Genomic DNA, 51928 nt, shown 5'->3' on the forward strand with positions numbered 1-51928 from the left:
AGGTCGGGTGGCCAGTCCTTTCAAGCCCCACTCGAGAGTGGGCAAACCTTATGCAGCCTCGCCCGGCCCGCCCGGGTTACAGCTCAACGTAACTCTCACGAAGTAACTGCACCTACGAACTTAAGGAGACCCTGTGGCACCGCCTGCACACCGTCGCCTACACGCTCACCGCATCTCGGCCGCGCATCGTCGCGCCTGGTCGCTCCTCGTTCTCGTATCAACAGCACTTCTGCTCGTCGCATGCGGGGCAGGGCAGATCACCCAGACCGACACCCAGCAGGTCGCCATCAACGGCACCAACGCCGAACTCGGCGACCTGCTGCTGCGCAATGTGTACTTCGAGGCCGAGCCCACCGATCCCGCCGTCCCCCGATACGGCCAGGTCACCCTGGCCTTCACCGTCGTCAACCAGTCCTCCACGACCGACCGGCTCGTCTCGATCGATTCCCCCGCCGGAGAGTTGACACTCGAGGCCTCCGATCAGGCACGCGAACTGCTGCCCGGCAGTTCCCTGGCCGCCGGAGAACCCATCGAACAACTCCGACCGACCGCGGCACCGGATCGGCCCTTGACGGTGCGCGGCCGATTCCCCGCCGAAGCGATCCGACCCGGCCTGACCCACCCGGTGACCTTCACCTTCGAACGAGCCGGCACGGTGCCCTTCGACGCCTGGACCCCGAACGAACCGCTGCCCACCGAGCGGCCGCTCCCACCCCTGCCGGCGAGCCCATGACATCGCGACGACTCTGCGCGACAGAGGTTCTCGTCCGTGTCGGCGTCCTGTGCGGATCTGGACCGGGCCCGGTTTGTCCTGACTGCACAGGGGTCACTCTCAAAGCATGATTCCCACCACTCACATCCGCATCATGTCGGCCGCTGCCACCACCGCGGTGGTGTTGACCGGATGCTCGGCCGCCTCCGATGAGGCTGATCCCGTCCCGGCCGCCGCTGTCGCGGTGGCCACCACTACCCATACCCCCGGCACCGTCCCGGTCGATGCGGCGGACAAGACCGCACCGGCCGACGCCGACGCGGCGCTGACCGTCACCGACATTCGCACCGGCGCCCACGATGGGTTCGATCGCGTGGTCTACGAACTCGACGGCCGCGGCACCCCCGGCTGGCGGGTCGGCTATGTCGACCGGGCGATCGAGGTCGGCAGCGGCGACCCGACACCTGTCGCCGGCGACTCGGTTCTCGAGGTCCGGATCAGTGGCTCCGCCTATCCGTTCACCAGCGAGGTCACGCCCTACACCGGTCCCTTCCCGGTCCGTGGGCGAGCGGGTGGTGCGGTCGTCGAGGTCACCGGCGCGACGATCTTCGAAGGCGCCACCCAGTCCTTCATCGGCCTCACCGACCCAAACCTGCCCTTCGCGGTGTACTCCCTCGACGACCCGACCCGCGTGGTGATCGACGTCGCCCGCTGACACACACGACGATCCGGCAGACACAGAGCCAACAGAGGGATGCTCGTGCATCCAGCTCGAAGCACCCCGTCGAGGACCTTTGGTACCAAGCCTCCCGAGCGAGGCAAAGCCCCCACAATCTCGCCCCTCGTGCGCTCTTCATACTATCTGTGCGCCAGCACTGTCGATATCAGGACAAAGCAACACCGACCCTGATGTCATCGTCGTCCTCCTCCGGAAGTGCGATTCGCCCACAGCCGGACCCCGACGCTGCACAGCCACGCATCAGCATGTGTGCAGGAGCGCAATGATTGCCGAATCGCAGGTACTGCCGGAAGATGACGTCATGAACGCTGTTGCCCGCTCTTCCCCGCCGCGCCGGTCCAGGAAAAAATTCGATCGGCAGGTCGATGCGGTGATGTGGGCCTCGCGCGCATTGGTGGGGATAGCGGCAGCATCGGTCGCCGAGGTGGAAGACCGCGTGAGCATCCCCCACTTGCGCATCCTCGTGCTCGTCGGCACGCGAGGCCCGCTCAGTCTTGCCGTCATAGCGGACGAACTCGCAGTCGATCCCTCCAACGCCAGCAGAGCTGTCGACAAGCTCATCAAGGCGGGGCTACTGGACCGGCGTGACGCGCCGGACGACCGCCGCAGACTCGCACTGACACTCACGCAGGCCGGCGCCGATCTCGTCCAGACCGTCACCGACCATCGACGTGACGCCATCGCGGCGGTACTGAAAAGATTGACTGCCGCGCAGCGTGACGATCTCGCGGCCGCCTTCGACACCTTCGCGGTGGCCGCCGGCGAACCGACCACCGATGATGCGCTGACGCTGCTGGGGCCGATCCGTCCGTGAACGCCATCCGGCTGTGCGCGTCCGTGCCGCGACGACAGTACTGACCGCACTCGTCGTCGCCAACGACTCGGCAACCACCCGTGTCGCCGGGACAACCAGCCTCGCGCAATCGACACCCTGACGCGATTACCGAATCCTCCCCGGGCCCCGCGGCCCGACGGCCATTTGCCAGATAGTGCGGGTTCGCGAGGGTTCCGAGGCCGAGCGGTCTTTTCCGGGGTCGGCAGTCGGGACGTTCGAGATAGCGGGCGAGCAGATCGGCGGCACCGCGCCGGATCCCGACCAAAATTCGTGCCGCTGATCTACAGTCGTCAGCACCGGCTGAGGATGCGGGGTAAAGCTGGCGGACAGGCACACTGATTATCCCACCGACGAAACGTCGACATTCGGGTGGCGCGGCTACGCAGTGGGTTTGCGGGGCATGGCGGCGATGTTGGGTCGACTGCGTCGACCATCCGGTCGGGCAGTTCCGACGAGGATCGCTCCGGTTGACAGGAATCCGGTCGCCCCCAGATGTGCACTGCGCTGATCGTTGCCCGGTTCGACACTTTGTTCCGATGGCGGGCACACTCGTCGACAGAGCAGCATTCGGGATCGGTATACCGGACACGCCAGCGCCTGGTGTCCCTACTGCGCAGCACATTTCATCCCCGTTCCGATGCTGACCTGTGTTCGACTCGTCCGTGCTGAGAGCGTGGATGAGGGTCGGCTCGCGTCGACAATTGTTCGAGGAGACTGTCATGTTCGACTCCGTGGTGCCTGCCGGTCAGCGGCGAAGTCTCGCCGAGCTCGACGAACGTCTGGATCTGTCGGTCGGCGATCGGCAGGCGAAGAGGTCCGCATTCTGGACGATGCTGGCACTGTCGGCGGTGATCGCCGTGGCCGGGGTGGTCAGCGATTCGACGGCCACCGTGATCGGCGCGATGATCGTCGCTCCGTTGTCCACCCCGATCCTCGGAGTGGGGCTGGGTATCACCGTCGGTAGGCGTGCACTGATCGTGCGCAGCATCGTCCGTATCGTTGCCGGGATCGTACTGGTCGTTGTTCTCGGAGTTCTGTTCGCTCGGGTCCTGCCCAATCCCGGTAATGTGCTGGCCAATTCGCAGGTTCTGGGGCGCACATCGCCGACGTTGATGGATCTGGTTGCGGCGTTGGCCACAGGATTGGTCGGAGCTGTCGCGGTGGCCCGACGCGATGTCGGGGATGTACTGCCCGGGGTCGCCATCGCGATCTCGCTGGTTCCGCCTCTCGGCGTGGTCGGGGTGTGTCTCGGTTCGGGAGCACCGACTCTCGCGCTCGGTGCATTCGTGCTGTTCGCCTCCAACGCCGTTGCTCTGATCATCACCGCCACGCTGGTTCTGGTGGCGGCAGGCTACGGCCGGGACGCGGCGCGCGAGGGTGGGTCGCGGTGGCGACGAGCGTACCTCGTGTTGTCGGTTGCGCTGGTCGTCGTCTCGGTCCCGATGGTCGTCAATTCGCTTGCATCCTTGTGGGCCGAGCAGATCTCGGCCCGCGCGGAACTCTGGCTCGACCAGACACCCGGCGCCCAGGTCACCGGAGTGCAGTGGCGCGGCACCACCGTTACTGTGTCCGTCCTCGGGCCTGCCTCCCTGCCGCCCGTGGCCGAACTCGATGCCGCGGTCCAGGCGATCGTGCCGTGGGATCCGCAGCTGCAGGTCGTGCACACCGTCGGCTCGACCATCGAACAGATCGAGGCGAATTAGCAGCGGTGAGATCGGCGAACACCCTGCTCTCACCGCCTTCTTACGGGGTGACGATCGTGAAGTCCGGGTCCGGGTCGTCGAGAAAGCCCATCAGCCTCGCTAACGCTGCATCCATTCCGTCGCTGGTGATGGTGCCGTCCGCGAGAAGCGGTGCCGGATCGGCACCACCGAGCATCACCGCGATCAGAGCCGCTCGGGTCAAACCGATGGTGGCATCGGGCGCCGGCAACGATCCGTCGGTGGGAAAATGGACCAGCAGCCCGTTACGTAACTGGCAACGATGGACGACGTTGTCGTCGGTGAAGGCCCAATCGAATGTGGTGCCCTTCCCCGTCGCCGGAGTCAAGAATGGTGGCTCGACCGCAGCCGAACGCGCCCGGGCGGTGCGCTGGACCCGGCAGGTCGTCGACCTGTGCCCGAAACTCGAACAGGTGCTACTGCTGGGTGCGGCTGCCCGCGACGGCTGGGCCCGAGCCGGCATCACCCGGGAGCTGTACGTTCTGCCCGGCACGATCCCGCACTGCTCGGCTCGCGGTTTGAACTCCCCCGGCGGCCGCGAACGCTTCGAGGCGGCAATCGCGCAGATCGCCCGCTCCCTCACGTGGTAACAACCTCGCCAGGCCATTCGCCACCCCGACCCGCCTGTCCGGGGGACGCGCCGCCCACCCGTTTCGAGAGGACAGATCACCACGATGACCGACCGCGACGTCCTCGCACCGGCAGCTGTCATTACTGCACGGAGCACCGCCACGCACCGGCTCGACGAGCTGACCGCGCTGCCGAAGACAGCAGGGCTGTATGCGTGGTGGGCGGCTCCGTCGGTGCTACCGCAGCTGCCCGGTCCCGCTCACCCCGAGGTGGAAAATCTGCGGTTGCTGTATGTCGGGATCGCCTCGAACCTGCGTCGCCGAAGCACCGGCAATCATCTGCGGCGCAGCGGCAGCTCCACACTGCGCCGCACCCTCGCCGGCCTGCTGCTCCACGAGCAGAACTACCGCACCGAACGTACCGACCGGGTCGTGCTCGTTCCCGAGGACGAGGCCCGGCTGACCGCCTGGATGCACACCCACCTGCGACTGTCGTGGTGCGAACACCCGCACCCGGCCGCGGTCGAACCTGCCGTCATCGAGCAGTGGGCACCCCCGTTGAACCTCGACCACGCTTCCGGCGCTGTCCGTGAGCTGGTGCGCGCTGCCCGCACCGCCTACAACACAAGCGCCTGAACGAGCTATCGCCGACAGGGCACTCGTACTGAGTCCGCTGCATGTGGCCCTTCGACACGCATCGCCCCGGTGAAGCCGAGCGAACTGGCCGTCACCGAGAATCGTGGCCGTGAAGGAACGCCTGTCAGAACCGGATTACCAGCTGGTGTGGCCACGGACCCTGTTCGTGGCCGAAGCATCGAAGCTGCTCAATCAACGTCAGTATCCGGATTGGGACGATCGTTGCCTGCTCCTGCTCACCGATGCATTCGTGAGCGATCATGCCGGAGGCCCCGTCGCCGACTTCAACGAGATCCGCTCCCAAACTGCATCCTGGGACAGGCAACCGACCAGTGCTACTGCGATGACCGATGCGCAGAAGTTCCTCAAGGATTTGATGACGAATGCCGATGCCTTGTACGAGGACGCTCCCCCGCGACGGCCGTACTGGAGAGACCGCCGAGGCAGTTCTCGGCGTGGGGACAATGTGCGTTGGTCCATCCAGACGGTTGCTCGCGAATTCGTCTCCCTGATCCGTGAACTCGACGATGCCTGTTATTTCGATCGACGCTTCGGCGTGAACTGTGTCGACGATGACCGTGGTGATCATGCATCGATCGTGATCGAACGAGAACTGGGCGAGAAGGACGCGTGGCCTCTCGACGCCGACGCGCTCGCGGCCGACCTCGACCTGTTCTACTCGATCGTCGAGGTACTGCACGACAGTATCGCACGCCCACGCAAGCCGAGCTTCTACCACCAGTTCGGCGATTGCGGCTGGCATCGAGAAGACTTCGACATCGACACCGGCCGCGCCATCTACCGGTGGCGAGTGAACAAAATCTTCGACCGCGGTGACACTGGATTGAGACTGGCCGAAGAAGGTGAAGACATCGGCAGACTGGTGACCGTCACCGACGTAGTGCGCGGGGACCTGGTGGCCGCTGTCGCGAACCGCTCCGACGAGGAACCAGCCACCGAGCAGGTGCGCCACGCGTTAGCACTGTTCCGTGAGCGCGGCGCCGATCGAAACCAAAAACGCTCCGCCATTGCAGTGCTGGCGCTGATTCTCGAGGAGCGTCGGCATGACGTTCTGACCGATGCGCTGGCGAAGTCTGATCGAGGTGCACTGTTCGAGATCGCCAACGGCTTCCACATCCGCCATCAGAACGCCGGCCAGAAGCGCGACTACGACGACTTCTACCTCGACTGGGTCTTCTGGGTCTACCTGGCCAGCATCGAGTTGACCAACCGTATCCTCGACGAGCAACAGAGGCCATGAACCCTGCCGGTCGCGGGTGCTACCGGTGTGAACCCATCTGTAACAATCGAGTCGTCGAAACTATAAGCAACTGAGCATATTCAGCATTGGAAGGAAACGACCCCCATGCTTCGTAAGTTCCTCGTCGTCACAGCGGCCACGGCCACGTTTGCACTCGGCTCGGCAGGTGTCGCGTCTGCGGACGGCCCTGTCGCCTCGCCGCCCGGTCACATGTGCGACTTCGTGGGAGGACAGGGGACGTTCGATTGCCTTCTTCTCACGATCCTCACGGCTATCTCCACCGGATCGGCGAATACTGGCTCCGCCTCATAGGTTTGGGCGATAACAAAGCGCCCGCGAGCCGGAAAACGCAGGGTGCTTTGTTGTGTGGGCAGTGAGTGGGCACAGGACGAACAGGATGCCACCGTGTGCGATGCGGTCGTCGACCGGTTTGCGTCCCGGAAACGGGCACAGACTGGGTTCGCCAACCCTCCGGCCCACTCGGAGCTCGCGGATAGGCGCTCTTACGTCAACCACAGTCCTTCCATCGGTGCAGGTCGAGCACACCACGCATGACCTGGACCGATGGTTTGCGTCCGCGCCGGTAACCACGCTGATCGGTGCCCGGAACCCACTCGTAGCGAAAACGACGGTCCCGGAAAGACTGCCGGGGACCGCCCTCAACGCGCCGGGGAATCACTCATCTGTCGGGGAACACGTTTTCGTGTTTGTCACTGGTGTCTGATTACATCTGAGCAAGTACTTCGGGGAGTACGTCTCGAAAACAAGGCAGTCGCAGGTGGATGTCGGATCGCCCAGTGCAGCATTGTGCCGGGCGCAGACGGGCTTCTCCGCGCGACGAAAACATGACACTGATAGAGGACACGACTATGACCATGCCGCCGCCAGATTACGCCGCCTACCCCCCGAATCCTGAGCAGCCGGTGAAGCAGAAGAACACCGTCGGTTTGATTGCTGTCATCACGGCCGTGATCGGCTTCGTCTTCGCCTGCATTCCCGGTGCTCTCATCGTCGGGTGGATTCTGCTCCCGATCGCTTTCATCCTCGGCATCGTGGGTCTATTCCAATCCGGCAAGGCCAAAGGCACAAGTATCGCTGCAGTCATCATCGCGATCGTGGGCACCATTGTCGGTTTCATCGTCTTCTTCACCGTGGTCACAGATGCTGTTGACGAAGCGTTCGGCGGATCGGACCTATCGGTAGCCGAATCCACGTCCGGCGATAGTCCCGTGACAAGCGGCGACAGCCAAGACGCTCCCGGCAGCCGGGACAACCCCCTTCCCATCGGCGCGTCGGTCGTCAACGACGAGTGGAACATCGTTCTTGGTACTCCCCGCGAGGCCGGCGATGAGGTCAGCGCCGAAAACCCGTTCAACGATCCTCCGGCGCCGGGAATGGAATTTTGGATCGTGCCGGTCACGGCAACCTATACCGGTAATGACACCGGACTCGCCTGGACCGATCTGACGGTCAAGTTCGTTGGCTCGGACAACAAGACGTACAGCGACAGCTGCGGCGTGATCCCCGATAACCTCAATGACGTGGACGAGGTCTATCCCGGTGGTATCGCGGAAGGGAACGTCTGCGTTGCTGTTCCGGCCGGAGCCGACGGATTGTGGTCGGTGTCTGCAGGTTTCACCGGTAAGCCCAGCTTCTTCACCACCAGCTAGCTGTACCCGGTCGGGACGTCGGTAGCAGGCGTGTCGACTTGATGCGAAGAGAACCTCCGAGCGGGGTGGGGCTTGTCTCAGGCCCACATCCGCTCGGAGGTTCTCTTGTCCTACGGTAATGTCCGCACGACCTATCTCGGAAGATTGCTCCTCGTCGAGGGCCACCGAGACGACTGGCCCAAAGCGCATATCGCCAGCGCAATGGGGTTTTCCCGTGAATGGGTGTCCACTCGGGTGATCCGGTACCGGATCGAGGTCGAGGCAGGATGATACGCCCGGTTATTCCCACCCGCACACGATGCCGATCCGTACCGCGGTGGATATCGACGAATCGTTGCGCTGCGCGCGTGTGAACGGCGTGGACCGGACTGGCTCGCAGTTTGGGTAGAGCGCCTACAGCCCTTCCAGCACTCCCACCAGATCCTGGAGTAATGCATCGGTGCGGGCCTCGATCTCGTCGAAGACGTCGGTGAGGTCCTCGAGGGCCTCAAGATCTCGGTGCCGGGCGGCAGTGCCGCGGTCGTAATAGCCGGAACTGAGGGTGACATCGGACTCGACCGGCACACCGGTGTCGTCCTGTGGAAGAACGGGCAGCGTCCTACGTATCGGGACCTGGCCGGACAGGTGTGCCCGTAACAGCGCCGATACCGATTGTGGGGTCATCGGTTGCGCATGTGGAAGGTGACCCCAGCGGTCGATCGGACACAGCAACGGCTGGCGGGCCTGCTCCGCATCGAGCGGATCCACGAGGATTTCGATGGGGTCGGTGAGGTGATGGCGCAGCAGATGGGTGCCGGGATATTGATCGAGGAACGCTTGGATCTCCGCCCATCGCCGGTAGATCTCGACCGCGGGGTTGTCCCCGGTCTCGGGATCCGGTCCGAGCCGGAACTGTTCGCCGGCCCGGGTGGTGACCATGGGGGTGTTGCCGTCGAGGCGGAGGTCGCGGCGGCGCAGCCGGGTGATGTCGGTGAAGCTCATCCCGGTCGCGGCCAGGATCAACAGGAGGGCGTCGCGGCGGCCGAACAGGCCGCTCGGCCAGCCGGTGGTGGGCAACTCGACGGCTCGCTGCAGCAGTAGCCGTCCGAGCCGGTCGAGACGCGAGGCTCGGGTGGTGTCGAGGTGTCGGCGCACGGTCTCGGTCCGACCCGGCGGCGGGTAGCCGTGGCGGGTGTGGACGGCGTTGATCGCCGACAGGCGGCGTCGCTGCGTCGCGACCGCGGCCGGGTGTTCGTGCAGGAACAGTGCCAGGGTTTCGGGTGCGGCGGGGATGGGGCGGTGGTCGGCGGCCGCGCACCAGTCGGCGAACAGCGCCCAGTCGTGCCGGTAGCGGGCGGGGATCTTCAGGCCGAGGTCGGCATCGTGAACATCGGTGCGGCGGTGAACTGTCCGATCAGCGTGGATCATCGCGCTCAAAGCCCAAGGTTGGTGACGGCGTTGCCGATCAGCGGGGCGTGTTCGCGGGCGTAGGTTTCGAGCATGGCGGGGGTGCTGTGCCCGGTCTGGCGCATGATCGCGTGCGCGGAGGCGCCGTTGCGGAAGGCCTGGGTGACGAACCCGGACCGCAGCGAATGCCCACCGAGCTGCTGGACGATCTCGGGATCGTAGCCGGCTTGGGCGGCGCGGCGCCGAATGGCCTTGTGCACTGCCGCTCCCGACAGGGCGGTGTCGGAGAGGTTGCCGTTCTTGCGGATCGACCGCAGGAACGGCGACGCCGGAACCATGCGCGGCCGCACACCGCGGCACACGTGCGCTTCGAAGGGTTCGGCGGTGCGCAGCAGCCGGATGACAGCGGGGCGGCCCCCGGAGTCGAAGGCGGCGACGACCTGCGCCCACCGCAGCCACGCACACGGCGGACAACTGACGTGGCTGTGGGTGAACGGCAGGGCCCGGACAGTGCCGCGGCCTTCCTGATCGGTCTTGGTCTTGCGGAGTTTGATGTGCAGGCCGTCGAGCCGGTGCAGCGAGATGTCACTGCAGTTCAGGGCGACGAGTTCGCTGCGGCGGAACGCTCCGGCGAAGCCGAGCAGCAGGATCGCACTGTCGCGACGTTCCAGCACCTCCGCGGCCCAGCTATCGCTGTCCGTCCGCGCCCGCTCGACGATGGTGACGATGTCGGCGGTGAGCAGCGGCGCCCGCGGGGTGCGGGGCCGCTCCCCCGCCGCGGCGTAGTCCCGCCGGATCCCGGACAAGGTGGCGGTGACCAGTTCGTCGCTGCCGGGGGCGGGATAGCCGGCGCGGCGGTGGTGGTAGCCGATCCCGGCGACCCACCGGGCCAAGGTGGAGGGGGAGTAGGCCCGCTCCCCCGCCTCGGTCACGGTCGCGGCGGCATCGAGGAGATAGGCGGCGACGGTGAGCGGATGCGCCGGCAACGCGACATGCCCTTCGCGCTGGCACCAGGCGGTGAACCGCTGCCAGTCCGCGGCGTAGTTGCGGAGCGTCGACTCGGACCGTGACCGCGAGACGGTCCCCGCCACCTTCGCGAGGTCCTCGGCCGACAGCGCCGGAACTGTAGGGTCCCCGGGGGTCGGCACCGGCACGAAGGGGTCGTCCGGGCGGCGGTTGATCAGGTCGTCGGGCACGAAACGGGAGCCTACCGGCCCGCACCGACATGATCGGACAGGAAAACGCGCTCAGCTGGGGTTTCGGCGTTGATGGTGCGCTAATGACAATTAGCGCACCACCACACGTGTTTGACATAAGCAGCCAAACTCCAGCGCTCATCCCCAACCCAGTCCTTCCCTCCGGAAGTAGAGCGTCTCAACTCCTCAGCCCCATCCGAACCGATCGGGCCACATCAGATACACCAAGTCATAGCCTTATGATTAAACCGATTTTCCCACAATAGTTTTCGGCACACGTGCCCTGTCATTCCTTACCAAAACGTGCGACCGAGATCAGACTGTCGATGTACTGTGCCAGATACCAAGAACTTGTTGTGTCAACCAGTAATTTGGTCGCCTCTCGGTTGCGGATCGAGGCGCTTCGGTGGCATGCTCGCGCGGCCTGTCGACACGAACCACGGTTACCGGGGTAATCCACGATCCATGGCGGTAATGAGCCGATGGAGTCTGCATACCGGTGGTGAGGTCGAGCACGGGCCGTGGATCGATCACATCGCTTCCGACCTGGCCTGCACAGGTCTGCGGACGTGGGCCATCACGGAGGAGACCGGAAAGCTCAGTGACCATACTTGGGTGGCCTGCATCGTGCGCCTCACTACGTAGAGGCATGCATCGTGTGCACGGCACGGTGTGCCGCGCATGATGGGGTGGTGCCGAATATCGATGTAGAGCCATACCTCGAAGCCGTCCTGGACACTGCCCGGGAGGTGCTCGGTGCGGAGTTCGTCGGGGCGTACGCGGCCGGGTCGCTCGCCCTGAACGCCTTCCATCCCGGCCGCAGCGACATCGACATCGCCCTGCTCTGCCGCGACCCCCTGAGCGAAACGATGAAGCGGGAGTTGATCGCTCGGCTGCGGCACAGCGCCCTACCATGTCCGGCCCGGGGCCTGGAACTGGTGGTCTACACCATGGCTACGGCGCAGTCGGGCACCGGAGAACCGGGCTTCGAGCTCGAGTTGAACGACGGGCCGGACATGGCCTTTCGGCAGACACTTCAGCCCACAGACCGCCCTGCAATCGACGGGACGTTCTGGTACGGACTGGACCGCAGCATCCTGCACCAGAGCGGCCGGGTGTTGGCGGGACCGCCGGCCCCGGAGACATTCGCCGAGCTGGCACCGGAGGAACTACAGAGCCTATTGGTCGACTCGCTGCGCTGGTGGATGGCGCTGCCCGGCCCAGCCGATGACCGGCCCGCACCCGGAGCCGACGACGCGGTCCTCGGAGCCTGTCGCGCGCTGGTTCGACATCGCTACGGGAAGTGGCTGTCCAAAATCGACGCCGGCCGACGGTTACTCGGGACCGGCTACCAGCCGGTCGAGGCGATCGAACAGTCCATCGCAGCACGCTCCGGTGAGCTTCCGCCTTCAGGTCGGCAAGCATGGACTTTCCAGGAAGGCGTGCTGCACGAGCTCCTGGCTGCGACCGAACGGCCCGCATGACCATCGTCCGGATCGGCACTCCTACTGCCGCGCTCTCAGGTGCCGATACATGACCATTCCCGCGTGGTACAGCACGTCGTCGCGGAACTCACCGTCGGCGGAAAAGCCGGTGTCGTCACGGTAATAGATCATCGTTCCTTCGATCCGGTAGTCACCGGTGTAGGCAGCTTCCCGGCTGCCGCGGGCCTCGACGTATCGCCCCTCCGGCAGGAGACGCTGGCGGATGTTACCGTCGGCGGTCACCCACAGTCCGACGAACGGGTGCCCGGCTTGTTTCATGTCCTTCACTTCCCTGGAGGTCGTCACAGTGTCGCCGCCACCCGCCCGATGATGGCGTTGCGGGAACGGATCACGGCCTCGCGCAGGGCGTCGATGTCCTCGCCGACCAGCGAACCCGCCCACTTGCGCGGGTTGCCGGCGACGAGGACGGTGTCGATGTTGCGTGCGTCGGAGCCGAGCACGAGGGTGCCGACGGCGTCGTTGAGCGGCATGTTGTTGATGTCGTCGGCGCGGACGATGAGCAGGTCGGCCTCCTTGCCCGGTGTCAGCGAACCGGTGACGTGCCCGAGCGCGTTGGCATGCGCGCCTTGCAGGGTGGCGAAGTCGAGGACGTCGCGGGTGGTGATCCGGTTGCGGGTCTCCTCCGTTCCGTATGCAGCATTGGTGGCGCGCATGCGTTGGATGGCATGCAGGGTCCGCATCTGGGTGAACATGTCGCTCGCGAGCGCGACCTCCACGTCGATGCTCAGACCCGGCCGGATCCCGACGGCGAGAGCCTCGTCCACAGCGGGCACCGCCGATTCGAGGCCGATCTGGGCGTCGGAGGTCGGGGCGAGGGAAACCGTGACACCGGCATCCCCCATCGCCGTCCATGCCTCGGGGGTCAGGCCGGTCGCATGGATCAAGGTGAGGGTCGGATCGAGGATCCCCATCCGTGCCCAGCGCAGGATCGCCTCCGACGACGGTATCCCGAAAACCGCGTCGATGCTCGTCCACACACCGAGATCACGTGCGAAAGCAGCGAGTTCGGGCCCGTAGGCGATCGCAGGTCCGGCGATCTCGTCGGTCGCCAGGGCGGCCAGCCGCACCGTGACGAGACCGTCTGCGGCGCCGTGGAAGTCGCTCACCAACCGGTTCATATCCTTGGGCCATTGACGATCCCACTCACCGAAGTGAGGACCCATCGAGGCATGCACGCCCCGAATTCCGGTGTCGATGAGCGCATTCAGTGCAGCATCGGAGTGCGCGGAAGTGCGGGAGTTGTGCGAGAAGTCGAGCATGGTGGTGATGCCCGAGTCGAGCGCGGTCAGCGCGGCGAGACGGGTACCGATGTACATGTCCTCCGGTGCGTAGTTCGGGGCGACGCCGGCCAGGGTCGACATGACATATTCGCCGAGGTCGGAAACGTCGGGAATGCTCCGGCGCAGTTGCGCTTCCCAGGCGTGACGGTGGGTGTCGACGAAACCGGGGCCGACGATCGCGCCGCGGGTGTCGACCACGAGTGCCGAGGCTGCTGCGGCACCGTGCCCGGGATCGGAGCGTAGGTCGGCGCCGATCGCGATGATCTGCGAGCCGACGAGCAGGACGTCGCCGGCATCGAGGTCCGGGATCGAGGGGTCCATGGTGACGACGGCGCCGCCGGTCAGCAGGATCGGACGGTCGCTGTCGTGGGCCGCGGTGAAATCGGCGAGAGTTGTCTTCATTGTGGTGGCTTTCCGATGAGTGTCAGGCGCGGTGGAAGGTGTAACCGGCGTGCTGCAGGGTGCCGTCGACGAATTCGCCGAATGCCCAGAATCCGAGGTCGTCGCGGTAGTCGATGCGGTCGCCGGTGATCCGATAGGAGCCCTGATATGCATGCGGGCGTCCACCGCGGGTCTCGTCGTAGCGACCGTCCGCGGTCAGGTGCTGGTGCACGAAATCCGTTTCGTCGATCCAAGTTCCGAGATGACGGTCCGATGCCACGTCCGTGGCGGTCGGGGTCTCCGTCGGGTCGTCGGCGTGGACCGATCGACCGCCCCAGAGGGCGATCTCACCGTCGACGACGACCGTGTGCGCGGCGTCGGCATCATCGATGAATCGTTGCAGCACATCTGTTTCCGAGTCGTCGCGAGAAACGGGCAGGATCGCGAAGGTTGCCGGATTGCCGGGTGCAAGCGCGGATGGTGACCGGAAGGAAGTCGGACGCAACCCACGGAGCCGCATGACGTCGACGATTGCGGGCACGATGACGTACCCGGCGCAATCGATGACGATGGCACCGTCGTCGTCGGCAGCGGTCAACAGGCCGGGGCCGATACCGACCACACGAGAGCCACCGAGCAGGACGTCGCCGCGGTCGAAATCGCCGATCAGGGAGTCGCCGGTGATGATCCGGGCATTGCCGAACAGGAGCGGACGATGCCCGCCGGCGTTCTCGCGGATGAGTTCGAACAATTCGGGAGTGAAGGGGATGGTCATGTGTACTCCAGATGAGGATCGGGTTGCCGGGAGATCCGGCGAGTTCCACTGTCGGGGCGGATGGGCGGCCGGAACAGGCCGGTGTGTGCCTGGGTGCACCAGGGCCTGTCTGTACCGCATCCGGGGAGCTAGCGTCGTCTCATGGCCTCCACCGAACTCGGAACCTTCCTCAAGGCGCGACGCGGGCACGTGCAGCCGTCGGATGTCGGCATCACGGCGCAGTCGGGGCGGCGGGTCTCCGGTCTGCGTCGCGAGGAAGTTGCCATGCTCGCCGGTGTCAGCGTCGACTACTACACGCGACTCGAACAGGGTCGCGAACGGAATCCGTCTCCGGCGGTTCTCAACGCCCTCGCCGGCGCACTGGCTCTCGACACCGACCTGCGCGAGCACCTGTTCCGTCTCGCGGGACTGGCTCCGACACCGCCCACTCCGGTGCGGAAGACCGTGGACGATTCGCTTCGGGAGCTTCTCTCATCCTGGTCGCACACACCCGCGCTCATCATCGACCGCCGGTTGGATGTTCTCGCGTACAACGAGCTCGCCGGTGCGCTCTACAGCGGCTTCGAGCGCATCGACAATCTCGTGCGCATGACCTTCCTCGATCCCTTCGGGCGCCGCTTCTTCACCGATTGGGAGCGCGCCACGACGTCGTGCGTCGCGAATCTCCGGCTCGCTCTGGGCCACACCGGCTCGGTCGACGACGTTCGTGCCCTCGTTCTCGAGGTGCACGATGCGAGCGCGGAGTTCCGCGAACTGTGGAATCGGCACGATGTGCGGGGCAAAACACACGAGGCCAAGGAGTTCCGGCATCCTGCCGTCGGCGATCTCGTCCTCGAATACAACGCATTCGACGTTCGCAGCGCACCTGGACATCAGTTGATCGTGTACCGGGCCTCCGCCGGCTCGCCCAGTGACGACAAACTTCGGCTGTTGGGATCCCTGGCGGCGACCACCGACCGCTCGTGATTCCTCGTTCCGGACCCCGTGGTCCTCTACATGATTACGGTGGTTCGTAGCCGACTGCAGTAGCCAGGAGGATTTCTCCCATGAGTTCGTCCGACGACTGGAATGCGCAGGTGATCGCCGAGTTCCGGGCCAACGGAGGCCGGGTCGGCGGCAACTTCGAGGGTGCGCCCATGGCGCTCGTGCATCATCGGGGTCGCAAGAGCGGTCGCGAGACGGTGACTCCGACGCTGTATCTGCCGGACGCGGAGGACGCCGCGACCGTGTACGTCTTCGCGAGCAAAGGGGGTGCACCTTCCCACCCGGCCTGGTACTACAACCTCACCACCGCCGGTCGAGCGGAGGTCGAGATCGGCACCGAGACCTTCGAGGTCACGGTAGAAGAGATCACCGGCGCCGAGCGCGACCGTATCTATGCCGAGCAGGCTCGCCGCTACCCCGGCTTCGCCGAGTACGAGGAGAAGACCCGCGGGGTGCGCACCATTCCGGTCCTCGCTCTCCACCGAAACTGACATTCCGGTTCGGCAATCGACATCCCGCCCGAGAGAACCGGACGCACACACTTCGGTGTCTTCGACCCCGCTGAGCGGGGCCGGAGCCACCGAGATCCCGCCGACATGCGTCGGCGGGATCTCCCGTGACCGGCCACCAGGCCGGAAAGAAATTCGCAATAGGGGCTACTTACGCCCCGCCTGCCACTGCATGCCCCACCCGAACGCGCGGTCGAGGTCGGACTGGCTGCCGTCGATGTACTGCACCAGTCGCTCGACGGTGATGCCCTGCCCGGTGTTCTGCAGCATCGCGATCGCGCAGATACGTGCGCCGTTGTTCGGCGAATCCAGACGCACCTCGATCTGCGGACCCGACGGCGGGGTCAGCGTCACGACGCCGTCCACGGCAGCCCAGTTCGGCGCGCCCTCGTAGATCATCGCGAAGATCAGCACACGCTTGAACAGTTCGGGGCGCTCGAGGTTGACGTGCATGTTCTCGCCCCCGGTGTTCGAGCCGGTGCGGTCGTCGCCGTCGAGGTGGATGTACGGCGGGGTGTTCAGTGCCCCGAAGCTGTTTCCGAGTGCCTGGATGACGCCCTTGGATCCGTCGGCGAGTTCGAACAGGCAACCGAGGTCGAGGTCCACACCGCCGCTCGCCCCGGTGAGTTTCGCGAGGAAGCCCTTCTTCTGCTCACCGCGCGACCAGTTGAGGTTCACCCGCGTGACGCCCTGCCCGGACCCGGCCTTCGACAGGCTCACGGTGGGGGATTCCTTGGTGAGGTTGATCTTGCTCAGGTTGACGCCGCCTGCGTTCTGCTCGGGCTTCTTGTTGTAGTCGATGGCCATGTCGAGCCTTTCGTCGGAGTGGCTGCGCGCGGATGCGCACGGGGTACGGAAAAACAATGGGAGCCCCCGATCCGAGATGTCGGATCGAGGGCTCCCATCGGCATATGTTCGAACTGTCGAGGATCAGGGGATGGTGCTCTTCACAGCATCTTCGCCTTCCCTCGCCGCGATCTTGCGGTTGCGGTAGATGCTCGAGGCGAATGCCGCACCGATGAGGGCGACACCGACCAGGCCGGTGATGACCTCCGGCACGTGGGTGCCGATCGAGTACAGCAGGATCAGTGCCAGCGCACCGATGGCCCAGTGAGCACCGTGCTCGAGGTACACGTAGTCGGACAGAGTGCCCTTGCGCACCAGGAAGATGGTGATCGAGCGGACGAACATCGCGCCGATGAAGCCGAGGCCCAGGGCGATGATGATCGGGTCGGACGTGATGGCGAAGGCGCCGATGACACCGTCGAACGAGAACGACGCGTCGAGCACCTCGAGGTAGAGGAAAAGGAAGAAGCCGGCCTTACCGGTAGCCTTCGCGAGGCCACTCGGTCCGCCGTTGGGCTCTTCGCCTTCCTCGGGGATGTGGAACATCTCGCCGAGTCCGTTGACCGCGATGTAGGTGATCATGCCGAGCGCGCCGGCGATCATGACGGTCGAGACCTTGTCCTCGGGTGCGATGACGGTGGCCGTGATGAGCAGCAGCGCGGTGGCGACGACGACCTCGAGCTGCTCGAGCTTGCCGGCCTTCGCGAGGGGACGCTCGAGCCATTCGAGCCACTTGATCTCGCGCTCTTCGAGGATGAAGTGCAGGAAGAGCATCAGCAGGAACATGCCGCCGAACGCCGCGATCTGCGGATGCGCATCGGTGATCAGGGTCTCGTAGCTGGGGCTGCCGTCCGGGAAGTAGGCGGCTCCGTCCGGCGGCGGATTCAACGCGAGGTCGAGTGCCGCGATGGGGCCGAGCCCGGACGCGATCCACACGATCGCGAGCGGGAACACCAGACGCATACCGAAGACGGCGATGAGGATGCCGACGGTGAGGAAGATCTTCTGCCAGAACTCGCTCATCCGGCGCAGCACGGTGGCGTTGATGACCGCGTTGTCGAACGACAGCGAGACCTCGAGGATGCCGAGGATCACGCAGAGGAACAGAGCTTGCGGGCCGCCGTAGAGGAACGCCACCACGAGAGATATGACGGTGACGGCCATCGACGGACCGAATATTCGCAGAACCACGAAGCGTGGCCTTTCTAATCGGAATCAGGGCGTTGCAGGGTGGTTACTGCACGTCGGTTCCGGCTTCGGTACTGCGACCGAAGCCGGAACCCGGAAGAAACGAACTAGACGTTGACGCCGTAGTCGCGGGCGATACCCGCGAGACCGGACGCGTAGCCCTGGCCGATGGCGCGGAACTTCCACTCCGCACCGTTGCGGTACAGCTCGCCGAAGACCATGGCGGTCTCGGTCGAGGCGTCCTCGGACAGGTCGTAACGAGCGAGTTCGTTGCCGTTCGCGCGGTCGACGACGCGGATGTACGCGTTGCGGACCTGGCCGAACGACTGGCTGCGGGAATCGGCATCGTAGATCGAGACCGGGAAGAAGATGCTCTCGATGTTCGCCGGGGTGGCGGCGAGGTCGACGTTGATGACCTCGTCGTCGCCTTCGCCCTCACCGGTGCGGTTGTCGCCGGCGTGCTCGATGGCACCGTCGGGCGACTTGAGGTTGTTGAAGAAGACGAAGTGCTGGTCGGAGACGACCTTCTTGTCGGCCCCGGTAGCGATGGCGCTGGCATCGAGGTCGAAGTCGGTGCCGGTGGTGGTGCGAACGTCCCAGCCCAGGCCGACGGCCACTGCCGTCAGGTTCGGAGCTTCCTTGGTGAGGGAGACGTTTCCGCCCTTGGTCAAGCTGACGCCCATGCGGGGTCCTTTCGATCGTTCCAACGGTCGACGTACCGGTATAGGGCACGCCCGGTGTGCGTTTCTCCCCACACTAGTTGTTGCCGTGGGGTACGCCCATATCCACTATGCCCGGTCCCGCGCCTCACTTCCGTGACCCGCACGAACCACGGTTCCGACCGGCGGAAAGGTGACGGATCGGCCCGGTGGACGCGCGCCCAGTACCATTCGGTTCTGTGGCGAGCCGATGGACGCGCCGCCTGTTCGGCGGGGGAAACACGGAAGATCCCGCGGCTCGTCGTGCACACGATGCGATGGTCGCGGCGTTCCTCGACATGGACAAGCGCCAGTCCGTCATCGAGGCCGGTGTGGCCGCGTCCTACGAGCTCGAACCCGAACGGCACCTGCTCCGCCAGTGGGATCCCATCCGTCAGGCGTGTTATCGCGCCGGTGAGGCGTATCTCCAACTGGCAGTGACGGATCCGGAACAACCGCTCGCACCTGCTCCGGCCTACGAGCATGCACTGCGGCAGATAACCGAAGCAACACGAACACTTGATGAATTCTTCGGAAACAACCGGGGGCACCTCGAGCACATGACGGCCGTGGCGAACACGGTGCCCGAGCTGGCGCACCGGATGCGTACCGAAGCGCGCAACACCCTCGCCGCGACGCAGACCCCGGATTTCTTTGCCTTTGCGAACTATCCGTCGGTTCGATCCGCCACCGAAGCGCTCGAGAAAGCCCTGAACAGCCTCGATGCGGCGCACGGCGTGGGCGCGACCCGCACGGCGGCCCTCCGAGTCGAAGAGGCGACCACTGCTCTGCTCGACGCCCTCGCCGCAGCACCGGGGCGCCGCGACGAGGCCGCTCGCACCCTCGCTTCGGTCACCACCAGGATCGGAGCGGTCCGGACCCGTACGGAAGGCCTCGCCCCGGCCTTCTCCGCGCTGCTGCGCGAGTTCAATGCGGCCAGCTCCGCCGACCTGTCCGGGAACGAGAAACAGGCCGCCGAACTGCTCGCTCGCGCGGAGGACCAGCTCGGACGCGCACGGGCGGCAGCGAAGGACGGCCGCCCCGAGGAAGCCCTCGAGCTGGTCGCGGCGATTCGTGCCGAACTGTCGCGCGCCGAGGAACTCGTCGACGCCGTGACCGCACGACTCGCTACGCTGCGTTCCGTCCGGCAGAATCCGGGGGCCAAGGTCGACGAGGTGCGGTTCCGCCTCCGTGACGCACAACACCTGGCCGTGCAACGCGGTCTCACCGCAGAATGGGGTTCCGTTCTCGACTCGCAGTTGAGTCGGATCGACAGGGCCGTCGACGCACTCACCGGTGTGCACCCCGACTACTGGGCCTACGTCAGAGATTTGGATGCGGTGTCTACCTTCATCGCAGGAGTGGTCGATCGGATGAGAGGACGGACCGAGAACGCATGAGGGGGGCCACGCTTACCGAAGTGCGCGCCATGCAGCACTTTCGGCATCTCGACGGCGCGACGATGGAGGAGTTGTTCCTGCACCGTCCCGAGCCGTTCGGGCACAGCGACGATCGCGACCGCCTGGCGACCGCTCTCGGCGCCACGCTCTACGTACCCGCGACGCGCGGCGATCTCGTCGCGACCATCTCGAAGCGTGCGACCGAGGGTGTGACGTCGATGGTGCTCGACCTCGAGGACGCCGTCGCCGACGACGAGGTCGAGCAGGGCCTGCAGAACGCAGTCGCGACGCTCGATGCGCTCGCCGAACGCGGACCGTCGCCGATGATGTTGTTCGTCCGTGTCCGCACCGCCGACGGTGTCGGGCGGATCGCGTCGATGCTCGGTGCCGGCAAGGCCGTGCTGACCGGATTCGTGGTGCCGAAGTTCACCGCACACACCGGCCCCGTCTTCCTCGAGTCGGTGGCCGCGGCGTCGGACCTCCTCGGCCGTCACCTCTACGCGATGCCCGTCATCGAGTCGGCCGAGGTCGTCCACCGCGAGACCCGCGACGGCGAATTGCGCGCGATCTCAGGCATCCTCGCCGAGCACCGTCACCGCGTCCTCGCCGTCCGGATCGGCGCGACCGACATGTGCGCGACCTTCGGTATCCGGCGCGACCGCGACCTGACGATCTACGACGTCCGGGTCGTCGTCGACGTGATCGCCGACATCGTCAACCACCTCGGGCGTACCGACGGAACGGGTTTCGTCATCACCGGGCCCGTCTGGGAGTACTTCGCCGACCACGAACGCATGTTCCGACCGATGCTGCGCTCGACACCCTTCGAGGAACAGGATGCCGTGCTGTTCCGTCAGCAGCTCGTCAGCCGCGACCTCGACGGTCTGCTGCGCGAGATCGCCCTCGACCGCGCCAACGGCATCCAGGGCAAGACCGTCATCCATCCGTCGCATGTCGCTGCGGTACATGCCCTGTCGGCCGTGACCCACGAGGAGTTCCACGATGCGACCGACATCCTCGATCGCGACACCGGTGGTGTGCAGGCCTCGGGATACGGCAACAAGATGAACGAACGACGACCTCACCGCACGTGGGCCGAGCAGACCCTGTTGCGCGCGTCGGTGTTCGGTGTCACCCGTAAGGGGATCACCTTCGTCGACCTGCTGACTGCGCTGGTGGACCGATGACCGACATCCTCGATATCCCCTGGGCCACCGCAGAGCTCGGATTCGCTCTCGAACATGTGGAGTCGTCGTGCGGTTACACGGTTCCCGAGCTCGTCCGGCCCGGGCTGCGGCGCAATCCGCGGCGTGCGCACCTGCTCGTCTCCACGGTCCTCGGCAAGCACATCCCCACCGAGCCGACCGCGGTGCGCGGTGCCGGTCACCGTCTCGGCCGGCTCGTCGCCGACCTTCTCGGTGATGCGGCATCCGACGCCGTCGTCATGGGATTCGCCGAGACCGCAACGGGTCTCGGTCACTGCGTGGCCGACGCCCTCGACGCCGCATGCTGTCTGCACTCGACGCGACGTCAGGTTCCCGGAGCGGAGGTGCTCACCGGATTCGAGGAGGGGCACTCGCACGCGACCTTCCACCTGCTGCAGCCGACCTCCGGCGCACTGTTCGCCAACGCCGCGCCGCTCGTCCTCGTCGACGACGAGATCTCCACGGGAGCAACAGCCCTCGACGCCATCCGCGCGCTGCACCGCGATCATCCGCGTAATCGTTACATCCTCGCCTCCCTCGTCGACATGCGCTCGGAACAGGATCGCCGCAGGACGGCGGAGGTCGCGACGGAACTCGGTACGACCATCGAGCACGTGAGCCTGGCCGCCGGGCGATCCGTCGTCCCCGACGATCTCGTCGCGCAGGTTGCAGCATTGCCCGACCCTCTCCTCAATCCGGTGGGGGAGCAACGCGGCGACGTCCGGTTCCTCCACGCGGCGTGGCCGTCCCATGTACCCGACGGCGGGCGGCACGGGATGTTGCGCACCGACGCGGCGGCCTTCGATGCGGCTCTGTCGACGCTCGCCGACACGATCGTGGACGTACGCGACGCCCGGCGACCCGCCGTCGTCGTCGGACACGAGGAATTGATGTACCTGCCGCTGCGACTCGCCGAGGCACTCGTCGACCGCGGCACCCCCGCCCGGTTCCAGACCACGACGCGCTCCCCCGTCCACGTGATGGACGTCGACGGATATCCCTTGCGCCGCGGATTCCGTTTCACCGCACCCGAACACATCGACAGCGAGTTCGAGAACGAGGTGCCGCGTTTCCTCTACAACGCGCAGTGGCCCACGCCGACCGAGGTGCGCGCCGAGCTGATCCTCGTCATCGATTCACCCGCCGACACCGACCGTCTACGCGCACCGGCAGGTGTTCTCGACGTGCTCACTGCTGCCGGCGAGGACGTCCTCGTCGTGATCGTGCCCGCCACCGATCCGACGGTGCTGCGCACCCACAGGGAGACCGTATGACCGTGCCACTGACCGGACCCGCGTTCGGCTCCTACGCGCCCGACGAGGTGACGTGGCTGCTCAAGGATCTCTCCCACGCCGACCTCGAGGGCGACATCGCCGAACGGGAGGCACGCATCCAGGCGGGTCTCGCGCACTACGCGGAGTCCCTGCCGATCGAGTACCAACCCGACGCCGCCTACCGCGAACTGTTCGACAAGGCACTGGCCGGCACAGCGGGTCGGTTGGCGCACGCGGTGGGCACGGTCACCGAACTGCTTCTCTCCGAACGCGGAACCGACCTGACCCTCGTGTCGCTCGCACGGGCGGGCACCCCGATCGGCATCCTGATCCGCCGGTGGGCACTGCACCACCACGGGTTGACGCTGCCGCACTACGCCGTGTCGATCGTCCGGGGCCGCGGAATCGACTCCGCCGCCCTCGATCACATCACCGCGCGGCACGATCCCGCTTCGGTCGTCTTCGTCGACGGCTGGACGGGCAAGGGCGCGATCGCGCGTGAACTGTCCGCTGCGCTGGCCGAATACACCGCGCGGGGCGGTCCCGTCCTGTCCGACGATCTCGCGGTACTCGCCGACCCCGGCCATTGCGTCCGCACCTACGGCACTCGCGACGACTTCCTCATCGCCTCGGCCTGCCTGAACTCCACCGTCTCCGGACTGGTCTCGCGGACGGTCCTCAACGACAGCCTGATCGGCCCCGGGGAGTTCCACGGCGCCAAGTTCTACGCCGAGTTGGCCGCGGACGACGTGTCGAATCATCTGCTGGACACCGTCGCCGCAGAGTTCGACACGTGCGGCGACGTCGCATCGGCCGCGCAGGCAGTGCTCGAATCCGACCGCACCCCCACCTGGGCCGGCTGGGAGTCCGTCGAACGGGTGCGGGCGCAGTACGGCATCTCGAGCGTCAACTTCGTCAAACCCGGTGTCGGAGAGACCACCCGCGTGCTGTTGCGCCGCGTTCCCTGGAAGGTTCTGGTGCGCGACATCACCGCCGACGAGCACGCCCATATCCGGATGCTCGCGGCCGCTCGCGACGTTCCCGTCGAGGAGGTTCCCGACTTGGCCTACTCCTGCATGGGACTGATCAAGGACCTGCCGTGAATACCCCGCCCGTGACCGGCACCGCGCCCGCACTGGTCGCCACCGATCTCGACCGCACCCTCATCTATTCGCGCGCCGCGATGACCGGCGACCAGTTCGACACGCAGGATCTACTCTGTGTCGAGTACTACGAGGGCGCACCGCTGTCGTACGTCACCGACACTGCTGCACAACAGCTTCGGACGCTCGCCGACGAGGTTGCGATGGTGCCGACGACCACGCGCACACCCGAACAGTTCCGCCGCATCGACCTCCCCGGCGGTCCGTGGCGGTATGCCATCGCGAGCAACGGTGGGTCGATCCTCGAGGACGGGCATCTCGACCCGCACTGGCGCAGGACCGTGGAAGCAGCGGTACGCGAGGGGGGCGCGAGCCTCGACGAGGTGACGACCGAACTGCGCCGCCGAATCTCCGAGGACTGGGTGTCGAAGTTCCGCATCGCCGACGAGTTGTTCTGCTACCTCGTCGTCGACGTCGCAGCGCAACCGGCGGGATTTCTCGACGACTGGCACCTGTGGTGTTCGACGCGCGGCTGGAACGCGTCGCAGCAGGGCCGGAAGATCTACACGATGCCGAACAGCGTGTGCAAGAGCCGCGCGGTGGCCGAGGTGCACCGCCGGCTCCGCGACCGCGGGGTGCTTGCCGACGACGCCCCGGTCTTCGCCGCGGGCGACGGTGCGCTCGATGCGGAGATGCTGAAGGCCGCCGACGCCGCGATCCGGCCTCGCCACGGCGAACTCGAACTGATGGACTGGCGCCACCCGACCGTCTCGGTGACCGACGCCGCGGGCGTCACCGCCGGGGAGGAGATCCTCGCCTGGTTCGCCCGATCCGCTCGTCTTCCGGTCGCTTCGTAGAGTAGAAGGTGCCCGGTCACCGACACAGTGAGGACACATCTCTTGCCGACTCCGCTCTCCAAGGGTCAGAACGGACCGCTCACCGCGTCCGACGTCGTCGTCTCGCTCGAGCTGACCACGCCCGCCGATCTGTCCGCACTGCTCGTCAAGGCCGACGGCAAGGTGCGCTCCGACGCCGACTTCGTGTTCTTCAACCAGCCCACCGGGCCGGGCGTGCGTCTCGTACCCGGTGCGCCCGGGCAGGCGGCCTCGCTCGCCGTGTCGCTCGCGCAGGTTCCCGCCGACATCGATCAGGTACGTGCCGTGATCACCCTCGACGACGCGTCGAGCAACTTCGGCCGGTTCGCACCGCCCACCGCGCGCGTGTCCGACAGTGCGGGAACGGTGTTGTACGAGTACCGGATCGACGGACTGAGCACCGAATCCATCGTGATCGCGCTGGAGCTGTACCGGCGCCAGGGCGCGTGGAAGGTCCGCGCTGTAGGCCAGGGATATGCGGGCGGTTTCGCGGCGCTGGTGACCGACCACGGCGTCAGCGTCGACGACGCACCCGCCCAGCCTGCTGCCGCACCGCAGCCCGTCGCTCCCACGCCGGCTCCGGCTCCGCCGGTTCAGCAGACTCCGCCTCCGGCACAGCCGACCCCGACTCAACCGGCACCTCCGGCCTCTCCGGCACAGCCCGCCGAGGTCAGCCTCACGAAGAACCGCCCGGTGAGCCTGGTGAAGGGCCAGAAGGTCACCCTTCGCAAGGACGGCGGCGTGGCGTTGACCTTCCTGCGCATGGGGCTCGGCTGGGATCCAGTGGAGAAGCGCGGACTGTTCGGCAACCGCTCCGCCGACATCGACCTCGACGCCTCGGCCGTGATGTTCGCCGACAACCAGATCGCCGACGTCGTGTACTACGGCCAGCTGCAGTCGAAGGACGGCTCGATCCAGCACCAGGGCGACAACCTCACCGGTGCCGGTGAGGGCGACGACGAGGTGATGCTCGTCGACCTCACGCGGGTCCCCGCCCATGTCACGACGGTGATGTTCATCGTGACCTCCTACAAGGGCCACACCTTCGAGCAGGTGCAGAACGCGTTCTGCCGTCTCGTCGACGGCACGATCGACACCGAGCTGGCCCGCTACACGCTGCAGGGCGGCATGCCGTTCACGGGCATGGTCATGGCGAAGGTCTACCGCCAGGGCAGCGAATGGAAGCTGCAGGCCATCGGCGAGGGCATGCAGGCGAAGCATCCCGGTGAGGCCGCGCCGCAACTGGGCCGGTTCCTGGCCGTCTGACCGGTGGGCGAGCTCTTCACAGCGGGACGCAACGCCCCGCTGCCGACCCGCACGGTCCGTTTCGTGGCGACCACATCCGTCCCGCTGGACGTGTGCGCGGTCGTCGTGGACGACGGCCTGCAGGTGGCGTCCTCCGACGACGTCGTGTTCTACAACCAACCGACGACGGCAGGCGTTCGGCTCGACGGCGAGGCGATCGTCGTCGACGTCGACGCGGTCCGTTCCGGCGCACGCGTGCTGTGTGCGGTCGGCTGCGAGCGACCCGCAGCGGTGTCGACCTCGCTGTCCGACGCGGCGGGCACCGTCCTCGCGTCGTTTCACGTGGAACCAGCGGTCGGTACCGAGACGGCGCTGCTGTGCTGGGAGATCTACCGTCGTCACGACGAATGGAAGATCCGCGCCCTCGGCCAGGGATACGCCGGTGGACTCGCCGAGATGTTCACCGCGCACGGGGTGGACGTCGAGTCACCCTCCGACGCGGAGAAGGTAGCCGCTCCCGGGCCCGGTCCCGTCATCGGCCTCTCCCCTCTCGAGGTGCTGTGGCGGATCTTCGAGGACGCCGCCCGATCGGCCGCCGCGTACACGTCGAGTGTGGAGTTCGCCCAGCACCGCTTCGACGACGAACTCTCGGCAGCGGTGGCCGATCCCGCCCGGCGCATGGAGCCCGAGGCCGACCGTGCCCGGGCGCGTGCGCAGCAGCGCTACGACGAGCTCGTCGGTGTCGCCGAGGCCCGCTACCGCGATGACAGTGCGGTGCTCGCCGCCGAACTGCTCACCGTCGACGCGACGTTGCCGCCCGCACTCGCGTCGTGGATCTCCCCGGCCTGGATGCACCTGCACCTGCCGAGCGACGGCGTGCGGGTGGGTGAGGTGACGGCGCCCGATCTGGGTCCGCTGCGCATCCCCCTGTGCCTGCCGGCACCGCTCACGCGACCGTTGTGGATCGACGGCGACCCGGCCGAACTCGGTCCCGTCGTGTCGTCCGTGGTCGTGCGGCTGCTCACGGCCCGGCCCGACACCCTGTTGCACCTCGTCGATCCAGGGCGGACGCTGCCCGCACTCGAACCCCTCACCGCAGCCCGACTTGCCGGACCGCCCGTCCACGACCGGTCGCAGGTCCCCGCCAAACTCCGGGGGCTGGCCGACGCGGCGGACCTCGACGCGCTCGCCCGGCAGGTCGACGCGGAGACCACCTCACCCGTGTTGCTGGTCCTCGCCGGGTTCCCTTACGGCTACGACCACGACGACCTGCTCGAGATCGTCCGGATCGCGCGTACCGGCAGTGCCGGTCGGGTCTCGGTCGTCCTCGCGGGAGATCCCCCGGACGATCGGGTCGCGGAGATCCTGTGGGACGAGGCGCAGAAGCTTCCCGTCGACGGGGAGCTGACCGATCCGTGGACGGGAGGCCGATGGACGTTCGTTCCCGACAGCCTGCCCACCGAGACCGAGCATCTGCGTGGTGCGCTGGGCGGGAGCTCGCTTCCGGAGTGATCGAACCCTCGGACGACAGGGTCAGCGCCGGTCGACGAGCGCCGTGAAATCCGGCGCGTACACGGTCATCCAGTGCGGATCCAGGCGGTAGTAGACCACCTCCTCGCTCCAGTCGAACGCGTCCCCGCCGTAGAACGACTGAAGGTAGGCGAGCAGTTCGGGCCAGTCGTCGGCCGGCTCACCGCCGCGCGGATTGAGAATCTCCACGTGGCCATGTGTGAACACTCCGAGGTCCTCCCCGCGCATGTGCGCCGCGCTGACCGCGGGACGTGCGGCGAGATGCCGGGCCTTGGCGGCATTGGGGGCCGTGCCGAAGTACCACTTGCCGTGCAGGAAATGTCCGTCCACAGCGCTGATGCGCGGTTCCCCGCCGGCGGTGACCGTCGCCAGCGAGAGGACGCACATGCCCGTGAGCACCTGGACGAGTTGCTCGGCCGTGAGGGTCCGCGAGGCGTCGACGATCGACCTCAGGTGGGATGTGGACCGGGACAGCGACGTGTCGAGGAGCACCTGGAGTTCGGCGAGTTCGGCAGGGGTTTCGTGCATGACTCCATGCTCACATCACCGATGCCCACGGGACCCGACAGTTCTTGCTCTGTTCCACCTCGTCGCTCCACGCTCTCAGGGAGATCACCGGGCGTCGGGTCACCCGCATGGACGACCCGCCATCCCCCGGTCGGCCGACGCGCGCCGACCCCGCCGCATCGCATGGTGGGGATCATGACGGTCACCGATCCGACGACGCAGCAGCGACGCATCCTCGCCCTCGACGTGGCCCGGGGGATCGCCATCCTCGGCACCTTCGCCGCCAACGTCTGGATCTTCACCGACCCCGCCGGCTTCATCGGCTATCTCGACTCGATCGGCACCGATCCGTGGCCGCAACGCATCCTCATGCAACTCGCCGAGGGAAAGTTTCTCGGGTTGCTCACGCTGATGTTCGGGATCGGACTGGCCGTGCAGGCAGCGTCCGCACAGCGAGCGGGGCGGCCGTGGCCCGGCGGCTACCGGGTACGCGCCGCCCTGCTCCTCGTCGACGGGCTCGTGCACTACCTGCTCGTCGCCGAATTCGACATCCTCATGGGATACGCGCTGACGTCCATGATCGTGTGCGGACTGGTGATCTCCTCCCGTCGTGTGCGGCTGTGGGTCGCGGGGACGGCCGTCGCCGTGCACGCGCTGGCTGTGACCGCGCTCGTCGTGGCGCTCGCCGCCTCACCGTCGAATCCGGAGACTCCCGAGCTGACCACCGCCACCTGGTGGGACATGGTCGTCTTCCGGGTGGACAACGCCGCGGCGTTCCGCGCCGAGGTGATCTTCGTGATCCCGATGACGGTCGCGCTGTTCCTGACCGGCGCCGCACTGTATTCCTCCGGGCTGTTCGACAGCAGAGGTGCGGTGCTGCGCCGGCGGCTGATGGTGGTCGGGGCGATCGCAGCACCGCTCGACCTCGCCGTGGGTCTGTTCGGCGGTGCCGCAGGTGTATTCGCAGCGCGCTACGGCATCGCCCCGTTCGTCGCGCTCGGCCTGCTGGCGTGGATCGCCCACTTCTACATCGGCAGGTCCACCACCGGCACGGTCGGCACCGCCTGTGAACGCATCGGGCGGACCGCGCTGAGTTGCTACATCCTGCAGAACATCGTCGCGTCGGTGCTCTGTTACGACTGGGGATTCGGTCTGGCGAAGACCGTGGACCCCGCCATGCGGGTCCCGTTCACGATCGCGGTGTACATCGCGGTGGGAGCGGTGATGGTCGTCGGATCCCGTTGGTGGCTCGGCCGATTCCGCCAGGGACCGGTCGAATGGGTGTGGCGGGTGTCCTACGAGCGGCTGACGGAACGTCGCTGACGTGTCGGGTTGCCTCGTGGGGGTCTGCCGCTCGGTCACGGATTCGACGCCCTCACCGGTGAGTACGGCGATATGTTCGACGAAGGGACGATCCGTCCCTCCAACATCTACCGACCGGAGGCAAGATGATCTTCATCGTGGTCCGTTTCAAGGTGAAGCCCGAGTACCAGGACAGCTGGCTCGAGACCACCGCGGAGTTCACCGAGGCGACGCGAGGCGAACCCGGGAACCTGTGGTTCGACTGGTCGCGCAGCGTGGACGATCCGTCCGAGTACGTTCTCGTCGAGGCGTTCCGCGACGGCGACGCCGGAGCCGAGCACGTGAAGTCCGATCACTTCCGCAAGGGACTCGACGCGATGCGGCCGGCGCTGAGCGAGACCCCGCGCATCCTGAACACGGAGATCCCGGGCACCGAGTGGGCCCGGATGGGTGAACTGCAGATCGACTGATCGACTGCGTCGAGACCGACGTCGTGCGCGAGATTCCCGCCGGATCCCGCATGCGACGTAGGTCTCGATGTGCGCCCATAGGTTTGTCCTAACGTTTCGTGCGGCCGCAGGTCTTTGTGGCAGCAGTCACGGTCGTGATCGACTGGACCGGCGTGGACGGCATGTCCGCGCGCCGGCCGTGTCGATCAGGAGCGTGATGTGAGCGAGTTGCACCTTCCCAACCGAATCCGGCAGCTGGCAGTCGAACATCCGGATCGTGCGGCGGTCAGCTCCGGCGGAACGACACTCACCTACTCCGAGTTCGACGCGCTCACCAACCGGGTCGCCTCGGCACTCGCGACCGTTCCGGCGACGTCCAAGCGTATCGGTGCGCTGCTGCGCATGGGCCTGCCCGGTGCGGCCTCGTTCGTCGGCTGCGCCAAGGCCGGCCTGGTCTTCACTCCGCTCAACTGGCGTCTGAATCCGGGCGAGATCGCCGACATCGCCGACGACGCGCAGCTCGACGTCCTGATCGTCGAGGACGAGTTCGCCGCATCCGCCCGCGCGGCCGCCGCAGTCCTGCCCGAGGCACAGATCGTCGTGGTGGGCGACGCCTCCACCGTGCCCGGCGCACGGTCGTGGGAGGACTTCGTCGCCTCCGGTGACGACATCGACCCCGGATTCGGCGACGACCCGCGGACCGAGGTGCTGCAGCTCTACACCTCGGGCACCACCGGTCGCCCCAAAGGTGTTGTGGCGACGCATCACAACCTGTTCAACGAACCGCGGAACTTCGCGTTGTACGAGTTCACCGAGGACTCGGTGTCCCTCGACGCGCTGCCCCTGTTCCACATCGCCGGTGCCGGCTGGATGAGCACGACCCTGTCGGCGGGTCTGCACCTGGTGCTGCTCGGCGAGATGCGCCCGAACCTCGTGGCGGCAGCCATCTCCGAGCACGGCATCACCCACGCCTTCCTCGTGCCGTCGGTGATCAACATGCTCGTCGAGATGCCCGACCTGTCGGATCACGACCTGTCGACGCTGCGTCTGGTGGCCTACGGCGCCTCCCCCATCACGCCCACCCAGCTCGCCCGCGCCATGGACACCCTCGGCTGCCGTTTCGTGCAGCGCTACGGCATGACCGAGACGATGGGTGCCCTCACCGCCCTGCGCGCCGACGACCACGACCCGCACGGATCCCGCTCCTACCTGTTGCGTTCGGCCGGCAGCCCGCTCCCCGGCGTCGAGGTCGAGATCCGCGACATCGCCACGGGCGAACCGCTTCCCGGCGGGCAGACGGGCGAGATCGTCTGCCGGTCGCGGAACAACACGTCGGGTTACTGGCGTCGCGACGCCGAGAACGCGGCCCTGTTCACGGCCGACGGTTTCCTGCGCACCGGCGACGCCGGACACATCGACTCCGACGGCTATCTCTTCGTCACCGACCGCGTGAAGGACATGATCATCTCGGGTGGCGAGAACGTCTACCCGATCGAGGTCGAATCCGTCCTGTCCGAACACCCGGCCGTCGCCGAGGTCGCCGTCGTCGGTGTGCCCGACGACCGTTGGGGCGAGGCCGTCACCGCCGTCGTGCGGGTCGCGCCGGGCGCATCCCGCCCGACCGAGGACGAACTCCTCCAGTTCACGGTGGAGCGACTCGCGTCCTACAAGAAGCCCCGGCACATCCACTTCGTCGACGAACTGCCCCGCAACGCGAGCGGAAAGATCCTCAAGCGCACACTGCGCAACGAGTTCGCTCCCGTGCAGGAGGGAACGACGCCGTGATCGTCACCGAGGACCTCGGCACCGTCCAGCGCGAAGCATGGGCCGCCGGAGTACTGCCGCCCGTCGAAGAAGTGCGTCCGGGACTGTGGTCGATCCCGGTCCCGATGCCGAAGAACCCACTGCGGTACGTACTCTCGTACGCACTCGCACTCGACGACGGCCTCGCCCTGATCGACCTCGGCATGGACACCGAGGAGTCGTGGGACACCCTCGTCGCCGGTGTCGCCGCGACCGGCCACCACATCACCGACGTGCGCTACGCGGCGATCACCCACCTGCATCCCGACCATTTCGGCCTGGCACCCCGTCTGAAGGAGACGACCGGCGCCGTCATCGCGATGCACGCCGCCGACGCCGCAGCCCTCGGACACTTCACGCCGGAGGACGTCGCCGCCGACAAGGAAGCTTGGCGCGTGGACCTCACCGGGCTCGGTGCCCCGCCCGAGGTCGTCGAGGCCGCCCGCTTCGAACTCGTCCGTTTCCCCCAGGGGGAGAGCGCCGATGTCGTTCTCGCCCACGGTGATCGGCTGGACCTTCCCGGCTGGAACATCGAAGCGGTGTGGACCCCCGGTCACACGCCCGGACATCTCGCATTCGTCGACCGCGACCGCGACCTGCTGTTCAGCGGCGACCACATGCTCCCGCGCATCAGCCCCAACATCTCCTCGGGCCCCGGCGAACTGGGCGACCCACTGCATCGCTACCTGTTGTCGCTGCACGCCACGACGGCGCTGCCGGACTGCGAGGTGCTGCCCGCCCACGAGTACCGCTTCCGCGGAGTCACCGAGCGCGCACGCCAGCTCATGGACCACCACGAGGTCCGTCTCGACGAGATCCGCAACGCCGTCGCGGCCCGGCCCGAATCGACGGCATGGGAGATCACGACCCGCGTCACCTGGTCGCGCCCCATCGACGTGATGGACCCCCGGCTGCAGCGACTCGCCGTCCGCGAGACCCAGGCCCATCTCCTCGTTCTCGCCGACCGAGGCGACATCCGTTCCGACGGTGGAACTCCCGCCCGCTGGACTCTCTCCGCTCCGACCGATACGAAGGAAAACTGACATGAGCGTTGTCCTCACCGAATTCGCCGACGGCGTCGCGGTGTTCACCCTCAACCGCCCCGAGGCCAAGAACGCCGTGAACCTCGAGGTCTCCGAGGCGCTGGCCGCGGCCATCGACGAGTTCGAGGCACGCCCCGACCTGACCATCGGCATCCTCACCGGCGCCGGCGGAACATTCTGCGCCGGAATGGACCTGAAGGCGTTCGCGCGCGGCGAGAAGCCGTCGATCCCCGGTCGCGGCTTCGGCGGCATCACCGAGGCACCGCCGAGCAAGCCTCTCATCGCCGCCGTCGAGGGCTGGGCCCTGGCCGGTGGATGCGAACTCGCACTGTCCGCCGACCTGATCGTCGCGTCGCGCGAAGCGAAGTTCGGTATCCCCGAGGTCAAGCGCGGACTCGCCGCAGCGGCAGGTGGCCTGCTGCGCCTGCCGAAGATCCTGCCCTACCCGCTCGCGATGGAGCTGGCCATCACCGGTGACCCGCTCACCGCCGAGGTCGCCCACCAGCACGGTCTGGTCAACCGCGTCACCGAGCCCGGTGAAGCACTCACGGTGGCAAAGGAACTCGCCGCCCGCGTCGCGGCGAACGGCCCGCTCGCCGTCAAGGCCACGAAGCAGGTCGTCGCGATGGCCGCCAACTACACCGACCCCGACGCCTTCGTCGCGCAGCGCAAGTTCATCGACCCGGTCTTCGCGTCTGCCGACGCCAAGGAAGGCGCCCGGGCGTTCGCCGAGAAGCGCGCACCGGTCTGGAAGGGCGAGTAGGAATGTCGGACGTGCTGGTCGCGCATGATGGCTCGGTCGCCACGATCACACTGAGCCGGCCGGAGCGCAAGAACGCGATGACGGTCGAGGCGTGGCGGTCGTTGCGTGAGACGTTCGGTGCGCTCCAGCACGACGACTCCGTCCGCGCCGTGATTCTCACCGGCGCCGGCGGCGACTTCTGCACCGGCGCCGACATGGAGCGGCGCGACTCCACCCATCCCCTCGACCGCATGCGGGAGATCAACTCGACGGCGCTCGCCGTCGCGGAGTTCTCCAAACCGCTGGTCGCGCAGGTCGAAGGGTATGCGGTGGGCGCCGGATGGAACATGGCGCTGCTGTGCGACGTGGTCGTCGCCTCCCGGACGGCGAAGTTCAGTCAGATCTTCGCGCGCCGCGGACTGTCGGTCGACTTCGGCGGGTCGTGGATCCTGCCGCGCCTCGTCGGACTGCATCAGGCGAAGCGTCTGGTCATGCTCGCCGACATCGTGAGCGCCGAGGAAGCGTACGGCTTGGGCCTGGTGACCGAGCTCGTCGAGCCCGACGCCCTCGCCGGCCGGGCCGCCGAACTGGCCGCGCGGCTGGCAGCGGCCCCGCCGGTCGCGGTGAGCATGTCGGCGCGGATGCTCGAGCAGGGTTCGTCGCTCACGCTGCGCGAGGCACTCGAGAACGAGGCCCGCTCTCAGGCGGTCAACCACGCCACCGACGCCCCCGATGCGATGCGCGCCTTCGTCGAGAAACGCGAGCCGTCGTTCACCGGCGGATGGCAGGTACCGCGCCCGGTCGACACCCCTTCCTGACGGTTACGTGCGGGACGATTCGGGGCGTCACCTACGATAATCGGGTGGACTTGCACCTCGTGACCTATTTCGTGGCCGTCGTCGACCACGGCGGGATCACGAAAGCTGCTCAGGCACTCTATATTTCGCAGCCGTCGTTGTCGCAGGCCATCCGCACCCTCGAACGACGCCTCGACACGACCCTGTTCGACCGCACCGGCCGACGGCTCACCCTCACCGAGGACGGTCGCGTCCTCGAGGTCGCCGCACGCCGCATCCTGGCCGACGTCGAGCGGGCGAAACAGAAGGTCGCGGCGGTGCGCGACCTCGAGGCCGGCCGCGTCGAGATCGTCACCTTCGCGACGTTCTCGATCCACCCCGTCATCGAGTTCGTCCAGCGCTTCCGTCAGCGCTACCCCAACCTGACCGTGCGGGTGAACGACGCGGAAGGACCTCCCGGAGTGCATGCGGCGCTGCGCCGCGGCGAGGCGGAGATCGGCATCACCGACCTGTCGGTCGAGCACGCCGGCATGATCACCGTCCCCGTCCTCGAGCAGGAGATGGTGCTCGCCCTGCACCCCGACCTCGCCGCCGACGTGCCCGACCCCGTCACCCGGGCGCAGGTCCGCGACTTCCCGCTGGTCCTCGACCTCGGCTCCCGCGCGAGCGCCGCGCGCACCGGTGAACTGCTCGGCGAGCAGAACGTCGTCGTCGACTGCGCCAACCAGGCCGCCCTGTGGCAGTTCGTCGAGCGTGGCACCGCCGGGACGATCGTTCCGCGTCGCGTCGCCGAGAAGCAGATCCCCGGTGCCGTCGTCCGGCCGCTGGACTCACCGTTCCGACGTCCCGTCGGGCTGGTGATGCGACCCGGCGATCTGTCCCCCGCTGCCGCCGCATTCGTGGCGACCACCACCGGCACCCCCTGGGAAGCGTGACGACATGGAGTTCCGTCAGGTCGAGTACTTCCTCGCCGTCGTGGAGAACGACGGCATCAACGGCGCGGCCGCCGAGCTCGGCGTCGCCCAGCCCACCGTCTCCCAGGCACTGCGCAGCCTCGAGCGCGAGCTGGGTGTGCAGCTGTTCCACCGCATCGGGCGCGGCATGGTCCTCACTGCGGCGGGCAAGGCGCTGATCGGCCCGAGCCGGCAGATCCTCCGCGATGTGAACGCCGTCGAGGAGCTGCTCACCGTGTCGACGACCGAGGTCACGGGCCGACTGGATCTGATGGTCTTCCCCGCTCTCGCGACCGGCCCGATCGTCGACCTGGTCTCCGAGTTCCGTCGCCTCCATCCCAAGGTCACCGCGCGCCTCGGCGATCTGCGTGCGGAGGAGTTCACCGCGTCGGTCATCCACGACGGTCACTGCGAGTTCGTCGTCACCCACCTGCCGGTCGAGGACGAGGTGGGGCTCGAGATCATCGAGCTCGGACAGACCGAGTACTGGCTCGCCTATCCCCCTGGCACCGACCTGCCGCCCGGGCCGCTGTCCTTGGCCGAGCTCCCCGACATCCCGATGGTCTTCGTGCCGCGCGGTGGTGGCTCCGTGAGCGACGCGATCGACTACGCGATGCGACAGGCCGAGGTGCGCCGCCCCATCTCCGTGCTCACCGACCATCGCGAGGCCCGCCTGCCGATGGTGCTCGCCGGTCTGGGCGGATCGTTCGTCGAACGGTCTCTCGCCGAGTCGGCGCAGGACGTCGCGGTGGTCCGCCCGTGCGAGCCGACCTTCGCGCAGTCGTACGGGCTGGTGTTCGACCCGGCCTCGCTGTCGAAGGCCGGACGCGCTTTCGTCGACTTCGTGCGGTCGTCCGAGGAGTCCGACGCGACCGAATGAGTCCGCTGATGCGGTGACATCCGGGGATCCCGGCGCGACGATAGTGGGGACGACGTCCACTTCCGCCCTCGGGAGATGATCGGTATGTCCACTTCGACGAGTTCCTCCACCCATCTCGACTCCGTCGACGCCTACGCGCAGCGCGTCCTCGATTCCGTCCTCGGCACCATGGACACCCTCACGATCCTGATCGGTGACCGTCTCGGCTGGTACCGAAGCCTCGCCGACGACGGACCTGCGACGGCCGACGAACTGGCCGAACGCACCGGGACCCACCCGCGGTACACCCGGGAGTGGCTCGAGCAGCAGGCCGTGACCGGTCTGCTCGACGTCGACGACGGTGATCCCCCACGCTTCGCTCTGTCGTCGGCCGGTCGCGAGGTGCTCACCGATCCGCGCAACCTGGCGTACATGGCGCCGCTCGCTCGGATGATCGTCGGCGCGACGATGCAGCTTCCCGGTCTGCTCGAGGCGTACCGCAGCGGCGGCGGAGTGAGTTGGAGCCAGTTCGGTCGCGACGTGTGCGAGTCGCAGGCCGACGCGAACAGGCCGCTGTTCGAGAAGGCACTACCCGATGCTCTGCGGTCGGTACCGGAGGTCGACCGGGTGCTCGGGCAGCCGGGCGCGAAGATCGCCGACATCGGCTGCGGCGGAGGATGGTCGACGATCACGATCGCGCGCACCTATCCGGATGCGACGGTGCAGGGCTTCGACATCGACGCCCCGTCGGTCGAGATGGCCCGGTCGAACCTCGCGGAGAATACCGATGTGGCGCAGCGCGTCACGTTCACGCAGTGCGACGCGTCCGAACTGCCCGGTGGAAACTTCCACGCGGCCTTCGCGTTCGAGTGCGTCCACGACATGCCGCAACCGGTCGAGGTGCTGGCCGCCGTGCGGCGTTCGCTCGCACCCGGCGGGTTCATGATCGTCCTGGACGAAGCGGTCGCCGACACCTTCACCGCGCCCGGCGACGACGTCGAACGGCTCATGTACGGCTACAGCCTCACCATCTGCCTCCCCGACGGCATGAGCCACACACCGAGCGCCGCGACGGGCACCGTCATGCGTCCCGCGACCCTGCGTCGCTACGCCCTCGACGCCGGTTTCACCGGGGTCGACGTGCTCCCCATCGAGGACTTCGGCTTCTTCCGCTTCTATCTCCTCCGCACCGGATAGCGTTGCCTTCGGAACTTCGGGGAGGTTGTGGTCGCGTTTCTCGAAAAACACGCACGCAACCTCCCCGAAGTCCTGCTCAGACGGGCGCACCGGCCGCTCCCAGAGCACGACGCACCCGTTCGACGAAGACGTCGGGCCGCCGGTAGAGGAGGTCGGCACCGACCCGGATGACCGTCCACCCCAGTTCGGGCAGCACCGCGTACCGGTCGATGTCGCGGGTGCGCTGGGTGGGGTCGGTCCAGTGCTGCACGCCGTCGTACTCCACGAGGACCCGCCACTGCTTCCATCCCATGTCGGCTCGCGCCACGAACGCGTCGCCGACGAAGATCTCGATCTGGGTCTCCGGCGGCGGGAGACCGGCACGGACGAGGAGCAGACGCGTGTGGGTCTCGGGCGGTGACGCAGCTCCACCGTCGACGAGGGCGAGCACCCGCGGCACGGCACCGATGCCGTGTGCGCCCTTGCTCCTCGTCGTCAGTTCCTCGATCTCACGCACCTTCAGGCCGGTCGCGTTGCAGAGTGCGTCGATCGTTTCGACGGCGCGGTCGAGCGGCATTCGTCGGGCGAGATCGAAGGCCGTCTGCGCCGGTGTGGTCGCGACCATCCCGTCGACCAGGCAGGTGTCGAGCTTCGGGGCGCGTCGGACCGAGATACCCGGCACCGACCGGACGTGATCGGAGCGGACGAGTTCGGCCGCCGCATCCGGGTCGAGCCACCGCGTACCGTGCACGGCAGCGGCGGAGACTCCCGCGAGGACGCCGCGGCCCTGCGACCACAACCACGCCGCCTTTGCGCGCAGCAGCGGGGTCGCCGGGACTCCTCGTCGGATGTAGACGTCGCGATGGAGATGGACGAAGTCGCGCGCGAGTCGATGCCGCGTGACGACGCCGGCAGTAAGTGCCGCACGCCCCGAGAACGGTTCGTCGAAGTCGATCACGCGCCGAGCATGTCCGGCGCGACTCCCGCCCGGACGCCGCGTCGAGGCCGGTTGTGGACAAGCTCGGACGTTATCCCCAGGCCGTCACCTGGGACGAAAGAAGTTCGGGGAGGCTGTGTCCGGATTTTTCGAGAAAACCGGACACAACCTCCCCGAACCGGGAGCCGACTGCTTACGCGACGCGCTCGAAGATCGCTGCCAGACCCTGGCCGCCGCCGATGCACATGGTCTCGAGGCCGTAGCGGGCCTCGCGACGGTGCAGCTCGCGGGCGAGGGTGGCGAGCATGCGTCCGCCGGTCGCGCCGACCGGGTGGCCGAGCGAGATGCCGGAGCCGTGGACGTTGGTGCGCTCGAAGTCGGCCTTGCCGAACTTCCACTCGCGGGTCACGGCGAGGGCCTGCGCGGCGAACGCCTCGTTGAGCTCGATGAGGTCGACGTCGGCGAGGGTGATGCCCGCCTTGGCAAGGGCGACCTCGGTGGCCGGCACGGGGCCGATGCCCATGATCTTGGGCTGGACACCCGCCACACCCCACGAGACGAACCGCACCAGCGGGGTCAGGCCCAGCTCGGCGGCCTTCTCCGGGGTGGTGACGATCGCCATGGACGCGGCGTCGTTCTGGCCGCTGGCGTTGCCGGCGGTGACGGTGGCCTCGGGGTCCTGCTTGCCCATGATCGGCTTCAGTTTGGCGAGGGTCTCCAGGCTGATGTCGGGGCGCGGGTGCTCGTCGGTGTCGATGACCTCGTCGCCCTTACGGCTGCTGACCGTGACGGGGATGATCTCCTCGGCGAGGATCCCGTTCTTCTGGGCGTGGACGGCACGCAGGTGCGAGTTCAGGGCGAGCTCGTCCTGCTCCTCGCGGGAGATCGAGTACTCGCGACGCAGGTTCTCGGCGGTCTCGATCATGCCGCCGGGCACCGGGTAGAAGCGGCCACCGGCGGTCGAACGGGCGCGGACCAGACCGTCGTGCATCTGCACACCGGTGCGGGCACCGCCCCATCGGATGTCGGTGGAGTAGAACGCCGCGTTGCTCATCGACTCGGTGCCACCGGCGACGACGAGATCGTGGTCGCCGTTACCGACCTGGAAGGCGGCCTGGATGACGGCCTGCAGGCCCGAACCGCAACGGCGGTCGATGTGCATGCCGGGCACCATGATCGGCAGACCGGCGTCGAGGGCGACGACGCGGCCGATGGCCGGGGCCTCGCTGTTGCCGTTGCAGTGGCCGAGGATGACGTCCTGAACCTGTTCGGGCGCAACACCGGTGCGTTCGAGCAGACCCTTCAGTGCCGCGACACCGAGATCGACTGCGGTGAGGGACTTGAACATTCCGCCGTAGCGGCCGATCGGAGTACGGACCGGCTCGCAGATGACTACTTCGCGCATGATGACCTTTCGGGAAGAGAGTGAGGTGACGGGTGGACCGTCACATGAAGCGGCCGCCGGTGACCTCGAGGACGGTGCCGGTCATGTAGGAGGACATGTCGGACGCGAGGAACAGTGCGACGGAGGCGATCTCGTCGACCTCACCGGGGCGGCCCATCGGGATCTCGCTCATCTTCTGGTCCCATGCCTTCTGCGGCATGGCCTCGGTCATCGCCGAACGGATCAGGCCGGGCTGGATCGCGTTGACGCGGACGCCGTGGTGCGCCATCTCCTTGGCGGCGGCCTTGGTCAGGCCGACGATGCCTGCCTTGGCGGCGGAGTAGTTGGTCTGGCCGACCATGCCGACCTTGCCGGACAGCGAGGAGATGTTGACGATCGCGCCACGCTTGGCCTCACGCATGATCGCGGCGGCCTTGCGGGTGCCGTGCCAGGTGCCCTTGAGGTGCACCGAGATGACCAGGTCGAAGTCCTCTTCGGTCATCGTGCGCATCGTCGCGTCGCGGGTGATACCGGCGTTGTTGACCACCACGTCGAGCGAACCGAAACCGTCGACGGCCTCGGCGAGGAGGGTGTCCCAGTCGGCGGACTCGACGACGTTGGCGCGCACGGCCCGGGCCACGTCGCGGCCACCGAGCTTCTCGGCGGCGGCGGTGGCGGCATCGAGGTCGAGGTCGCCGATCACGACGCGGGCGCCGGCATCGACGAACTCCTGTGCGATGGCGAAGCCGATTCCCTGAGCGCCACCGGTGATCACGGCAGTGCGGTTCTCCAACAGAGACATCTACGATTCCTTTCGGCGGGGCTCGGGACGGCCCCCAGACAAGTCGATGCTCCGAATATAACGGCGATCCGACCCGTGGAACGGCCTCGATCCATCGACAATGCCTATACGGGAATGGCGCCATTCGTATTGGACACCTTCCCGCGGCCGCACAAAGGTTGTAGACATGACACTCTCCATCCCGGCCCCCGAGGTCGACGAAGACGACTTCCGCGAGATCCTCGCGCAGACCCGCGCGTTCGTGCGCAACGTGGTCGTGCCGCGCGAGCAGGAGATCGCCGAGACGAACGCGATCCCCGAGGACATCCGCCAGGCCGCGAAGGACATGGGCCTGTTCGGTTACGCCATCCCGCAGGAATGGGGCGGTCTCGGCCTGAATCTGCAGCAGGACGCGGAACTGGCGATGGAGCTGGGTTACACGACGCTGTCGCTGCGCTCGATGTTCGGCACCAACAACGGCATCGCCGGCCAGGTGCTGGTGAACTTCGGCACCGACGAGCAGAAGAAGCAGTGGCTCGAGGGCATCGCCTCCGGCGAGGTCGTCGCCTCCTTCGCGCTCACCGAGCCGGGCGCGGGCTCGAATCCGTCGGGTCTGCGCACCAAGGCCGTGCGCGACGGCGACGACTGGGTCATCACCGGTGAGAAGCGCTTCATCACCAACGCGCCGCTGGCGAACCTGTTCGTCGTCTTCGCCCGCACCCGCCCCGCGGACGAGAACGGCACCGGCATCGCGGTCTTCCTCGTCCCCGCCGACACCCCGGGTCTGACGGTGGGCAACAAGGACGCCAAGATGGGCCAGGAGGGCGCCTGGACCGCCGATGTGCACTTCGACGGGGTGCGGGTGCCGAACTCCGCGCTCGTCGGTGGCAGCGAGGACGTCGGTTACAAGGCCGCGATGGTCTCGCTCGCCCGCGGTCGCGTGCACATCGCCGCACTGTCGGTCGGTCAGGCCCAGCGTGCGCTCGACGAATCGGTGGCCTATGCGGCCGCGGTGACCCAGGGCGGCACTCCGATCGGCAACTTCCAGTTGGTGCAGGCGATGATCGCCGATCAGCAGACCGGTGTGATGGCCGGCCGCGCCCTGGTCCGCGACGCCGCGAAGGCGTGGGTCGAGGAGACCGATCGCCGGATCGCGCCGTCGGTGGCGAAGCTGTTCTGCACCGAGATGGTCGGCAAGGTCGCCGATCTCGCGGTGCAGATCCACGGTGGCAGCGGCTACATGCGTGAGGTCGCCGTCGAGCGGATCTACCGTGATGTGCGTCTGCTGCGCCTGTACGAGGGCACCAGCGAGATCCAGCGGCTGATCATCGGCGGCGGACTCGTCAAGCAGGAACAGAAGAAGAACTCCTGATCTTCGCGGCGCGGTTCCGGAACGGGTACGTCCGGAACCGCGCCCGAAGCGATTCTCTCGAATCGCCCTCCACCGCATACGAAGAAACCCCCGGCATCGGATGCCGGGGGTTTCTCGTGTGCGGGTCAGGAGACCGTCAGGCGCGATCGCAGATCGGTCTTGAGGATCTTGCCCGCGGCGGAGGTCGGCAGTGCGTCGACCACCACCACTTCGCGGATCTTCTTGTACGGCAGGACCCGTTCGGCGACATACGCCTTCAGCTCCTCCGCGTCGGGCTCCTCGCCGGCGACGGGAACGACGAAGGCGACCGGCTCCTGACCGATCGCACCCGCCTCCCGGCCGACGACCGCCGCGGTGGACACCTTCGGGTGGGTCACCAGGATCTCCTCGAGCTCACGCGGATACACGTTGTAGCCCTTGTAGATCAACATGTCCTTCGCCCGGTCGGCGATGTACACGAATCCGTCGGCATCGCGGTAGGCGATGTCGCCGGTGGCGAGCCAGCCGTCGACGTACTGCTCCGCGGTGATCTCGGGGTGTCCGAGATATCCGTCGGTGACCTGCGGTCCGCGGATCCACAGCTCGCCGCGCTCCCCGTCGGGGAGGACGACGCCCGGATCGAGCTGCGACCGGATCTCGAGTTCGGTGTCGAAGACCGGAAGGCCGACGCTGCCGAGTCGGTACTCCGAGTCGACGACGAGCGGCATCGCGGTGACGACGCAGGTGCCCTCGGTGAGCCCGTAGCCCTCCGCGATACGCGCGTTGGGGAAGGCGCGCTCGAGGTTCTCGAGGGTCACGTGATCGATCGGTGCGGCACCGGACGAGACCACCCGCACGGTCGACAGGTCGCGGGTCTCGACGTCGGGATGCGTGGCGAGAGCGTGCCACATCGCCGGGCTACCGGTGATGTAGCTGGCCTCGTACCGCTCGATCAGCTCCAGCATGCGAGCCGGATCGAATCGACCCGCGAGGACCTGGGTCAGGCCGCACGCGAGAAGGAACGACGTGTTGATCAGCGCGTGCGCATGGAACAGCGGCGACACCACGATCGTCGAACCCTGACCCGGGACCGCACCGGCGATCTTCAGGTCGTCGATCGGTTCGAGCGAGATGCGTCCGTCGACGTCGGCGACCAGCTGGTGCCCGGCACGCCACGCACACATCTGCGTGACGTTGCCGACGACGTTGCGGTGCAGGACCCGGACGCCCTTCGAAATACCTGTCGTGCCACCGGTGTACGCGATGTGCGCGATGTCGTCCGGACCGGTGACGACGGGTTCGAAGGTCTCCGGGCGCCCTTCGAGCGCATCGCCGAAGTGCACGGCACCCGGTGCCGTGACAGCCTCGTCGGAGACGACCGCGATCAACCGGACACTTGTTCCCTCCGCAGCCCGGAACAGCGTCTCGGCCTGCGCGGAACCGGTGACCGCCGCGGCCGCGGAGGTCTCCTCGATCTGCCGGCGCAGCCCCGGTTCGGGCTGCAGCGGATTCACGAGCGTGACCGCCGCTCCGACGCGGAGCGCGCCGTAATAGGCGATGTGGAACTCGACGCAGTTACCGAGGTGCAGGAGCACCACGTCGCGGGCCCGCACCCCGGCCTCGTGCAGCACGCCGGCGAACTGCGCCGAGCGTGCGTCGAGGTCGTTGTAGGTGAGCACCCGGTCGCCGTCGATCACCGCGGGACGATCGCCGTAGACGGCGGCGAGGCTCGGTGCCCACACCGCCATCGTCGTCGCCGGATACGACAGCCTGCGCTGTGCGAGGTCGGAAGCCGAGGTCATGGTCGACGCCCGGCTCACCGCGGTGCCATACGGATGGCGCCGTCGAGGCGGATGGTCTCGCCGTTGATGTAGCCGTTCTCGAGGATGTTCGTGGCCAGCTGACCGAACTCGTCGGGTCGGCCCAGACGCGACGGGTTGGGCACGGTCGCCTCGAGCGACTTGCGGACGTCCTCGCGCAGGCGGGCGAGCAGCGGGGTGTCCATGATGCCGGGGGCGATGGTGTTGACGCGGATGCCCTTGCTGGCGAGGTCGCGTGCGGCGACGATCGTCATGCCGACGATGCCGGCCTTGGACGCCGAGTAGTTGATCTGGCCGATCTGGCCCTCGAAAGCCGCGACGGAGGCCGTCATGACCACGGCGCCACGTTCGTCCTCGATGAGGTCGAGTTCGGCCATGCGCTCGGCGCCGAGGCGCAGCGCGTTGAACGAGCCGATGAGGTTGAGGCGGATCACGAACTCGAAGTCCTCGAGCGAACCGGCCTTGCCCTCCTTGTCGAGGATGCGCATCTTGCGTCCGGCGCCGGCGCAATGCACGACACCGCGCAGGCCGCCGCGCTCGTGTGCGACGTCGAGAGCCGCAGCGAACTGCTCCGAATCGGTCACGTCGCCGGGGGCGAAGACGGCGCCGTCGCCGAGCTCCTTGGCGATCTCCTCACCGTTCGAGCCGGGGAGGTCGATGAGGGTGACGTTGCCGCCGGCCGCCAGGACGCGACGTGCCGTGGCGAGACCGAGACCGGACGCTCCGCCGGTGACGGCAACGGACAGACCCTTGAGTTCCATAGTGTTTCCTTCGGATTCGTAGCAGCTTGGGGAATGAGCGGGATCAGAGAAGCTCGAGGATGGTGGCGTTGGCCATGCCGCCGGCCTCGCACATCGACTGCAGGCCGTAGCGGATGCCGTTGTCGCGCATGTGGTGCACGAGGCGGGTCATGAGGATCGCGCCGGAGCCGCCGAGGGGGTGGCCGACACCGATCGCGCCGCCGAGCGGGTTGAGGCGGTCGGGCTTCGCACCGGTCTCGACCTGCCATGCGAGCGGCACCGGTGCGAACGCTTCGTTGATCTCGAAGGCACCGATGTCGTCGATGGACAGACCGGAACGCTTCAGGGCCTTCTCGGTGGCGGGGATGGGGCCGGTGAGCATGACGACCGGGTCGTCGGCGGCGACGACGGCGGTGTGGATGCGGGCGAGCGGGGTCCAGCCCTGCGCCGCGGCGTATTCGCTGGTGGTGATGAGCAGAGCGCCGGCGCCGTCGGAGATCTGCGAGGAGTTGCCGGCGTGGATCACGCCGTCCTCCTTGAAGACGGTCTTGAGCTTGGCGAGCGACTCGACGGTGCCGCCGCGGCGGATGCCCTCGTCGGTGGCGAAGTCGCCGACCGGGGCGATCTGGCCGGTGAACGCACCTGCGTCGGTGGCGGCTGCGGACAACTCGTGCGAGCGCAGCGCGTACTCGTCGAGCTGAGTGCGGGAGAAGCCCCACTTCTCGGCGATCATCTCGGCGCCGATGCCCTGGCTGAAGCCGCCGACCTCGAAGCGGTCGAGCACGTTCTGCGGGAAGTGCTGGCCGTCCTTGCTGGCGCTGCCCATCGGCACGCGGCTCATGGACTCGACACCACCGGCGATCACGACGTCGTTCTGTCCGGAGATGACGGTCGCGGCGGCGAAGGACACGGCCTGCTGGCTCGATCCGCATGCCCGGTTGATGGTGGTGGCGGGCACGGTGACCGGCCATCCGGCCGCGAACACGGCGCTGCGCGAGACGATTCCGGCCTGGTCACCGACCTGGCTGACGCAACCCCACTGGACGTCGTCGATCGTGGCGGGATCGAAGCCGGCCCGCTCGGCCAGTGCGGTCAGCACGTGGGCGGACAGGTTGACGGGGTGGATCTCGGACAGTGCACCACCGCGACGTCCGATGGGGGAACGGACGGCGTCGACGATCACGGCATCGCGCATGCGAATCGGTCCTTTGCTGTTGCGGGACACGGTTGCCGGGCAACCGTGGTGGGGAAAAGACGACCGGCCGGGTGGTGGTCCTCACATTCGAGGAGACCATGCACCCGGCCGGTAGGGGAAAGTCTTTCGGCGGAAGCTTCCGTTAGGCGGAAGCTATGCCGAACTGGTCAGGCCGCGGCCCGGATGATCTTGCGGTCGCGTTCCGGGTTCGCCAGGAACAGGACCAGGATCGCGGCGAGCGCTCCGAGTGCACCGATGACCTGGAAGGCCGTTGCGTAGCCCTCCGCCGCGGTGGCGGCGTTGTCGACGAGGACACCCGTGCCGTAGGGGGCGACGAGGCCACCGACGGCCATGAGGGCGAGGAAGACACCCATCGTGCCGGCGGTCTGCTGCGGCGGGCACAGCTCGGAGATCGCGGCGTTGATCAGCGGGAACGCGATGGCACCGAAGCCGTAGCCGATGGAGACGACCGCGACGGCGAGAGCCGGCGTACCGATGGACGGGAGGAAGACCAGGATGGCACCGCAGATGAGCACGCCGACGGCGGGCACGATGATGCGGACGACCCGCGAGCGGTAACCCTTGGCGCTGAGACGGTCGGTGACCGTGCCCGAGCTGATCATGAGGAACAGACCGATGATGGACGGCAGGGCGAACATCGAGCCGGCCTGCAGAGCGCTGTAGCCGAGGCCGACCTCGAAGTAGGACGGCAGCCAGGTCAGGACGACGGTGGTGAGCGCGTAGACGACCATGATCAGGATCGCGCAGCTGATGAACGTGCGGGTGAGGAAGATCTTGTGCCACGGCACGGACGGCTCGGTCTGGGCAGCCGACGCGGAGGTCTCGGCGCCCTTGACGGCCTTGGTCGTGTAGGGGCCTTCCTTCCAGCCGAGGAGCCAGGAGCCCATCCAGACCGCACCGAGGACCGACAGCGAGATCAGCGCGGCACGCCATCCCCACTCGACGGTGATGAAGGTCAGGACCGGGGCGAGGGCGATCTTGGCGACCGAGGCGGAACCGGCCAGGAAGGCGCCGGGCAGACCACGCTTGGCCGGCGGGTGCCACGAGTACGCGGCGGTGTGCATGAGCGCCGAGCTCGGTCCTTCGGCGAGACCGAGGAACATGCGGGTGACGACCAGCATCGCGAAGCTCGCGCTGACGACGAGCGGCAGCATGACCACCGACCACACCAGGCCGAGGGCCAGCAGGGCCCAGCGGAGGGTCATGTACTTGTTCAGCGGCCCGGCGAAGAATCCGCCGACGGTGAATGTGACGAAGAACAGCGATCCGACCAGGCCGATCTGGGAGGAGCTCATGCCGAGCTCACGCGCCAGGGGCTGGGCGATGATGCCGAGGACGGCCTTGTCGGCGTAGTTGACGACGTAGAGGAAGATGACCAGACCGGTCATGCTCCACGCGCGGCCGGGGGTCACGAGAGGGGTCGAGCCGGTCGCCGGCCCACCGGGGCCGTCGGCGGCCGCCGACTTGTCGTGCGCGATTTCGCCTGTGGTCACTGGGAGTCCCTTCAGAACTCGAGCGGGGGTGTCCGACGAACGAACAATTCGTATGTCGCTGTCGGTGAGAACGTCACGCCTGGCGTCTGCATGTATTGAACGTGAGCCATGTCACCTGACGCAAAGAGCGGGAGACGAACGAATCGATCACTCAAACCTATGACCCATCACAAGGCACATTCCGGCTGTATCGAGTATTGGTCTGCGCTAACCGAGCGATAGCCGATCGGTGCTGTTCCCGGCGGCGAAACCTGGGCATGCTGGCTGTGCCCGAAACATTCTGCGACGACGAGCGAGCCCAGCATGAACTCCACCGCTTCCACCGACGAGCTGCCCTCGTCCACTGCGCCCCTCGCGGGAGTGCGCGTGGTCGAGGTGTCCAGCTTCGTGGCCGCACCGCTGTGCGGCATGACCCTCGCCGCCCTCGGCGCCGACGTGATCCGGGTCGACCCGATCGGCGGCGCTGCCGACTACCGCCGCTGGCCGGTCACCGACGACAACGAGTCGATCTACTGGGCAGGCCTGAACAAGGGCAAGCGGTCGTTCGCGGCGGATTTCCGTAACCCGGACGCGCAGAACCTGATCCGCGACCTGATCATCGACGCCGGAGTGCTGGTCACCAACGCCGCCGGCCGCTCGTGGCTCGACTACGACGAGCTCGCCACGATCCGCCCCGACCTGATCCACGTGCAGGTCCTCGGCCGCGCCGACGGTACCGGCGCCGTCGACTACACCGTCAACGCGGCCGCCGGCTTCCCGCAGGTCACCGGCGCCGAGAACGTGTCGACCCCGGTCAACCACGTGCTGCCCGCCTGGGACGTCTCGTGCGGCCTGTACGCGGCCCTGTCGGTCGCCTCGGCCGTCTACCGCCGCGAGATCACCGGTGCCGGAACGAAAGTCGTGCTCCCGCTCGAGGACGTCGCGTTCGCGACCGTCGGCAACCTCGGTTACATCGCCGAGGCCCAGCTCGGCCGTCCCGTCCGGGAGAAGGTCGGCAACTCCGTCTACGGCACCTACGGTGCCGACTTCGCCACCAGCGACGGCGCACGCTTCATGCTCGTCGCGCTCACGCCGCGGCACTTCCGCGACCTCACCGAGCTCACCGGCACCGCCGAGGCCGTGGCCGCACTCGAATCCGCCCTGGGCGTCGACTTCCGCGACGAGGGCACCCGCTTCGAGCACCGCCACGTGCTCAACAGCCTGTTCGGCGCCTGGTTCTCGCGCCACACCGCCGACGAGGTCGAGAAGGCACTGGGCGGCACCTCCGTCCTGCACGAGCGCTACCGCACCTTCGCCGAACTCGCCGCCGATCCGCGCGTGACCGACAATCCGATGTTCCACAAGCTCGACCAGCCGCGCATCGGCAGCTACCACGCCCCGAGCACCCCGATGTCCTTCGACGGCCGGTACCCCGAGGTCCGCCCCGCGCCGGCCAACGGTGACGACACCGCCGAGGTGCTCACCGAACATCTCGGGCTGACCGACGACGAGATCGACGCCCTCGCAGCTTCCGGCACCATCCGCATCTCCCACAAAGAGCACGCATGACCCGCCTCGCCCAGACCCTCGGTCTGACGGAATTCCAGTCCGAGATCCTCGACACGGTCCGCACCTTCGTCGACCGCGAGATCATCCCGAACGCTCAGGAACTCGAGCACTCGGACACCTACCCGCAGGCCATCGTCGACCAGATGCGCGAGATGGGCCTGTTCGGGCTGATGATCCCCGAAGAGTACGGCGGACTCGGCGAGTCGCTGCTGACCTACGCGCTGTGCGTCGAGGAACTCGCCCGGGGCTGGATGAGCGTCTCCGGCGTCATCAACACGCACTTCATCGTCGCGTACATGATCCGCCAGCACGGCACCGAAGAGCAGAAGCAGTACTACCTGCCCCGCATGGCCACCGGTGAGGTCCGCGGCGCGTTCTCGATGTCCGAGCCCGAACTCGGCTCCGACGTCGCCGCCATCCGCACCAAGGCCAAGCGCGACGCCGACGGCAACTACGTCATCAACGGCCAGAAGATGTGGCTGACCAACGGTGGCAGTTCCACCCTCGTCGCCGCCCTGGTCAAGACCGAGGAAGGCTCCGACAAGCCCCACAAGAACCTGACCACCTTCCTGGTCGAGAAGCCCGCCGGTTTCGGTGAGGTCGTCCCGGGTGTCACCATCCCCGGCAAGATCGACAAGATGGGGTACAAGGGCATCGACACCACCGAGCTCGTCTTCGACAACTACAAGGCCTCGGCCGATTCGATCCTTGGTGGCGAGCCCGGCAAGGGCTTCTTCCAGATGATGGACGGTGTCGAGGTCGGCCGCGTCAACGTCTCGGCCCGCGCGTGCGGTGTCGCGATCCGCGCGTTCGAGCTCGCCGCCCGCTACGCCCAGCAGCGCACCACCTTCGGCAAGCCCATCGCCCAGCACCAGGCGATCTCGTTCTCCCTCGCGGAGATGGCCACCAAGGTCGAGGCCGCCCACCTGATGATGGTCAACGCCGCGCGCCTGAAGGACTCCGGTGAGCGCAACGACGTCGCCGCCGGTATGGCCAAGTACCTCACCAGCGAGTACTGCTCCGAGGTCACCCAGGCCAGCTTCCGCATCCACGGCGGTTACGGCTACTCGAAGGAGTACGAGATCGAGCGCCTCATGCGCGAGGCTCCCTTCCTGCTCATCGGTGAGGGCACCAGCGAGATCCAGAAGACGATCATCAGCAAGGGTGTGCTGCGCAGCTACGCACTGTAAGGTCCACCCCCACAATCACATCCATCCCTGGAAGGACAACGCGTGAAGCGCACGCTGTACAACGAGGATCACGAGGCGTTCCGGCAGACCGTCCGCGACTTCATCGCGAAGGAGGTCGTGCCCGTCTACCCCGAGTGGGAAGAGGCCGGCCATCCTCCGCGCGAGTTCTACAACCGCATGGGCGAACTCGGACTCCTCGGCATCCAGGTTCCCGAGGAGTACGGCGGAGGTGGCGAGACGTCGCTGAAGTTCAACGTGATCCTCGCCGAGGAGGCGTCGGCGGCCGGTGTGTCGTTCGGTTCGTCGTCGGTGCACTCGAACCTGATCCTGCCGTACATCATGCAGAACGCCACCGAGGAGCAGAAGCAGCGCTGGCTCCCCGGGTTCGCCTCGGGTGAGCTGATGTTCGCGATCGCGATGACCGAGCCGGGCACCGGTTCCGACCTCGCCAACATCGCGACCACCGCGAAGCTCTCGGAGGACGGCAGCCACTACGTCCTCAACGGCGCGAAGACGTTCATCACCGGCGGCGCTCTCGCCGACCGCATCCTCGTCGTGGCCCGCACCTCGCCGTACAACCCCGAGGACCGTCGCGGTGGTCTGTCGATCCTGGTGGTGGACACCAGGAGCGAGGGCTTCGCCGTGGGGCGCAAGCTCCACAAGATCGGCCTCAAGACCTCGGACACCGCCGAGCTGTCGTTCGACGACGTGAAGGTGCCGGTCGCCGATCTGCTCGGCAAGGAGGGCGAGGCGTTCTCGTACCTGACGCAGAACCTCGCGCAGGAGCGTCTCACCATCGCGTTCGGCGCTGCCGCCACCGCGGCCGCGGCGATCCAGCACGCCATCGCATACACCAAGGACCGCAAGGTCTTCGGTAAGCCGGTCGCGTCCTTCCAGAACACCAAGTTCGTGCTCGCCGAGTGCTCGACCGAACTGCAGGCCATGCAGATCATGGTCGACAACGCGATCGAGCTCAACGACCGTGACGAACTGACGGTGCCCGACGCCGCCCGCGCGAAGCTGTTCGCGACGGAGGCCGCCGGCCGCATCATCGACAAGTGCCTGCAGCTGCACGGCGGCTACGGCTACATCACCGAGTACCCCATCGCCCGCCTCTACGCCGACACCCGCGTGACCCGCATCTACGGCGGCACCAACGAGGTCATGAAGACGATCATCGCCAAGGATCTGGGGCTGTAGGTCTTCTGTAGTTCTTCGGTGGAGTAGGCCCCGTTATCCGGGGTCTGCTCCACCGAAGTCGTTTCCGACTATCGTTTCCCGCCATGCGGCTAGTCGTGAAGACCAAGAGGGTGATCGAAGCCCACCTGAGCAATTCGTCCGTCCGCGCCCTGTCGGGGTCGATGGTGGCGTACGAGGGGCAGGTCGGTTTCAAGTCCGCCGGTTTCGGTGGCGGTGAGGGCGTTCTCGCCGGGCTGCGGCAACGCGCGACGGGCGAGGGGCTCTCGCTCATGGAGTGCAGCGGCACGGGCGTCGTCTACTTCGCGCACCAGGCGCAGGACGTCACGGTGCTGGAGCTGAACAACGAGACCCTGCAGGTCGAATCCGAGCAGCTGCTGGCGCTGAGCGGGAACCTGAACACGAACGTGACGTTCGCGGGCCTGCGCGGCGGCATGAGCGGCCAGGGCCTGTTCACCACGACGGTGACGGGGACCGGGCAGGTCGCGCTGCTCTCGGCCGGGGGCCCGCTCATCCATCTCGAGGTGTCGCCGCAGTATCCCCTCGTCGTCGATCCCGACGCCTTCGTGTGCGCGAAGGGTCAGCTCACGCAGTCGTTCGTCACCGACGTGTCGTGGCGCTCGGCCATCGGCCAGGGCAGCGGCGAGGCGTTCTCCCTGAAGTGGGACGGCGTGGGCGTGGTCTCCATCCAGCCGGCGGAACGGTAGGAACAGATGAGCTTCACGAAGATCAACGGCAAGGTCGTGCGCGTCGACCTGCGGCAGTCCGGTCCCGTCGTGGCCCGCCGCGGCGCGATGCTGTTCTACACCGGCAACGTCCGGTTCTCCCCCCACGGTGTTCCCGGTGGCGTCGGGGGCGCTCCCGGTCTCGGTGGTCTCGCCGGCATGGCGGGACGCATGCTGCAGGGTGAGCACGAGGCCACGATGCTGGCGCAGGGCGACGGCGTCGTGCACTACGGCTTCCGCGGTCTCGAGACGCACATCGTCGACATGTCCGCGGGCGGCGAGCTGCGGGTGGAGGCGTCGCGTCTGCTCGCCCACACCACCGGTCTGCAGTCCACGGTCGTCTCGGTGGCCGCGGCCTCTGCACCCTCCGCGGAACTGCTCGTGACGGCACG

Annotated in this window: 50 protein-coding genes and 1 pseudogene; 34 read left to right on the forward strand and 17 right to left on the reverse strand. The window is 67.2% G+C overall.

From position 1 onward, the window contains the following. Positions 1 to 133 precede the first annotated feature (133 nt). From B9C99_RS21950 to B9C99_RS21965, 4 genes are all read left to right on the forward strand, one after another. On the forward strand, positions 134 to 733 hold the full coding sequence (locus B9C99_RS21950) for a hypothetical protein (RefSeq protein ID WP_088899338.1): 600 nt from the start codon (positions 134 to 136) through the stop codon (positions 731 to 733). Positions 734 to 839: 106 nt separating this feature from the next. Next, positions 840 to 1427: a hypothetical protein gene (locus B9C99_RS21955; protein WP_088899339.1), complete on the forward strand. Its 588-nt coding sequence runs from the start codon at positions 840 to 842 to the stop codon at positions 1425 to 1427. A gap of 325 nt (positions 1428 to 1752) precedes the next feature. Continuing rightward, positions 1753 to 2265 carry a MarR family winged helix-turn-helix transcriptional regulator gene (locus tag B9C99_RS21960; protein ID WP_088899368.1) on the forward strand — a complete coding sequence of 171 codons (513 nt, stop codon included), beginning with the start codon at positions 1753 to 1755 and terminating at the stop codon, positions 2263 to 2265. A gap of 740 nt (positions 2266 to 3005) precedes the next feature. After that, positions 3006 to 3989 carry a TIGR00341 family protein gene (locus tag B9C99_RS21965; RefSeq protein WP_088899369.1) on the forward strand — a complete coding sequence of 328 codons (984 nt, stop codon included), beginning with the start codon at positions 3006 to 3008 and terminating at the stop codon, positions 3987 to 3989. A 40-nt stretch (positions 3990 to 4029) separates the two neighbouring features. On the opposite strand, the gene B9C99_RS26185 is transcribed toward B9C99_RS21965, so the two are convergent. Next, positions 4030 to 4335, reverse strand: a complete 306-nt coding sequence (locus B9C99_RS26185; protein ID WP_253250158.1) for an alkyl sulfatase C-terminal domain-containing protein — start codon at positions 4333 to 4335, stop codon at positions 4030 to 4032. On the opposite strand from B9C99_RS26185, the pseudogene B9C99_RS26190 reads away from it, so the two are divergent. The 5 genes and pseudogenes from B9C99_RS26190 to B9C99_RS26385 all read left to right on the forward strand — a co-directional run. Next, positions 4304 to 4597 (forward strand): annotated as a pseudogene (locus B9C99_RS26190) (uracil-DNA glycosylase); the annotation flags it as partial. The gene B9C99_RS26185 and the pseudogene B9C99_RS26190 sit on opposite strands and share 32 nt — an antisense overlap. 84 nt (positions 4598 to 4681) lie before the next feature. Continuing rightward, entirely contained in the window at positions 4682 to 5212 is a 531-nt protein-coding gene (locus tag B9C99_RS21975) for a GIY-YIG nuclease family protein (protein WP_088899341.1), read from the forward strand. Between the two features lie 109 nt (positions 5213 to 5321). Continuing rightward, on the forward strand, positions 5322 to 6473 hold the full coding sequence (locus B9C99_RS21980; protein WP_088899370.1) for a hypothetical protein: 1152 nt from the start codon (positions 5322 to 5324) through the stop codon (positions 6471 to 6473). An 869-nt stretch (positions 6474 to 7342) separates the two neighbouring features. After that, positions 7343 to 8143, forward strand: a complete 801-nt coding sequence (locus B9C99_RS21985) for a DUF308 domain-containing protein (RefSeq protein WP_143543581.1) — start codon at positions 7343 to 7345, stop codon at positions 8141 to 8143. 105 nt (positions 8144 to 8248) lie between these two features. Next, the gene (locus B9C99_RS26385; RefSeq protein WP_172415052.1) at positions 8249 to 8413 is read left to right on the forward strand and encodes a leucine zipper domain-containing protein; all 165 of its coding nucleotides are present in this window, start codon (positions 8249 to 8251) and stop codon (positions 8411 to 8413) included. Positions 8414 to 8536: 123 nt separating this feature from the next. On the opposite strand, the gene B9C99_RS21990 is transcribed toward B9C99_RS26385, so the two are convergent. Beyond that, complete coding sequence (locus B9C99_RS21990; RefSeq protein WP_088899343.1) at positions 8537 to 9550, reverse strand: hypothetical protein; 1014 nt, start codon at positions 9548 to 9550, stop codon at positions 8537 to 8539. A 5-nt stretch (positions 9551 to 9555) separates the two neighbouring features. Further along, a complete protein-coding gene (locus B9C99_RS21995; protein WP_253250160.1) occupies positions 9556 to 10683 on the reverse strand; it encodes a tyrosine-type recombinase/integrase in 1128 nt (375 codons plus the stop codon). A 734-nt stretch (positions 10684 to 11417) separates the two neighbouring features. Between B9C99_RS21995 and B9C99_RS22005 the strand changes: the two genes are divergently transcribed. Next, positions 11418 to 12209: a nucleotidyltransferase domain-containing protein gene (locus tag B9C99_RS22005; protein ID WP_088899371.1), complete on the forward strand. Its 792-nt coding sequence runs from the start codon at positions 11418 to 11420 to the stop codon at positions 12207 to 12209. Between the two features lie 21 nt (positions 12210 to 12230). Here the strand turns inward: B9C99_RS22005 and B9C99_RS22010 are convergent, their stop codons facing one another. Genes B9C99_RS22010 through B9C99_RS22020 form a run of 3 tightly spaced genes read right to left on the reverse strand, consistent with a single transcriptional unit; the run spans position 12231 to position 14666 of the window. Beyond that, positions 12231 to 12488: an Atu4866 domain-containing protein gene (locus B9C99_RS22010; RefSeq protein ID WP_006550703.1), complete on the reverse strand. Its 258-nt coding sequence runs from the start codon at positions 12486 to 12488 to the stop codon at positions 12231 to 12233. A gap of 23 nt (positions 12489 to 12511) precedes the next feature. Then, on the reverse strand, positions 12512 to 13912 hold the full coding sequence (locus tag B9C99_RS22015) for an amidohydrolase family protein (RefSeq protein ID WP_016692567.1): 1401 nt from the start codon (positions 13910 to 13912) through the stop codon (positions 12512 to 12514). A gap of 22 nt (positions 13913 to 13934) precedes the next feature. Continuing rightward, positions 13935 to 14666 carry an Atu4866 domain-containing protein gene (locus B9C99_RS22020; RefSeq protein ID WP_016692566.1) on the reverse strand — a complete coding sequence of 244 codons (732 nt, stop codon included), beginning with the start codon at positions 14664 to 14666 and terminating at the stop codon, positions 13935 to 13937. Positions 14667 to 14807: 141 nt separating this feature from the next. Here B9C99_RS22020 and B9C99_RS22025 point away from each other — a divergent pair, with 141 nt between their 5' ends. Further along, positions 14808 to 15632, forward strand: a complete 825-nt coding sequence (locus B9C99_RS22025; protein ID WP_016692565.1) for a helix-turn-helix transcriptional regulator — start codon at positions 14808 to 14810, stop codon at positions 15630 to 15632. A gap of 80 nt (positions 15633 to 15712) precedes the next feature. After that, the gene (locus tag B9C99_RS22030) at positions 15713 to 16141 is read left to right on the forward strand and encodes a nitroreductase/quinone reductase family protein (protein WP_088899345.1); all 429 of its coding nucleotides are present in this window, start codon (positions 15713 to 15715) and stop codon (positions 16139 to 16141) included. Positions 16142 to 16306: 165 nt separating this feature from the next. Here the strand turns inward: B9C99_RS22030 and B9C99_RS22035 are convergent, their stop codons facing one another. The 3 genes from B9C99_RS22035 to B9C99_RS22045 all read right to left on the reverse strand — a co-directional run bounded on the left by B9C99_RS22035 (position 16307) and on the right by B9C99_RS22045 (position 18876). Next, the gene (locus tag B9C99_RS22035; protein WP_006550708.1) at positions 16307 to 16966 is read right to left on the reverse strand and encodes a hypothetical protein; all 660 of its coding nucleotides are present in this window, start codon (positions 16964 to 16966) and stop codon (positions 16307 to 16309) included. A 123-nt stretch (positions 16967 to 17089) separates the two neighbouring features. Beyond that, a complete protein-coding gene (locus tag B9C99_RS22040; protein WP_088899346.1) occupies positions 17090 to 18196 on the reverse strand; it encodes a DUF475 domain-containing protein in 1107 nt (368 codons plus the stop codon). Positions 18197 to 18300: 104 nt separating this feature from the next. Next, the gene (locus tag B9C99_RS22045) at positions 18301 to 18876 is read right to left on the reverse strand and encodes a TerD family protein (protein ID WP_006550710.1); all 576 of its coding nucleotides are present in this window, start codon (positions 18874 to 18876) and stop codon (positions 18301 to 18303) included. 293 nt (positions 18877 to 19169) lie between these two features. Here B9C99_RS22045 and B9C99_RS22050 point away from each other — a divergent pair, with 293 nt between their 5' ends. From B9C99_RS22050 to B9C99_RS22080, 7 genes are all read left to right on the forward strand, one after another. Beyond that, the gene (locus tag B9C99_RS22050) at positions 19170 to 20291 is read left to right on the forward strand and encodes a hypothetical protein (protein WP_088899347.1); all 1122 of its coding nucleotides are present in this window, start codon (positions 19170 to 19172) and stop codon (positions 20289 to 20291) included. A gap of 29 nt (positions 20292 to 20320) precedes the next feature. Then, complete coding sequence (locus B9C99_RS22055; RefSeq protein ID WP_088899348.1) at positions 20321 to 21478, forward strand: HpcH/HpaI aldolase/citrate lyase family protein; 1158 nt, start codon at positions 20321 to 20323, stop codon at positions 21476 to 21478. Continuing rightward, entirely contained in the window at positions 21475 to 22770 is a 1296-nt protein-coding gene (locus B9C99_RS22060; RefSeq protein ID WP_088899349.1) for a phosphoribosyltransferase family protein, read from the forward strand. Before B9C99_RS22055 ends, B9C99_RS22060 begins: the two co-directional genes overlap by 4 nt. Next, the gene (locus B9C99_RS22065; RefSeq protein ID WP_088899350.1) at positions 22767 to 23873 is read left to right on the forward strand and encodes a cysteine protease StiP family protein; all 1107 of its coding nucleotides are present in this window, start codon (positions 22767 to 22769) and stop codon (positions 23871 to 23873) included. Before B9C99_RS22060 ends, B9C99_RS22065 begins: the two co-directional genes overlap by 4 nt. An 80-nt stretch (positions 23874 to 23953) precedes the next feature. After that, positions 23954 to 24730 (forward strand): HAD family hydrolase, encoded by a 777-nt coding sequence (locus B9C99_RS22070; RefSeq protein WP_253250161.1) that lies wholly within the window; start codon positions 23954 to 23956, stop codon positions 24728 to 24730. A gap of 42 nt (positions 24731 to 24772) precedes the next feature. After that, entirely contained in the window at positions 24773 to 26014 is a 1242-nt protein-coding gene (locus B9C99_RS22075) for a TerD family protein (protein WP_088899352.1), read from the forward strand. A gap of 63 nt (positions 26015 to 26077) precedes the next feature. Then, positions 26078 to 27505 carry a TerD family protein gene (locus tag B9C99_RS22080; RefSeq protein ID WP_253250159.1) on the forward strand — a complete coding sequence of 476 codons (1428 nt, stop codon included), beginning with the start codon at positions 26078 to 26080 and terminating at the stop codon, positions 27503 to 27505. A gap of 21 nt (positions 27506 to 27526) precedes the next feature. On the opposite strand, the gene B9C99_RS22085 is transcribed toward B9C99_RS22080, so the two are convergent. Continuing rightward, positions 27527 to 28051 (reverse strand): pyridoxamine 5'-phosphate oxidase family protein, encoded by a 525-nt coding sequence (locus B9C99_RS22085; protein WP_088899354.1) that lies wholly within the window; start codon positions 28049 to 28051, stop codon positions 27527 to 27529. A gap of 174 nt (positions 28052 to 28225) precedes the next feature. Here B9C99_RS22085 and B9C99_RS22090 point away from each other — a divergent pair, with 174 nt between their 5' ends. From B9C99_RS22090 to B9C99_RS22130, 9 genes are all read left to right on the forward strand, one after another. Then, positions 28226 to 29353, forward strand: a complete 1128-nt coding sequence (locus B9C99_RS22090) for a DUF418 domain-containing protein (protein ID WP_172415054.1) — start codon at positions 28226 to 28228, stop codon at positions 29351 to 29353. Between the two features lie 125 nt (positions 29354 to 29478). Then, on the forward strand, positions 29479 to 29802 hold the full coding sequence (locus B9C99_RS22095) for a putative quinol monooxygenase (protein WP_088899356.1): 324 nt from the start codon (positions 29479 to 29481) through the stop codon (positions 29800 to 29802). Positions 29803 to 30000: 198 nt separating this feature from the next. Further along, positions 30001 to 31566, forward strand: coding sequence for a long-chain-fatty-acid--CoA ligase (locus B9C99_RS22100; RefSeq protein WP_088899357.1), 1566 nt, complete (start codon positions 30001 to 30003; stop codon positions 31564 to 31566). Next, positions 31563 to 32627 carry an MBL fold metallo-hydrolase gene (locus B9C99_RS22105; RefSeq protein WP_016692540.1) on the forward strand — a complete coding sequence of 355 codons (1065 nt, stop codon included), beginning with the start codon at positions 31563 to 31565 and terminating at the stop codon, positions 32625 to 32627. Before B9C99_RS22100 ends, B9C99_RS22105 begins: the two co-directional genes overlap by 4 nt. A gap of 1 nt (position 32628) precedes the next feature. Next, positions 32629 to 33390, forward strand: coding sequence for a crotonase/enoyl-CoA hydratase family protein (locus B9C99_RS22110; RefSeq protein WP_060652578.1), 762 nt, complete (start codon positions 32629 to 32631; stop codon positions 33388 to 33390). Positions 33391 to 33392: 2 nt separating this feature from the next. After that, positions 33393 to 34187 carry an enoyl-CoA hydratase-related protein gene (locus B9C99_RS22115; protein WP_016695797.1) on the forward strand — a complete coding sequence of 265 codons (795 nt, stop codon included), beginning with the start codon at positions 33393 to 33395 and terminating at the stop codon, positions 34185 to 34187. Between the two features lie 44 nt (positions 34188 to 34231). Then, on the forward strand, positions 34232 to 35101 hold the full coding sequence (locus B9C99_RS22120) for a LysR family transcriptional regulator (protein ID WP_088899358.1): 870 nt from the start codon (positions 34232 to 34234) through the stop codon (positions 35099 to 35101). A 4-nt stretch (positions 35102 to 35105) separates the two neighbouring features. Continuing rightward, entirely contained in the window at positions 35106 to 35999 is an 894-nt protein-coding gene (locus B9C99_RS22125) for a LysR family transcriptional regulator (RefSeq protein ID WP_088899359.1), read from the forward strand. A gap of 75 nt (positions 36000 to 36074) precedes the next feature. Further along, positions 36075 to 37175: a class I SAM-dependent methyltransferase gene (locus tag B9C99_RS22130; RefSeq protein WP_088899360.1), complete on the forward strand. Its 1101-nt coding sequence runs from the start codon at positions 36075 to 36077 to the stop codon at positions 37173 to 37175. Between the two features lie 76 nt (positions 37176 to 37251). Here the strand turns inward: B9C99_RS22130 and B9C99_RS22135 are convergent, their stop codons facing one another. The 3 genes from B9C99_RS22135 to fabG form a co-directional block, all read right to left on the reverse strand. Further along, entirely contained in the window at positions 37252 to 38112 is an 861-nt protein-coding gene (locus tag B9C99_RS22135; protein ID WP_088899361.1) for an endonuclease domain-containing protein, read from the reverse strand. A 172-nt stretch (positions 38113 to 38284) separates the two neighbouring features. Then, complete coding sequence (locus B9C99_RS22140; protein WP_088899362.1) at positions 38285 to 39496, reverse strand: acetyl-CoA C-acetyltransferase; 1212 nt, start codon at positions 39494 to 39496, stop codon at positions 38285 to 38287. Positions 39497 to 39536: 40 nt separating this feature from the next. Then, positions 39537 to 40277 carry a 3-oxoacyl-ACP reductase FabG gene (fabG, locus tag B9C99_RS22145; RefSeq protein ID WP_059384417.1) on the reverse strand — a complete coding sequence of 247 codons (741 nt, stop codon included), beginning with the start codon at positions 40275 to 40277 and terminating at the stop codon, positions 39537 to 39539. A 166-nt stretch (positions 40278 to 40443) separates the two neighbouring features. On the opposite strand from fabG, the gene B9C99_RS22150 reads away from it, so the two are divergent. Further along, positions 40444 to 41628 (forward strand): acyl-CoA dehydrogenase family protein, encoded by a 1185-nt coding sequence (locus tag B9C99_RS22150; protein ID WP_059384416.1) that lies wholly within the window; start codon positions 40444 to 40446, stop codon positions 41626 to 41628. Positions 41629 to 41753: 125 nt separating this feature from the next. Here B9C99_RS22150 and B9C99_RS22155 read toward each other — a convergent pair whose 3' ends face one another. From B9C99_RS22155 to B9C99_RS22170, 4 genes are all read right to left on the reverse strand, one after another. Next, positions 41754 to 43409: a class I adenylate-forming enzyme family protein gene (locus B9C99_RS22155; protein ID WP_088899363.1), complete on the reverse strand. Its 1656-nt coding sequence runs from the start codon at positions 43407 to 43409 to the stop codon at positions 41754 to 41756. Between the two features lie 14 nt (positions 43410 to 43423). Continuing rightward, entirely contained in the window at positions 43424 to 44188 is a 765-nt protein-coding gene (locus tag B9C99_RS22160; protein ID WP_024102416.1) for an SDR family NAD(P)-dependent oxidoreductase, read from the reverse strand. A gap of 43 nt (positions 44189 to 44231) precedes the next feature. Beyond that, positions 44232 to 45362, reverse strand: a complete 1131-nt coding sequence (locus B9C99_RS22165; protein ID WP_088899364.1) for a thiolase family protein — start codon at positions 45360 to 45362, stop codon at positions 44232 to 44234. Between the two features lie 167 nt (positions 45363 to 45529). Further along, positions 45530 to 46876: an MFS transporter gene (locus B9C99_RS22170; RefSeq protein ID WP_088899365.1), complete on the reverse strand. Its 1347-nt coding sequence runs from the start codon at positions 46874 to 46876 to the stop codon at positions 45530 to 45532. A gap of 303 nt (positions 46877 to 47179) precedes the next feature. Between B9C99_RS22170 and B9C99_RS22175 the strand changes: the two genes are divergently transcribed. The 5 genes from B9C99_RS22175 to B9C99_RS22195 all read left to right on the forward strand — a co-directional run. After that, positions 47180 to 48424, forward strand: a complete 1245-nt coding sequence (locus B9C99_RS22175; RefSeq protein WP_088899366.1) for a CoA transferase — start codon at positions 47180 to 47182, stop codon at positions 48422 to 48424. Further along, positions 48421 to 49614, forward strand: a complete 1194-nt coding sequence (locus B9C99_RS22180) for an acyl-CoA dehydrogenase family protein (RefSeq protein WP_016693093.1) — start codon at positions 48421 to 48423, stop codon at positions 49612 to 49614. The genes B9C99_RS22175 and B9C99_RS22180 overlap by 4 nt, the downstream gene beginning before the upstream one ends. 42 nt (positions 49615 to 49656) lie before the next feature. Further along, positions 49657 to 50814 (forward strand): acyl-CoA dehydrogenase family protein, encoded by a 1158-nt coding sequence (locus tag B9C99_RS22185; RefSeq protein WP_088899367.1) that lies wholly within the window; start codon positions 49657 to 49659, stop codon positions 50812 to 50814. An 83-nt stretch (positions 50815 to 50897) separates the two neighbouring features. Beyond that, a complete protein-coding gene (locus B9C99_RS22190; RefSeq protein WP_026061324.1) occupies positions 50898 to 51518 on the forward strand; it encodes an AIM24 family protein in 621 nt (206 codons plus the stop codon). 6 nt (positions 51519 to 51524) lie between these two features. Then, positions 51525 to 51928, forward strand: a 404-nt coding sequence (locus tag B9C99_RS22195; protein ID WP_143543583.1) for an AIM24 family protein, incomplete at its 3' end; no start/stop codon positions are given.

Origin of the sequence: Rhodococcus sp. BUPNP1 (assembly GCF_002215235.1) — a bacterium.
Taxonomy (GTDB): Bacteria; Actinomycetota; Actinomycetes; order Mycobacteriales; family Mycobacteriaceae; genus Rhodococcus.

Excerpts from the sequence above, each read along its gene's own strand:
- B9C99_RS21955 (WP_088899339.1), top strand. The coding sequence starts at position 840 with ATGATTCCCACCACTCACATCCGCATCATGTCGGCCGCTGCCACCACC.
- B9C99_RS21990 (WP_088899343.1), bottom strand. The coding sequence starts at position 9,550 with ATGATCCACGCTGATCGGACAGTTCACCGCCGCACCGATGTTCACGAT.
- B9C99_RS22015 (WP_016692567.1), bottom strand. The coding sequence starts at position 13,912 with ATGAAGACAACTCTCGCCGATTTCACCGCGGCCCACGACAGCGACCGT.
- B9C99_RS22085 (WP_088899354.1), bottom strand. The coding sequence starts at position 28,051 with ATGCACGAAACCCCTGCCGAACTCGCCGAACTCCAGGTGCTCCTCGAC.
- B9C99_RS22010 (WP_006550703.1), bottom strand. The coding sequence starts at position 12,488 with ATGAAACAAGCCGGGCACCCGTTCGTCGGACTGTGGGTGACCGCCGAC.
- B9C99_RS22190 (WP_026061324.1), top strand. The coding sequence starts at position 50,898 with ATGCGGCTAGTCGTGAAGACCAAGAGGGTGATCGAAGCCCACCTGAGC.
- B9C99_RS21975 (WP_088899341.1), top strand. The coding sequence starts at position 4,682 with ATGACCGACCGCGACGTCCTCGCACCGGCAGCTGTCATTACTGCACGG.
- B9C99_RS22150 (WP_059384416.1), top strand. The coding sequence starts at position 40,444 with ATGACACTCTCCATCCCGGCCCCCGAGGTCGACGAAGACGACTTCCGC.
- B9C99_RS22055 (WP_088899348.1), top strand. The coding sequence starts at position 20,321 with ATGCAGCACTTTCGGCATCTCGACGGCGCGACGATGGAGGAGTTGTTC.
- B9C99_RS22125 (WP_088899359.1), top strand. The coding sequence starts at position 35,106 with ATGGAGTTCCGTCAGGTCGAGTACTTCCTCGCCGTCGTGGAGAACGAC.
- B9C99_RS22035 (WP_006550708.1), bottom strand. The coding sequence starts at position 16,966 with ATGGCCATCGACTACAACAAGAAGCCCGAGCAGAACGCAGGCGGCGTC.
- B9C99_RS22030 (WP_088899345.1), top strand. The coding sequence starts at position 15,713 with ATGAGTTCGTCCGACGACTGGAATGCGCAGGTGATCGCCGAGTTCCGG.
- B9C99_RS21965 (WP_088899369.1), top strand. The coding sequence starts at position 3,006 with ATGTTCGACTCCGTGGTGCCTGCCGGTCAGCGGCGAAGTCTCGCCGAG.
- B9C99_RS22050 (WP_088899347.1), top strand. The coding sequence starts at position 19,170 with ATGGTCGCGGCGTTCCTCGACATGGACAAGCGCCAGTCCGTCATCGAG.
- B9C99_RS22165 (WP_088899364.1), bottom strand. The coding sequence starts at position 45,362 with ATGCGCGATGCCGTGATCGTCGACGCCGTCCGTTCCCCCATCGGACGT.
- B9C99_RS22020 (WP_016692566.1), bottom strand. The coding sequence starts at position 14,666 with ATGACCATCCCCTTCACTCCCGAATTGTTCGAACTCATCCGCGAGAAC.
- B9C99_RS22140 (WP_088899362.1), bottom strand. The coding sequence starts at position 39,496 with ATGCGCGAAGTAGTCATCTGCGAGCCGGTCCGTACTCCGATCGGCCGC.
- B9C99_RS21985 (WP_143543581.1), top strand. The coding sequence starts at position 7,343 with ATGACCATGCCGCCGCCAGATTACGCCGCCTACCCCCCGAATCCTGAG.
- B9C99_RS22095 (WP_088899356.1), top strand. The coding sequence starts at position 29,479 with ATGATCTTCATCGTGGTCCGTTTCAAGGTGAAGCCCGAGTACCAGGAC.
- B9C99_RS22130 (WP_088899360.1), top strand. The coding sequence starts at position 36,075 with ATGATCGGTATGTCCACTTCGACGAGTTCCTCCACCCATCTCGACTCC.
- B9C99_RS22155 (WP_088899363.1), bottom strand. The coding sequence starts at position 43,409 with ATGACCTCGGCTTCCGACCTCGCACAGCGCAGGCTGTCGTATCCGGCG.
- B9C99_RS22110 (WP_060652578.1), top strand. The coding sequence starts at position 32,629 with ATGAGCGTTGTCCTCACCGAATTCGCCGACGGCGTCGCGGTGTTCACC.
- B9C99_RS21960 (WP_088899368.1), top strand. The coding sequence starts at position 1,753 with ATGAACGCTGTTGCCCGCTCTTCCCCGCCGCGCCGGTCCAGGAAAAAA.
- B9C99_RS22070 (WP_253250161.1), top strand. The coding sequence starts at position 23,954 with ATGACCGGCGACCAGTTCGACACGCAGGATCTACTCTGTGTCGAGTAC.
- B9C99_RS22175 (WP_088899366.1), top strand. The coding sequence starts at position 47,180 with ATGAACTCCACCGCTTCCACCGACGAGCTGCCCTCGTCCACTGCGCCC.
- B9C99_RS22180 (WP_016693093.1), top strand. The coding sequence starts at position 48,421 with ATGACCCGCCTCGCCCAGACCCTCGGTCTGACGGAATTCCAGTCCGAG.
- B9C99_RS22065 (WP_088899350.1), top strand. The coding sequence starts at position 22,767 with ATGACCGTGCCACTGACCGGACCCGCGTTCGGCTCCTACGCGCCCGAC.
- fabG (WP_059384417.1), bottom strand. The coding sequence starts at position 40,277 with ATGTCTCTGTTGGAGAACCGCACTGCCGTGATCACCGGTGGCGCTCAG.
- B9C99_RS22090 (WP_172415054.1), top strand. The coding sequence starts at position 28,226 with ATGACGGTCACCGATCCGACGACGCAGCAGCGACGCATCCTCGCCCTC.
- B9C99_RS22115 (WP_016695797.1), top strand. The coding sequence starts at position 33,393 with ATGTCGGACGTGCTGGTCGCGCATGATGGCTCGGTCGCCACGATCACA.
- B9C99_RS22025 (WP_016692565.1), top strand. The coding sequence starts at position 14,808 with ATGGCCTCCACCGAACTCGGAACCTTCCTCAAGGCGCGACGCGGGCAC.
- B9C99_RS22060 (WP_088899349.1), top strand. The coding sequence starts at position 21,475 with ATGACCGACATCCTCGATATCCCCTGGGCCACCGCAGAGCTCGGATTC.
- B9C99_RS22045 (WP_006550710.1), bottom strand. The coding sequence starts at position 18,876 with ATGGGCGTCAGCTTGACCAAGGGCGGAAACGTCTCCCTCACCAAGGAA.
- B9C99_RS22160 (WP_024102416.1), bottom strand. The coding sequence starts at position 44,188 with ATGGAACTCAAGGGTCTGTCCGTTGCCGTCACCGGCGGAGCGTCCGGT.